Below are 57,671 nucleotides of genomic sequence, written 5' to 3' on the forward strand. Positions count from 1 at the left end.
AAACATCGCAGCAAACCCTTTGATGACGGAGCTTTTACCACCCGTATCGATTTTTCCCACAACCCGAGCAGAGGCCACGAGCCATTTTTCTGTAGTTTTACTACTATCATTTCGCCTCAAAAGCATGAAATGCCGATTGATTTGTAGTAAAACTACACAGCGCCGGGACCCTATCCGGTAATCCAAGAATTCATGTCGCCTGCCCACAAGGCCAGGCGCCAAAAAACTCAGGCCACCGATTCTGGTAGCCTTTCCGCCCTGGAGCAAGCCATGCAAGACCTCGATCCCGTCGAAACCCAGGAATGGCTGGACGCCCTGGAGTCGGTTCTCGACAAAGAAGGCGAAGACCGCGCTCACTACCTGATGACCCGTATGGGCGAGCTGGCAACCCGTAGTGGTTCGCAGCTGCCATATGCCATCACCACGCCATACCGCAATACCATTCCCGTCACCCACGAAGCACGCATGCCTGGCGACCTGTTCATGGAACGCCGCATTCGCTCGCTGGTGCGCTGGAACGCGCTGGCCATGGTAATGCGTACCAACCTGAAAGACTCGGATCTGGGCGGCCACATCTCCAGCTTCGCCTCCAGTGCCACCCTGTATGACATTGGCTTCAACTACTTCTTCCAGGCCCCGACCGATGAACACGGCGGCGACCTGATCTTCTTCCAGGGCCACGCCTCGCCGGGCGTCTACGCCCGCGCGTTCATGGAAGGCCGCATCAGCGAAGATCAGATGAACAACTTCCGCCAGGAAGTCGATGGCAATGGCCTGTCGTCGTACCCGCACCCATGGCTGATGCCTGACTTCTGGCAGTTCCCGACCGTTTCGATGGGCCTGGGCCCAATCCAGGCGATCTACCAGGCACGCTTCATGAAGTACCTGGAAAGCCGTGGCTACATCCCTGAAGGCAAGCAGAAGGTCTGGTGCTTCATGGGTGACGGCGAGTGCGACGAGCCGGAATCCCTGGGTGCAATCGCCCTGGCCGGCCGCGAGAAGCTGGACAACCTGATCTTCGTCATCAACTGCAACCTGCAGCGCCTCGACGGCCCGGTTCGCGGCAACGGCAAGATCATCCAGGAACTCGAAGGCGTGTTCCGTGGCGGTGGCTGGAACGTCAACAAAGTCGTCTGGGGCCGTTTCTGGGACCCACTGCTGGCCAAGGACACCCACGGTATCCTGCAGCGCCGCATGGATGAAGTCATCGACGGCGAGTACCAGAACTACAAGGCCAAGGACGGCGCGTTCGTCCGTGAGCACTTCTTCAACACCCCAGAACTCAAGGCCATGGTCGAAGACCTGTCCGACGACGAGATCTGGAAGCTCAACCGTGGTGGCCACGACCCGTACAAGGTCTATGCAGCCTACCATCAGGCGGTCAACCACAAAGACCAGCCGACTGTCATCCTGGCCAAGACCATCAAGGGTTACGGTACCGGTGCAGGCGAAGCCAAGAACACCGCGCACAACACCAAGAAGGTCGACATCGACAGCCTGCGGCTGTTCCGCGACCGCTTCGACATCCCGGTCAAGGATGACGAGCTGGAAAACCTGCCGTTCTTCAAACCGGAAGAAGGCAGCGCCGAAGCCCGTTACCTGAGTGAGCGCCGTGCCGCCCTGGGTGGCTTCGTGCCTCAGCGTCGCGCCAAGAGCTTCAGCATCCCGACGCCGCCACTGGAAACCCTCAAGGCAATCCTGGACGGCTCGGGCGACCGTGAAATCTCCACCACCATGGCCTTCGTGCGGATCCTCGCGCAACTGGTCAAGGACAAGGAAGTCGGCCAGCGCATCGTGCCGATCATCCCGGACGAAGCCCGTACCTTCGGTATGGAAGGCATGTTCCGTCAGTTGGGCATCTACTCCTCGGTCGGCCAGCTCTACGAGCCAGTCGATAAAGACCAGGTGATGTTCTACCGCGAAGACAAGAAGGGCCAGATCCTCGAGGAAGGCATCAACGAAGCGGGCGCCATGTCCTCCTTCATCGCTGCCGGTACCTCGTACAGCTGCCACAACCAGCCGATGCTGCCGTTCTACATCTTCTACTCGATGTTCGGCTTCCAACGTATCGGCGACCTGGCCTGGGCCGCTGGCGACAGCCGCACCCGTGGCTTCCTGATCGGCGGTACCGCCGGTCGCACCACGCTCAACGGCGAAGGCCTGCAGCACGAAGACGGTCACAGCCACATGCTGGCTGGCACCATCCCGAACTGCCGCACCTACGACCCGACCTATGGCTATGAACTGGCGGTAATCATCCGCGAGGGCATGCGCCAGATGATGGAAGAGCAGCAGGACATCTTCTACTACATCACCGTGATGAACGAAGCCTACACCCAGCCAGCCATGCCGGCCGGTGTCGAGGAAGGCATCATCAAGGGCATGTACCTGCTCGAGGAAGACACCCGCGAAGCGGCGCACCACGTTCAACTGATGGGCTCCGGCACCATCCTGCGTGAAGTCCGCGAAGCGGCGAAGATCCTGCGTGAAGAGTTCAACGTCGGCGCTGATGTCTGGAGCGTTACTAGCTTCAACGAACTGCGTCGCGACGGCCTGGCCGTAGAGCGCAGCAACCGCCTGCACCCTGGCCAGAAGCCGAAGACTACCTACGTCGAAGAGTGCCTGGCTGGCCGTAAGGGCCCGGTCATTGCCTCCACCGACTACATGAAACTGTTCGCCGAGCAGATTCGTCAGTGGGTACCGAGCAAAGAATTCAAAGTCCTGGGTACCGATGGCTTCGGTCGCAGCGACAGCCGCAAGAAACTGCGTCACTTCTTCGAAGTCGACCGCAACTTCGTAGTGCTGGCTGCCCTGGAAGCCTTGGCCGACCGTGGCGATATCGAACCGAAAGTGGTGGCTGAAGCCATCGCCCGTTTCGGCATCGACCCGGAAAAACGCAACCCACTGGACTGCTGAGGAGTATTTCTAAGTGAGCGAACTCATTCGCGTACCTGACATCGGCAGCGGTGAAGGTGAAATCATTGAGCTGTTCGTCAAAGTTGGCGACCGCATTGAAGCCGACCAGAGCCTGCTGACCCTGGAGTCCGACAAGGCCTCCATGGAGATCCCGGCTCCGAAAGCCGGCGTGATCAAGGCCTTGAAGGTCAAGCTGGGTGATCGCCTGAAAGAAGGCGACGAACTGATGGAACTGGAAGTCGAGGGCGCCGCTGCGGCGCCTGAGGCTCCGGCCGCAGCACCTGCAGCCGCCCCGGCACCTGCTGCAGCGCCAGTCGCCGCAGCCGCGCCAGCAGCTGCCCCTGCGGCGGCCACTGTTCAGGACATCCATGTTCCAGACATCGGCTCCTCGGGCAAGGCCAAGATCATCGAAGTACTGGTCAAGGTCGGCGACAGCGTCACAGCTGACCAGTCGCTGATCACCCTGGAATCGGACAAGGCAAGCATGGAGATTCCATCGCCTGCAGCTGGCGTGGTCGAAGCGATCATCGCCAAGCTGGACGACGAAGTCGGCACTGGCGACCTGATCCTGAAGCTGAAGGTTGCAGGCGCAGCTGCGGCTGCCGCCCCGGCACCGGCCGCAGCACCCGCCAAGGCCGAAGCGGCTCCAGCTGCAGCACCTGCTGCAGCGCCAGCAGCGGCGGCCAAGGTCGAGGTGGCACCTGTCGCCGCTCCGGCTGCCAACAACGGCGCCAAGGTTCACGCCGGCCCTGCCGTGCGTCAACTGGCCCGCGAATTCGGCGTCGAGCTGAACGCTGTTTCGGCCAGCGGCCCGCACGGTCGTGTCCTCAAGGAAGACGTGCAGGCGTACGTCAAGGCCATGATGCAGAAGGCCAAGGAAGCGCCTGCCGCCGGTGCAACCGGTGGTGCAGGCATCCCGCCGATCCCGGAAGTCGACTTCAGCCGTTTCGGCGAAGTCGAGGAAGTGGCGATGACGCGCCTGATGCAGGTTGGTGCCACCAACCTGCACCGCAGCTGGCTGAACGTGCCTCATGTTACCCAGTTCGACTCGGCCGACATCACCGAACTGGAAGCCTTCCGCGTTGCGCAGAAAGCCGTCGCCGAGAAAGCGGGCGTCAAGCTGACCGTGCTGCCACTGCTGCTCAAAGCCTGTGCACACCTGCTCAAGGAACTGCCAGACTTCAACAGCTCGCTGGCACCAAGCGGCAAGGCCATCCTGCGCAAGAAATACGTGAACATCGGCTTCGCCGTGGACACCCCGGATGGTCTGCTGGTTCCGGTCATCAAGAACGTCGACCAGAAGAGCCTGCTGCAACTGGCTGGTGAGGCTGCGGCCCTGGCTGAAAAAGCCAGGACCAAGAAGCTCTCGGCTGATGACATGCAGGGCGCCTGCTTCACCATCTCCAGCCTCGGACACATTGGCGGCACCGGCTTCACGCCGATCGTCAACGCGCCGGAAGTGGCGATCCTCGGTGTCTCCAAGGCCACCATCCAGCCAGTCTGGGATGGCAAAGCCTTCCAGCCGAAGCTGATGCTGCCGCTGTCGCTGTCCTACGATCACCGCGTGATCAACGGCGCCGCAGCAGCACGCTTCACCAAGCGTCTGAGCGACCTGCTGGCCGACATCCGCACCATGCTGCTGTAATCGCTACACCCTGTCTCCCTCTGCCGGGGGAGACAGACCCTTTTTCGAGCTGCCACGCTCGTACCTCAACCCCGCCAATTTGGCGGGGCTTTTTTTGCCTGTTACTTGTGTGTTGCAGCCGTAATGGCCGAGTGCTCGTAGAGCTGTCCAGGCCACAGCCCCCATGCCCCTCGCCCCAACGCCCCCTCGCTTCAGAAACTGTCGATACGGCCGATAACCTGAAAAGTCGTAACCACGTGTTGCGCTTGTCAGCCAGCACGGCATGATGCAACCTTGCGGCACGCATTTTTCCACGAGTTCCAGGCCACTGCGCATTCGTACCTTTGAAGCGAGCTCTCCATGAAAAGCCAACCCGATGCCGCCAGCCGTATGGTGGCCGAGGTAGTAACGCAATTGCCCGTGCCTTCGCGGCTCGGCATGCTGCGTTTCGAGCGGCTGAATGAAGCCAGTTGGGCCATGCTGTTTCTCGACCCGAGCTGCGAACGCCAGTTCGGCATGCCTGCCGTCGACCTCTGCGCCCTGATCGGGTCGCCTTACGCGAGCCTGATGGAGCCTGAGGCGCGCTACAAACTGCACGACGCCATTGAGCTGCAACTGAGCCAGCGCAACCATTACTTGGTGCGCTACACGCTGCACACAAGCGTAGGGCCGCTGCACCTGCTGGAAGTTGGCGAAGCGTACAAACAGCACAATCGGCACCTGTTGCGCGGCTACTTGCTGGTAATCGACGGGCAGCCTGGCGATAGCCCAGAGCTTTCGCCCAGCGAACTGGAAACCCGTAACAACCGCCTGCAGATCGCCCTGCAACTCAACCAGCAAGCGCAACAGGAACAGCTCGAGCATCTGGAGCGGGTGCGCGCCCAGCAGGACCTGATCCTGCGCCTGGCACGACAGCGTTACAGCGCCGGCAACTCGCTGCAGGAGGCCGCCGAACTGATCACCCGCAGCGCCTGCGAGATCTACAAGGTCGACTGCGCAAGCATCTGGAACCTGGAAGACCAGCGCCTGGAGCCTATCTCGGCCTACTACCGCGATACCCAGGAATACCGCCTGCCCGAAGCGTTCGACGCCAGCCAGTTTCCCAACTACCTGGAAGCCCTGCACACCAGCCGTGCCATCGACGCCCACAATGCCAACCACGATCCGCGCACCCGCGAGCTGGTTGATCACCTGCGCCAACACAACATCAGCGCCATGCTCGATGCCAGTATCCGCATCGACGGGCAGGTGGTCGGTGTGCTGTGCCTGGAACATAGAGGCTCGACACGTACCTGGCAGTCGGACGAACTCGCCTTTGCTGGCGAGCTGGCCGATCAGTTCGCCCAGGTCATCAACAACCACAACCGCCGCACGGCCACCAGTGCACTGCACCTGTTCCAGCGCGCCGTGGAGCAAAGCGCCAACGCCTTCCTGCTGGTCAACCGCGATGGCGTGGTCGAGTACGTAAACCCAAGCTTCACGGCGATCACCCAGTACAGCGCCGAAGAGGTCCATGGCCACCGCCTGTCAGAGCTGCCGGCCCTGGAAAACCTCAACGACCTGCTCTTCGATGCGCCCTCCAGCCTGGCCATGAACAACAGTTGGCAAGGCGAGTTCAAAAGCCGGCGCAAGAACCTCGAGCCGTACTGGGGACAGTTGTCGATCTCCAAGGTCTATGGCGATAACCGCGAACTGACCCACTACATCGGCATCTACGAAGACATCACCCAAACCAAGCTGGCCCAACAGCGTATCGAACGCCTGGCCTACACCGACAACCTGACCACCCTGGGCAACCGGCCCTCATTTATCCGAAACCTGGACGAGCGATTTAACTGCGACAGCGACCGCAAGATCAGCCTGTTGCTGGTGGACATCGACAACTTCAAGCGGATCAATGACAGCCTTGGCCATCAGACCGGCGACAAACTGCTGATCAGCCTGGCACGACGCCTGCGCAACAGCCTGAGCCCCGGTGGCAGCCTGGCGCGGTTTGCCAGTAACGAATTTGCCGTACTGCTCGACGATACCGACATGGAGGGTGGCCAGCAGGTTGCGCAACAGTTGCTCAAGACCCTCGACAAGCCACTGTTTGTCGATAACCAGTTGATCAACGTCACCGCCTCGGTCGGCCTGGCCTGCGCACCGCTGCACGGGCGCGACCCGCAAACCCTGATGAAGAATGCCGGGCTTGCGCTGCACAAGGCCAAAGCCAACGGCAAGCATCAGGTCCAGGTCTTCACCGAAGCGCTCAACGCCGAAGCCAGCTACAAACTGTTTGTCGAGAACAACCTGCGCCGGGCGCTGACCCAGAACGAACTGGAAGTGTTCTACCAGCCTAAGGTCTGCCTGCGCAGCGGTCGCCTGCTGGGCATGGAGGCGCTGCTGCGCTGGAACCATCCGGAAAAGGGCATGATTCGCCCAGACCAGTTCATCAGCGTCGCCGAAGAAACCGGCCTGATCATTCCAATCGGCAAGTGGATCGCCCGTCAGGCCTGCCGCATGAGCCAGGAGCTGGCAAGCGAAGGCCTGGGCAACCTGCAAGTGGCCATCAACCTGTCACCCAAGCAGTTCTCCGACCCGGACCTGGTCGCCTCGATTGCCAAAATCCTCAAAGAGGAAGCCCTGCCGCCGCACCTCCTGGAACTGGAGTTGACCGAAGGCCTGTTGCTTGAAGCCACCGAAGACACTCACCGCCAACTCGACGAGCTCAAGCAGTTGGGCCTGACCCTGGCCATGGACGACTTCGGCACCGGCTACTCGTCACTGAGCTACCTGAAGAAGTTCCCGATCGACATCATCAAGATCGACCGCAGCTTCATCAACGAAATTCCCGACAACCAGGACGACATGGAGATCACCTCAGCCGTGGTCGCCATGGCCCACAACCTCAAGCTCAAGGTGGTTGCCGAAGGCATCGAGACCGCTGAGCAATTGGCATTTCTGCGCAGGCACCGTTGCGATGTCGGCCAGGGTTACCTGTTTGACCGGCCCATCTCCGGCCACGAGCTGCTGGATAAACTCAAGCGCTACCCACGCGGCCCAATCGCCTGACAGCCGTGTAACACTCGGGCACACTACAGGTCTAAGCCTTATCGACGCCGCCTCGCGGCCGTCCCATCTGACATAGAGGAGTGGGTTCATGGTCTTGCGCTCTGAAATCCTGACAAACAAAAGCACGCTACCGACTGAAAAGCAGGCCCTGCCGGGCCGCGAACAACACGTGACCTTACCCGAGTATCACTTCGTCAACGGCAATCCACTGCTGGGGCCGTTCACGGGCAATGTGGAATTCGCCATTTTCGGCCTGGGTTGCTTCTGGGGGGCAGAACGCCGTTTCTGGCAACGCGAAGGCGTGGTCAGCACAGTGGTAGGTTACGCGGGTGGCGTCACACCGAACCCGACCTACGAGGAAGTCTGCTCTGGCCTGACCGGCCACGCTGAAGTGGTGCTGGTTGTCTATGAGCCGGAAAAGGTCAGCTACCAGGAACTGCTAACGATGTTCTGGGAGCTGCATGACCCAACACAGGGGATGCGCCAGGGCAATGACATTGGCACGCAGTATCGCTCGGTGATCTATACCACCACCCCTAGCCAGCTGGAACAGGCCCTGGCCAGCAAGCACGTGTACCAGGCCGAACTGACCAAGGCCGGTCGGGGCACCATCACCACTGAAATCGCCGAGCACTCGATCGTGTACTTCGCCGAAGCCTACCACCAGCAGTACCTGGCCAAGAACCCGAATGGCTACTGCGGCATCGGCGGTACAGGCATCTGCATGCCGCCCAGCCTGCAAAACAACTGAGGAACTGACATGTCCGCACCGAGCATGACGCTGTTTTACTCGCCGTTCTCGCCGTTCGTCCGCAAGATCATGGTCTTGCTGCACGAAACCGGGCAACTGGACCGGGTCGCGCTGCAGAGCGTCAACATCAGCCCGACCCAGCCCGACGCGACGCTGAACCAAGGCAACCCGGCCGGGAAAATCCCGGCCCTGCGCCTGGCGGACGGCTCGGTGCTGCATGACAGCCGGGTGATCTTCGAGTACCTCGACCTGCAGCATGTCGGCAACCCACTGATCCCACGTGAGGGCTCCGCACGCTGGCAGCGCCTGACCGTTGCCTCACTGGCTGACGCAATTGCCGAGGCAGCCGTGCTGACCCGCTACGAGACCTTCCTGCGTCCGGAAGAAAAGCGCTGGGATGCCTGGGTCGATGCACAACAGGAGAAGATCCGGCGCGGCCTGGCCCAACTGGAACAGGCGCACATCGCTGAACTCAGCGCGGCATTCGACGTCGCAGCCATTGGTGTCGCCTGTGCCTTGGGTTACCTCGACCTGCGCATGCCACAGTTCGGCTGGCGCAGTGCTCAACCTAAACTGGCGGCCTGGTACGCTGACGTCAGCCAGCGGCCATCACTCCAGGCCACTGAACCACCCAAGGCCTGATCGGCGGCCTGCCCGCGATACCTGTGGGAGCCGGGCTTGCCCGCGATGCAAACACCGCGAACTCACGGGCACCCCACCGACGCCATCGCAGGCAAGCCAGCTCCAACAAAGCCCACGCCAGCCGGTAGGAGCCGGGCTTGCCCGCGATGCAGACGCCGCGCACTCACGGGCACCCCACCGACGCCATCGCAGGCAAGCCAGCTCCAACAGATCCCGCGCCAGCCTGTAGGAGCCGGGCTTGCCCACGATGCAAACACCGCGAACTCACGGGCACACCACCGACGCCATCGCAGGCAAGCCAGCTCCAACAGAGCCCGCGCCAGCCTGTAGGAGCCGGGCTTGCCCGCGATGCAAACACCGCGAACTCACGGGCCCCCCACCGATCCCATCGCAGGCAAGCCTGCTCCAACAGATCCCGCGCCAGCCTGTAGGAGCCGGGCTTGCCCGCGATGCAAACGCCGCGAACTCACGGACACCGCGCCGATCCCATCGCAGGCAAGCCAGCTCCAACAAGGGCTGAACAGCCTGGCGATATTTATCGCCAGCGCCGCCCCGGCACAACGCTCCTCGCGTAAACCGCTCATTGCAGCTTGCCCTGCCCTACCCGGTACCAGTCCAGGCGCCGGGTCAGGATCATGAATACACCCAGCAGGCCGAACAGCAGCAACGATCCCATCAGCAAGGCGTAGTCCTCTGCGCTGAGCAAGCCATAGAGCATGCCGTACAGTACCGCCAGGCCACCGCTGAAGCTCAGCGCTCGGCCCAGGCTGTGCAACACATGACTCAGGTAGAAACCAATCAGCAACACGCAAGCACTGGCCGAAATCGCATAGGCCGGGCCGAAGCCCACGTGCTCGGACAGCGACAGCAACAGCAGGTAGAAAAACGCCAGGGCAACACCCACCAGCAAGTACTGGATCGGGTGAACACTGAGGCTTTTCAACACTTCGAAGAGGAAGAAGCCGGCAAAGGTCAGGGCAATGAACAACAACGCATATTTGATCGCCCGCTCACTCTTGAGGTACTGATCCACCGGGTCGATAAAGCTCACGCCAAAGGCGCGTTCCTTGAACTCCAGGCAAGACTCGTTGTTCACACACTGGCTCAAGGCGTCTTCCATGTTGGTGGAGAAGAACGAGGTCTTCCAATTGGCAGTGAAGCTCTGGCTGTCGATCAGGCGACTGCTCGGCAGGTAGTTACCGACAAAACTGGGGTGAGGCCAATTGGCCGCCATGGTCACATTGCTGCTACGCCCCACCGGCAAGACTTGCAGTTTCCCGGTACCTTGCAGGCTGACATCAAAGGCGTAATCCAGAACGGTCTCGTTGCGGCTGTCCAGCGCGGGCAGTGCCACATGCACCCCGGCACCCAACCAGCTCAGGCCCGTGCCCGGCTGGAAATCCATCGACTGGCCGTTCAGGTCCAGCTTCAGGCCTTTCTCGATGCCGCGGATGTCGCTGATCGCCACAGCCAGGAACGGTGCATCGAAGGTGTAGTCCTCAAAATCATTGCCTAAACCCAGCTTCACCGGAATCTGGAACTGGCCGTTGATGCGGTTTTCGGCGTGGTACAGGCGCGCTTCGTAGATGCCGCGTGAACGCAGCTCAGTGTCGATCCTGGCGTTCAGATCGAAGGTCTCCGGCAGGAAATACAAGTGGCCGTTGACGGTTTTCACGTCCTGATAGAGTGCGCCACCCCCTTCCGGGGTTTTCCACTGCCGCTCAATCTTGCGGTACGGCACCACCAGCAATGGGCCGCTGAGCGTCTGGCTGAAGCTGGAGCTCTGGGCAATGTCCTGCACCACGCCGTCGCGCAGCGACTGGCGCTCCTGGATCAGCCCACCAATCATCAGCAACGGTACCAGCAACAACACAATCAAAAAGGCGATAGCGCCCAGTTTCAGGCTTAGGTTTCGGTTCATGCTCAAGGCTCCGGTTTCGATGCCACAGAGTGTGTGTCAGCGTTATGGAGCCTTGAGGGAGCGAATATGGAGACTTTGTGTAGATGCGGTGAAGCCTCAGTTGAATCGGTTGGCCGGTAGCCACAGGCGAACCCGCACACCACCCTCGACATTGCCGACGTCCAGCGAACCGCCGTGCAGTTGCAGCACCTCTTCGACAAAGTTCAGCCCAAGCCCGGTGCTCTTGCGCCCTGTACGCGGGCGCGGCAAGGAATAGAAGCGTTCACTGAGCCGCCCCAGCGCATAGTCGGGAATCGCCTCGCCCTGGTTGAACAGGCTCAGCGCAACACGCTGCCCGTCCCGTTCCAGCTCGAACAGCAGCATCCCGTCTGGAGGGGTGAAGTCCAGCGCGTTATCCAGCAGGTTGGCAATCGCCTGATGCATCAGGAACGGCTCGCAGAGCAGCTGGAGTTCATGCGGCAAACGCTGCCGCACCTGCAGGCCGGCACTTTCGATACGGGCACTGTGGGCCAGCAACAGGTCGTCGACCATCTGCGCCAGTGGCACCCACTCTTGCGCATCAAGGCTCTGCAACTGCTCCACCTGCGCGAGGTTGAGCAGGCGCTCGATCAGTTGCTGCATCCGCGCGCTTTCGCTTTCTATGTTGCCGGCAAAGCGTTGCCGCTGGGCCTCCGGCATTGGCCCCTGAAGCAACTCGCTGGCACCGCGAATGGCCGCCAGCGGGCTTTTCAGCTCATGGGTCAGGGTGTGCACATAGCGCTCGACATAGGCTTTGCCTTCAAGCTGGGTACGCATTCGCTCCACAGCCCCGGCCAACTGTGCCAACTCGCCACCACGGTAATGTGGCAGTTCCGCACGCTCGCCCTCACTGACTGCCAGGGCATAACGGGTCAGGCGCTGCAATGAGGTCGCCAACCACCAGGACAACCCGGCCCCCACCAGCAACCCGAGGGCGATCAGACCGACACCGAGGTACAGCAAACGGCGTTCGGAGCGGTCGATATAGGGCTGCAGCGAGCTGTTGGGCTTGGCCACCGTGACCACACCGATGATCGTGCCGTTATCCAGAATCGGCGCACCGACATGCATCACCGAGGACGCCGGATCGTCAGGGTCGCTGCGGGTCGAGCGGGCGCCGTACTGCCCACGCAGGGTCAGGTAGACGTCGTTCCAGCGCGAGTAGTCCTGGCCCACTGCCAGGTCGCTGGAATCAAGCAGAACGATACCCTTGGCATCGGTCACGTAGATGCGGTGGTTGACCTCGGTCTTGGGCAGCCCCCAGATCTGCGCTCGCGGCTGCCGCTGGCCATAGGCTTGGAGCACCTGCGGCAGCTGGCTCTGGCCCAAGGTACCGGCCTTGACGTCCGCCCGCAGGATCTCGGCCAGCAGGTTGGCGGTGTCCACCAGGGTTTCCTCGGCAGACTGACGCACACCAGGGCGAATTTCCTCGCGCACGGTGTTGATCAGAAAGTAGCCCGTCAGGCCGACAAACAGGAAGTAGACCAGAAAAATCCGTATCCCCAGGCGCATCAGCTATGGCTCGGGCTATAGCTGTAGCCCAGCCCGCGGTGGGTCTGGATGGGCTCTGCCTCGCCGGCCACCTGACGCAGCTTGGCGCGTACGCTCTTGATATGGGTATCGATACTGCGTTCATACCCGGCATCGGCCGGCACCCCGACCGCATCGAGCAACTGCTCACGGCTGAACACCCGCTCCGGTTGCTCCAGCAGGCACTGCAACAGACGAAACTCGTGCCGGGTCAGGCCCAACGGCTGACCACGGTAATTGATCTGCATACGCACGGTGTCGAGCACAAAGGGCTCAAGGCTGCCCAACGCCTCGGTACGCGGCGCCATGCGCTTGAGAATCGCCCGAACCCGGGCCGCGACTTCACGCGGGCTGAAGGGTTTGACCACATAATCGTCGGCACCGATCTCCAGGCCCACCACGCGGTCGATCTCACCGTCACGGGCACTGAGGAACATCACCGGCACCTCGCTGAAGCGACGTAACTGGCGGCAGGTTTCAAAGCCACTGATATCCGGCAGGCCAATATCGAGAATCACCAGATCAGCCGGACGCAGACGCTGCTGCTCCAGTGCCGCGTTGCCCAGCGTCACCCACTCAGTGCTGTGGCCTTCACCCTGCAGGGCGTAGATCAGGGTATCGGCAATGGCCGCTTCGTCTTCGACAATCAAGATATGGGGCATGGCATCCAGGCCTGGCGGTAATCGGTCGCCACTTGTAAGAGATTCAGGTGTGGCTGACAAGGCCCAGAAACTCTATACCTCCACAAAGGCCAGCGTTGCCGGCGATAGGGTCGCGGTGGTGTCAGCCATTAACCCGGCGCCCCTATCGTCGGCAAGGCCGACCTGTACAAGGCTAGACCATCAGCATGCAGGCTTACCCGCCGTGAAGCGTCGCGCCGGGTTCACGGCCGCGCCAAACTCGCGCAGAGCCTTGGCGCCGATCAGCAATGGGTAGTTGAAACTGCTGCGGTCGGCCAGGTTCACTTCAACGGTGCGCTTGGTATCGCCAAGGCACAGCTCCAGATCAATCACCGGGCGCTTGGTCACGTCGGCACCTTCGCCTCCATCATCCTCTTCATCCGCACGGTTCTTGATCTTGCTGATACGCGCCAGCTTGTGCTCGTAGACCTTACCGTCTGAATCCTTGGTAGCCAGGCGGAAACGCACCCAATCCTCACCGTCGCGCTGGAAACGCTCGATGTCCTTGGCCGACAACGACGCCGTCAATGCCCCGGTGTCCATCTTGGCCTTGAGGGTTTCGCCGATCTCCGGCAAGGCGATGTATTCATAACGGCCATACAGGGTCGGCTCGGCGGCCATCACCGGCAGGGCCAACAGGGAAAGCAATGCGAGTAAGGGTTTCACCGGGTTGGCTTCCTTGAGAAAAGACAGTGATTAGACTACAGAGGCAGCATAGGTTCGGTGTCACAGGGTATTAAAGACAATGTGAAACATTTGTCTGCCAGGGGCGGGCCGCCGTATTTGGCGTAAACCCCGTCGCTGCTTATCATTACCGACCGCTTACCCAAGAATAAGAGGTCTTTATGCGCCGCCTGCTGACCGGCAGTCTCGTGACCTTGCTGCTATTGCTCAACACCCTGGTACTGATTGGCCCACTCACCGTATTTGCCCTGCTCAAGCTGGTGCTCCCCGGCCACTACCGCGACTACGCCTCCACGGCGGTGAAGTGGATTGCCGAAACCTGGGCCGAAATCGACAAACTGATCTTCGCGCTGTGCATCCCCACCCAATGGGACGTGCGAGGTGCCGCCGACTTGCGCCTGGACACCTCGTACCTGGCCGTCAGCAACCATCAGACCTGGGTCGATATTCCGGCGTTGATCCAGGCCTTGAACCGGCGCATTCCGTTCTTCAAGTTCTTCCTGAAGAAGGAGCTGATCTGGGTGCCACTGCTGGGCCTGGCCTGGTGGGCGCTGGACTACCCGTTCATGAAGCGCTACAGCAAGGCCTTTCTGGCCAAGCACCCGCACCTCAAGGGGCATGACCTGGAAATCACCAAGGCCGCCTGCGAGCTGTTCAAGCGCCAGCCGGTCACCGTGGTCAACTACCTGGAAGGTACCCGCTTCAGCGAGGCCAAGCGCCTCGAACAGCACTCCCCCTACCGCCACTTGCTCAAGCCCAAGGCCGGTGGTGTTGCGTTCGTGCTGGCTGCACTGGGCGAGCAACTCGACGCCCTGCTCGACGTCACGCTGGTCTACCCCGGTGACAAAGCGCCAGGTTTCTGGGACCTGCTTAGCGGTTCAGTGCCCAAGGTGATCATTGATATCCAGGTGCGCGAACTCGACCCGGCCCTGTGGGCTGGCGACTACGAGAGCGACCCGGCGTTCCGTCAGACGGTTCAGGACTGGGTCAACCAGCTCTGGCACGACAAGGACGCCCGCATCGAGGCCCTGCGCGCCGAGCTGCGCTGATTCAACCGATAATCGCATGGGGCAGGAAGCGGCTACTGTCCTTGGTGATCAGCGAATTGTCCTCGCGAATACCGATACCGGCCGGTAGATCACCGACCATCCAGCTGCCGATTACCGTGTAGTTGTCGCCAAAGCGTGGCAACGCCTGGAACTGCTGGATGATGCTTGGCCCACCGCCGTAAGGACCGTCTTCGACGATACGCTGCCCCTGGCCGGTATGAATCTCCACGTTCGCCCCCTCACGGGAAAAAAACGGCTTGCGCACCCAGCCCTTTTCCAGAGGCTGGGCCGGTGTCGGCTCGATAAACGCCGGCAACAGGTTCGGATGACCCTCGTGACGCTCCCAGAGCAACGCCAGCATGCCCTTGTTGGAGAGGATCGCTTTCCAGGGCGGCTCAACGAACAAGGTGCCGCTGCCAGCAATCGCCGGGCCGAACGGGTCGTTGAAGATCTCTTCCCAAGGGTAGAGCTTGAACAGGCTCGGAATCGGCGCACCCACCGGATCGACAAACTGCCCGCCCCGGCTCAGGCCGATGTCTTCCATGTCGACCAGGCGCGCATCGAGCCCGGCACCCGCGGCGATGTCGCGCAGGTATTCCACCGTGCCACGGTCTTCCACCGAACCCTTTACCGAGGCGAAATAGAACGGCGTAGCAAAGCGGTTGGCCGTCATGACCTGGGTCAGCTTCTCTTCCAGGCTGTTGAACTGGTCGGCATCGCCCGGCAGCACACCACGGCGTATCTGCTCTTCCAGCCAGAGGTACTGGAAGAAACTCGCTTCGTATAACGAGGTGGGCGTGTCGTAGTTGGCCTCCAGCAATTTGGCCGGGCCAGAACCGTCATAGCAGAGGTCCATGCGCCCATAGAAATGCGGGTGCCCGTCACGCCAGGAACGGCGAATCAGCTCATGGTAAGCCGTCGGGATCGCCAGGCGGTCGAGCAAGGCGTCGCTCTCCACCACCTCGGCCACCAGCGCCATGCACAGCTCATGCAGCACGCGGGTCGGTTCTTCCAGGTCATCCTCGATCTGACGCAGGCTGAACTGGTAATAGGCGCTTTCATCCCAATACGGTTCACCATCGAAGGTATGGAAGTTGAAACCGAAATGCTCGGCGGTGGCTTTCCAGCCCGGGCGCGGGGCAACCGCTATACGTTTCATCTGCGCACCTCAGGAACTAAAGCCACCACGCGCCGAGGCACGCGATACAAAGCCATTGTGACTGCCGATGGCGAATGGCCGGGGCGATTGCGCCAATGCTGTCGGGTGCAGCGCGCTGCCAGCCGGCACCGTCGCGGGGTGAGTACCGTCCAGCGCATGCGGCAAGGAACTGAAGGGCGTCGACGTCGGGTGGTTCGGATCAAGCCCGGCGTACTGGTTGCCTGCGGCAACCTGTTCGGTCAACGAAGTAACCTTGAACGCATTGCGGCCATCACGCTCGTGGTAGATCGCCTCAGTGGAATAATGCGGCTCGGTGTCGGTGTAGTCGTAGAACCGGGTGCCGCCCGTCGACGTCGACCCAGCGCCTGAGGTGTCGTCATTACCATCGGCATACACCTGCCGGTCGACGGTCAAGGCGAACCCTTCCATCCGTGGCACGAAATTGCCGGCAAAGTTGCGCGTATCGCATTCCTGGAAAACCTCCTCGCAAGCCTCAAGGCTCACGAAGCGCGGCGCATTGGCGTAATGGTGCTGCTGTGCGCCCAACCAGGCCTGCAGACAGACCTGACGGTTGATCCCGGCCATGGCGCAATGGTCGACGTCCTGAAAGCGCTTTACCTCGCTGACCACGCGGGTCGGTCGTTCGCCACAGGCAGACAGCACCAGCGGCAGACTGCCCAGCGCAATCAGCCGTACTCGTTTACTGCGTTTCATCGCGGTGCTCCCTGATCAGGCGGCGGGGGTCATGCAGGCAGCATTGAGCAACCCGATACTGATCGAGACCGCAGCCAACAGGATGGCCGAGGCCATCTCCTGACGTGCGATGCGCTCGGCCATGCCTTTGACACAGCGGTTCACCACCACGAATGCCAAAAGTTGCACCACCGCCGCGATCACCGCCCAGAGCAGGAAGTCCAGCAGCGAAATGGAATGAGAGACAGCACTGGCCACCGGAATGGCAAAGCCCACCAGCGCACCGGCCAGGGCAACAGCGGCAGGCGTGTTGCCTTCGCGAATCAGGCGCAGTTCGTTATAGGGCGTAAGACGGGTATAGATCAGCGCATAGAGCGCGAACAGCGCAGCGGCGCCACCCATGTAGACGACGAAACCGAGCACGGCCTCAGCCGGCAAGGACATCTTCAGAGCATCCATGAACATTGCAGTTACCTATCCTTGTAAAACGGCTCGGGAGGCTACCACAGCCCCCCTCACGCGCAAACCGCTCCAGCCGGTCAGGCTGAAGGCAGTGCTGCCTGGCTACCCCAGATGGTGCCCAGGTTCTGCAACAACGAATTGGCCACGCCTTGCTGGCCAAGGAACTGCAGCAACAACGGGGCAAATTGGCCGATCAGGCCGGTGTCCATGCCCAACAGGCTGAAGGCGTTGTTCAGGTCGTTGGTGTCTTTCACATTGCCCAAGGCATTGCTCAGCGCCGATTGCTGGCCGTCGCTCTTGCCCATCAGCGCGATCAAGCCATTCAAGCCACCCAACGCGTTGTCACCGGTGAGCAGGTTGAGCCCCGGGACCGCTTGGGTCAGCTGCGAGAACTCGTCACCACTCAGTTGGTTCTTCGCCAGGCCAAGCAACGCGCCCGTGCCACCCACGGCTTGTTCAGGGGTGATGTTCAACTGGCTGCCCAAGGTGTTGAGCAGGTTCGCCGACGCTGGCGCAGCAATGACGGCAGGGCCTTCGCTGTCTGTGCCTTGCATGGCCGAGACGGCATTGGCGGCATCGCTGAGGTTAAAGGCAAAGACCGGGCTGGCGGCCAGGGTCATCAGGGTTACCAGGGCAAAGCGCTTCATCAAATGACCTCTTGAGCCTTAACGGCGGGAAACGGTCATTTGACTGGCCTGCCTCAGGATTGTTCCGTGCTGACTGACCGCCAGTGGTCGGGTGTTTTCAGCCTGAGCTTTCGCTTAGGGCGCGCGCCTCGATCCCGTCGAGCAAGGCGTCGACCAGGCCCTTGGCCATTTCTACCGAATGCATCGTGGACCAGAGAAAGCCCTTGGCCGACTCGTCGGCGGTGTCGCTGGCCTGATGGGCCGTGTCGTAGGCGCCGCGCAAGAACAGAGAGACATGCACCAGCGCGTCATGGGGTTCAATACCGGGGCGCACGAGAAACATCGGATCGTGGCCGGCACCACAGAGGCCGAAGAGCGTGCTGGCGGTTGGGGCAAGGGTTTCGTGGGGTGGATCTGGAACGATTTTCTTCATGGAAAGCTCCTGATGCAGGTGTGGCTGCAACCTTCCGTTTCCACACGAAGAGGTGGCAGCTGTACGCGGGGTGGAAAACCGGATGCATCAGGTAACCCCGGCAGACCCGAAGGTCTCCCGCGCACAGCCGCCATAAAGCGACACCTGATACTTGCCCGGGTTTCCACGCCCGTTCGCCGAATTGTCAGCGACACGGGCAGCGTAGGTGGGCAACATTTCCAAGACAAGCCAATGGGTGCCGACAGCGTTCGTAGGATATTTCCTAGAACAGGTTATCTGCCAGCAATTTCATGTCATCAGGCGCTATCGCAGGCAAGCCTGCCACAGGCTGCCCGCTCTTTGTTGGAGCTGGCTTGCCTGCGATGACGTCGGTGGGGTGATCGTGAGTTCGCGGCGTTTGCATCGCGGGCAAGCCCGACTCCTACAGGTTGCGCGGGCTCTGTTGGAGCTGGCTTGCCTGCGATGACGTCGGTGGAGTGATCGCGAGTTCGCGGCGTTTGCATCGCGGGCAAGCCCGGCTCCTACAGGCTGGCGCGGGCTCTGTTGGAGCTGGCTTGCCTGCGATGGCGTCGGTGGGGTGTCCGTGCGTTCGCGGCGGCTGCATCGCGGGCAAGCCCGGCTCCTACAGACTGGCGCGGGCTCTGTTGGAGCTGGCTTGCCTGCGATGACGTCGGTGGGGTGATCGCGAATTCGCGGCGTTTGCATCGCGGGCAAGCCCGGCTCCTACAGTTGGAGCTGGCTTGCCTGCGATGGCGTCGGTGGGGTGTCAGCTGAAGACAACCCCCGCTAAAAAGCGGGGGTGGCAGGGGGAATGATCAGGCGGCGCTGAACAGTTTGTGCGGGTCGATCACGAATTTCTTCGGCACGCCGGCATCGAACTCGCCATAACCTTCCGGCGCCTGATCCAGGCTGATGACTTGTACGCCCACCACTTCAGCGATGTTGATGCGGTCCCACATGATGGCCTGCATCAAGGCGCGGTTGTACTTCATCACCGGGGTCTGGCCGGTGTGGAAGCTATGGGACTTGGCCCAACCAAGGCCGAAGCGAATGCTCAGGCTGCCGATTTTCGCGGCGGCATCCACGGCGCCCGGGTCTTCGGTGACGTAGAGGCCAGGGATACCGATTTTGCCGGCTACCCGCACCACACCCATCAACGAGTTCAGCACCGTGGCCGGCGCTTCGTGCTGGGCACCAGCATGGCCATGGCCACGGGCCTCGAAGCCCACTGCATCGACCGCACAGTCAACTTCTGGCTCACCCAGCAGGTTGGCGATCTGTTCGTGCAGCGGGGTGTCCTGGGACAGGTCGGCAATCTCGAAACCCTGAGCCTTGGCATGTGCCAGACGTACCGGGTTCACGTCACCGACAATCACCACGGCCGCACCCAACAGGCGCGCCGAGGCCGCGGCTACCAGGCCGACCGGGCCGGCACCGGCGATGTACACCGAACTGCCCGGCCCAACGCCTGCGGTGACCGCACCGTGGTAACCGGTTGGCAGGATGTCCGAAAGGCAGGTCAGGTCGCGGATCTTCTCCATGGCCTTGTCACGGTTCGGCAGTTTCAGCAGGTTGAAATCGGCATAAGGCACCAGTACATATTCGGCCTGGCCGCCGGTCCAGTCGCCCATGTCCACGTAACCGTACGCACCGCCCGCCCGTGCCGGGTTGACCGTCAGGCAGACGCCGGTGTGCTGTTCCTTGCAGGAGCGGCAGCGACCGCAAGCAACGTTGAACGGTACCGAAACCAGGTCTCCGATTTGCAGGTTTTCGACATCACGGCCCTTCTCGATCACCTCGCCGGTGATTTCATGACCCAGAACCAGGCCGACCTGAGCGGTGGTACGGCCACGCACCATGTGCTGGTCGGAGCCGCAGATATTGGTCGACACTACCCGCAGGATGACACCGTGCTCGATCTTGCGGCCTCGCGGGTCCTGCATTTTTGGATAGGGGATTGTTTGTACCTCGACTTTACCGGCGCCGAGATACACCACACCACGATTACCAGACATGCTTTCACCTCGCTGATTGTTTTTATGTAGCGGTGCAAAGTGCGCTACCCGGAGGCAGCGCTGAGTTACTGGATTTTTTTGCTGGCAAGCGTGCTCGTCAGAGCACTACCGTGCGGTTGGCGTTCAAAAACACCCGCCGCTCAATGTGGTAACCCACCGCCCGGGCCAGGGTCAGGCATTCGATGTCGCGGCCTTTGGCGATGAGGTCTTCGGGATAATGGCTGTGATCGACCGCTTCGACGCCCTGAGCAATGATCGGGCCTTCGTCGAGGTCGTTGTTGATGTAGTGCGCCGTGGCGCCCACCAGTTTCACCCCCTTGTTGTAGGCCTGGTGATACGGCTTGGCGCCTTTGAAACCGGGCAGCAGGGAGTGGTGGATATTGATCGCCCAGCCGTCGAGCTTGCGACACAACTCTGGCGACAGCACCTGCATGTAGCGGGCAAGGATCACCAGCTCTGCACCGGACGCCTCGATCACCTGCAATACCTTGCGCTCTTGCGCCGGTTTGTCATGGGGATCGAGGGCAAAGTGGTAGTACGGAATACGGTGCCACTGGGCCAGCGGCTCCAGGTCCGGGTGGTTGGAAATCACCGCCACCACGTCCATGGACAGCTGGCCTATACGCTGGCGATAGAGCAAGTCGTTCAGGCAATGGTCGGCCTTGGAGACCATGATCACGACCTTGGGCCGGTGGTTCGGCGCCGTCAGCTCGAAGACCATGCCGAAGGCCTCACCGCGCTCGGTCAGGCCTGCGCGGAAAGCCGCTTCGTCAAAGTCATCAGGCTGGCGGAACTCCACGCGAATGAAAAACCGCCCGGACAACCGGTCATCGAACGAGTGGTGTTCGGTGACGTAGCAGCGCTGCTCATAGAGGTAACGCGTCACCGCATCCACAGTGCCGAGCATGCTCGGGCAGTCGGCGGTGAGAATCCAGGTATCCGGGGCTCGGCTCATGCTAACGCTCCTGTCGGGTTCAGGCCTGGATGCTCAAGCCATATTCTGCGGCGGCGTCCTGCAACCACAGCCACCAGTAGTCGGAGAAGCTGCGACGGATCAGCAGTTCCCAGGTGTCTTCGCTGCTGCGACGGATGACCAGTTGCGACTTGGCGAACACCGTACTGACCGCTTTGCCGACCGGAAAATTGTTCGGGTGCACGTCGTAGCTGGTGGACTTCATCAGCACTTCGCGCACGTTCGGGCCGCTCAGTTCCAGCAGGGTCTGACCACCGCTGACGTTGACCACCTGAATGTGCTGGTCCTTGAGGGCGTCGCGCAGTTTCTGCTCGACGGCGAACTCCTGGCCACCGGGGACGATCAACAGCCACTCATCCGGGCCGAGCCACTGCAGCGACATGTCGCCGTTGGCGACCACGGTCAGGGCCACGGGCAACTCAAGGCCGATGGCCTTGAACACACCACCGGCGAAGGCCGGGTCGTGGCCGTTGCCACGAATAGTCAGGTGGCCCAGCAACTTCTTCTCGCGCAGGGTGACACCGGCGTTCTTGCGCCCCTTGCCAACCAGGCTCGGCAAGTCGGCGTGGGCCAGCGGCGATTCCGCCTTGGCGGCGTTGCCTGGGTGTTGCTGGTAAACGTTGATTGCGCTCATTTCAAACCTGCCTGAAATATCAAATGCTGTAGGGCGATCCGTGTGGGGCCGGCCGCGCCGGCGCCACACGTGCGCGTCAATCCTTAAACGTTCTGCCGTTCGCCTTGCGGGTCGAAGAACACCGCTGAACAGATCTCCGCTTCGATCACGCTGCCATCGGCCTGCGGCGAGAACACGCGCTCGCCCATGCGCTTGAGGCCACCCTTGACCACACCCATCGCGAACGAATAGCCCAGCGAGTTGGCGGCGTAGCTGGAGGTCACGTGGCCGACCATGTCCATCGGGATCGGTTGCTTCGGATCGAACACCAGTTGCGCACCCTCAGGCAGCCACTGGGTCGGATTGACCGGTTTGAGGCCGACCAGCTGTTTACGGTTTTCCCGTACGCAATCTTCACGGTTCATGCCACGACGGCCGATCCAGGAGAACGGCTTGGTCCGCCCGACGCACCAGCCCATGTTCAGGTCGTCCGGGGTCATCGAGCCGTCAGTGTCCTGGCCGACAATGATGAAGCCCTTCTCGGCCCGCAGTACGTGCATGGTTTCAGTGCCGTACGGGGTCAGGTTGTACGGCTTGCCCGCTTCGACGATCTGCTCCAGCACACCCATGGCGTAGTTGGCCTGGATGTTGATTTCGTACGACAGCTCACCGGTAAAGGAGATCCGGAAGACCCGCGCCGGTACCCCGCCCACCTTGCCTTCCTTCCAGCTCATGAACGGGAAGGCGTCTTTGTCCAGGTCGATATCGGTGACCTGCGACAGCAGTTTGCGGCTGTTCGGCCCGGACAGGGTCAGGGTCGCCCAGTGGTCGGTGACCGAGGTGAAGTACACCTTCAGGTCTGGCCATTCGGTTTGCTGATAGATCTCCAGCCACTGCAGTACGCGTGCCGCGCCGCCGGTGGTGGTGGTCATCAGGAAGTGGTTCTCACCCAGGCACGCCGTGACACCGTCGTCGAAGACCATGCCGTCTTCTTTGCACATCAGGCCGTAACGGGCCTTGCCCACGTCCAGCTTGGTCCAGGCGTTGGTGTAGATGCGGTTGAGGAACTCACGGGCATCCGGGCCCTGGATATCGATCTTGCCCAGGGTCGAGGCGTCGAGCAGGCCGACGCTGTCACGCACGGCCTTGCACTCACGGGCAACGGCGGCATGGATATCTTCGCCTTTGCGCGGGAAGTACCACGGCCGTTTCCACTGGCCGACGTCTTCAAACTCGGCACCGTTTTTCACGTGCCAGGCATGCAGCGCGGTGAAGCGCACCGGTTCGAACAGGTGACCGCAATGCCGGCCCGCCACTGCACCGAAGGTGATCGGCGTGTAGTTCGGGCGGAACATGGTGGTGCCCATTTGCGCCACACCAATGCCCAGCGAACGGGCGGCGATGGCCAGGCCGTTGATGTTGCCGAGCTTGCCCTGGTCGGTACCAAAGCCCAGCGCGGTATAGCGTTTAACGTGCTCGACCGACTCAAAGCCTTCGCGGGTGGCCAACTCGATAGCCGCAGCCGTCACGTCGTTCTGTTGGTCGACGAACTGCTTCGGTGCCCGTGCCGTGGATTTGTCATGCGGCACCTGGAACAACGCCACAGTGGCTTCTTCATGGCGCGCCAGCACCTTGGGCAGTACGCCGGTGACCGCCTTGAAACCGGCTTCGGTTGCAGCCCGTACACCGCCTTCAAAACCATCGGCCAGGGTATCGCCGAGGCTGTAGACACCGTTCACGCCGCCGACGCAGACGCGTCTCTGCGGGGCATCGCCCGGCACGAAGCCGAGGATGTCTTCACGCCAGACCGGCTTGCCACCCAGGTGCGAAGCCAGGTGAACCACCGGGCTGTAGCCGCCCGAACTGGCCACCAGATCGCACTCCAGCCACTCGCCTGGGCTGGTCACTGCGTGGGCTTTCAGGTCGATGGCTGCCACGCGGGCGGCTGTCACATGCTTGCTGCCACGCGCTTCGATCACCGCGCTGGAGGTCAGAATGCGAATGCCTTTGGCGCGGGCTTCTTCGACCAGCGAACCACGCGGGTTATGCCGCGCATCGGCAATGGCGACGACCTTGAGGCCGGCGTCGAACCAATCCAGCGCAACGCGATAAGCGTGGTCGTTGTTGGTCGAAAGCACCAGTTTCTTGCCCGGTGCTACGCCGTAGCGGCGTACGTAAGTCGACACGGCGCCAGCCAGCATGTTGCCCGGCACATCGTTGTTGCCATACACCAGCGGACGCTCGTGGGCGCCAGTGGCCAGCACCACCTGCCGTGCACGCACGCGGTGGATACGCTGACGCACCTGCCCCAGTGGTGCGCGATCGCCCAGGTGGTCGGTCAGGCGCTCGTGGATGGTCAGGAAGTTGTGGTCGTGGTAGCCGTTCACGGTGGCCCGTGGCAGCAAGGTCACTTCGCGCATGTCCTTGAGTTCGGCCACGGCAGCCGCCACCCACTCCGCGGCAGGCTTGCCGTCGAGGCTTTCACGGGTGTCGAGCAGGCTGCCGCCAAACTCTTCCTGCTCATCGGCAAGGATCACCCGGGCGCCGCTGCGGCCAGCCGCCAAGGCAGCGGCCAGGCCAGCCGGGCCGCCGCCAACCACCAGCACGTCACAGTGCTGGTTCATGTAATCGTAGGTGTCCGGGTCGTTTTCCAGCGGCGAACGGCCCAGGCCAGCCGCTTTGCGGATGTACTTCTCGTAGGTCATCCAGAACGACTGCGGGTACATGAAGGTCTTGTAGTAGAAGCCCGGTGGCATCAGCTTGCCGCCGACCTTGCCCAGGATCCCCATCACGTCGTTGTTCACGCTCGGCCAGCCATTGGTGCTGGTGGCCACCAGGCCGGCATACAGTGCCTGCTGGGTAGCGCGTACGTTCGGCACCTGGGTGGCTTCGGTGGCGCCGATCTGCAGGATCGCGTTCGGCTCTTCGGCACCGGCGGCGATGATCCCGCGAGGGCGCGAGTACTTGAAGCTGCGCCCGACGATGTCCACGCCGTTGGCCAGCAACGCGGCCGCCAGGGTGTCACCGGCATAGCCCTGATAGCTCTGGCCGTTGAAGGTGAAGTTCAAGACTTTGCTGCGGTCGATACGACCGCCGTTGGACAGGCGATTGACCTGGCTCATACCTTTTCTCCCTGACCACTGACTGCCAACTGCGGGCTGGTGTTTTTGCCGGTCACTTGTGGCTTGGCGCCAATTGGATAGGTTTCCAGAATTTCGTAGGTCACCGTGTCACGGGTGGCATTGAAGTACTGGCGGCAACCGGCGGCGTGAATCCACAGTTCGTGGTGCAGGCCGCGTGGGTTGTCGCGGAAGAACATGTAGGTGCCCCATTCCTCATCGGTGCAGGCATCCGGGTCGAGCGGGCGCGGGATGTGCGCCTGGCCAGCGGCGTGGAATTCCTCTTCGGAGCGCAGCTCGCCACAGTGGGGACAGAAGATGTGCAACATGGTCAGGTTCTCCTGTTAGTGGGCGACAGCGGCAGCGCCGTGTTCGTCGATCAGTGCGCCGTTGTAGAAACGGTCGATGGAAAAAGGCGCAGCCAGCGGGTGCATTTCACCCTTGGCCAGGCTGGCGGCAAAGACGTTGCCTGAACCCGGCGTGGCCTTGAAGCCACCGGTGCCCCAACCGCAGTTGAAGAACAGGTTCTTGACCGGGGTCTTGGAAATGATCGGGCAGGCATCCGGCGAGGTATCGACGATGCCGCCCCACTGCCGGTTCATGCGCACACGGGACAGGATCGGGAACATCTCGACGATGGCCTGCAGGGTGTGCTCGATCACCGGGTACGAGCCGCGCTGGCCGTAGCCAACCCAACCGTCGATACCGGCGCCGATCACCAGGTCGCCCTTGTCCGACTGGCTGATGTAGCCGTGCACGGCGTTGGACATGATCACACTGTCGATGATCGGTTTGATCGGCTCGGACACCAGTGCTTGCAGCGGGTGCGACTCCAGCGGCAGGCGGAAGCCGGCGAGCTTGGCCATGTGCCCGGAGTTACCGGCGGTGACCACACCGACCCGCTTGGCGCCAATGAAGCCCTTGCTGGTTTCAACCCCGATGACCACGCCATTTTCCTTGCGGAAACCGGTGACTTCGGTTTGCTGAATCAGGTCCACGCCCAAGGCATCGGCGGCGCGGGCAAAGCCCCAGGCCACGGCGTCGTGACGGGCAACCCCGCCGCGGCGCTGCACGGTGGCACCGATGATCGGGTAGCGGGTGTTCTTCGAGCAGTCCAGGTACGGAATCTCGTCGGCCACTTGCTGGGCGTTGAGCAGTTCGCCGTCCACACCGTTGAGCCGGTTGGCACTGACCCGACGCTCCGAATCGCGCATGTCCTGCAGGGTGTGGCACAGGTTGTAGACGCCGCGCTGGGAGAACATCACGTTGTAGTTGATGTCTTGCGACAGGCCTTCCCAGAGTTTCATGGCGTGTTCGTAGAGGTGCGCCGACTCGTCCCACAGGTAGTTGGAACGCACGATGGTGGTGTTACGGGCGGTGTTGCCACCGCCCAACCAGCCCTTCTCGACCACCGCAACGTTGGTGATGCCGTGTTCTTTGGCCAGGTAGTAGGCCGTGGCCAGGCCATGCCCGCCGCCGCCGACGATCACCACGTCGTAGACCTTTTTCGGGGTCGGCGTGCGCCACATACGCTGCCAGTTTTCATGGTGGCTCAGCGAGTGCTTGAAAAGGCCGAAGCCCGAGTAGCGTTGCATAGTCAGTTACTCCTCAACCACTCAGCGGTAAACCGGAAAGTCTGCACACAGTGCCGACACGTTTTTCGCCACATCGGCCTCGACATCGGCATCGCCAAGGTTGTCGAGAATGTCGCAGATCCAGCCGGCCAGTGCGGTGCACTGGCTGACCTTGAAGCCGCGCGTGGTCACCGCCGGGGTGCCAATGCGCAGGCCGGACGTGACGAACGGCGACTGTGGGTCATTCGGTACGGCGTTCTTGTTCACCGTGATATGGGCACGGCCCAGGGCAGCATCGGCCTCTTTGCCGGTCAGGCCCTGACGGATCAGGCTGACCAGGAACAGGTGGTTATCGGTGCCGCCGGACACTACATCGTAGCCGCGGTCGATGAACACGCCAGCCATGGCCTGGGCGTTGTCGATCATTTGCTGCTGATACGCCTTGAAGCTGGGCTCCAGGGCTTCCTTGAAGCACACGGCCTTGGCCGCGATGACGTGCATCAGCGGCCCGCCCTGGCCGCCGGGGAACACCGCCGCGTTGAGTTTCTTTTCCAGTTCTTCGTTGGCCTTGGCCAGAATCAGGCCGCCCCGTGGGCCGCGCAGGGTCTTGTGGGTGGTGGTGGTGACCACGTCGGCGTACGGCAGCGGGTTCGGGTACAGCCCGGCCGCGACCAGGCCGGCCACGTGCGCCATGTCGACGAACAGGTAAGCGCCCACTTTGTCAGCGATCTGACGGAAGCGTGGGAAGTCGAGGGTTTTCGAGTAGGCCGAAAAACCGGCGATGATCATTTTCGGCTTGTGTTCCAACGCCAGGCGCTCGACTTCGTCGTAGTCGATCAGGCCGGTGGTGGTATCGATGCCGTATTGCACCGCGTTGTAGAGCTTGCCGGAGAAACTGACCTTGGCGCCGTGGGTCAGGTGGCCGCCGTGGGCCAGGCTCATGCCCAGCACCGTGTCACCGGCCTGCAGCAGGGCGAGGAACACCGCCGCGTTGGCCTGGCTGCCGGAGTGCGGCTGAACGTTGGCGTAGTCGGCACCGAACAGTTGCTTGGCACGGTCAATCGCCAGTTGTTCGACCTTGTCCACGTGCTCACAACCGCCGTAGTAACGCTTGCCCGGATAGCCTTCGGCGTACTTGTTGGTCAGGCCGCTGCCCTGGGCCTGCATCACGCGCTTGCTGGTGTAGTTCTCCGAGGCGATCAGTTCGATGTGATCTTCCTGACGCTGCTCTTCGGCATTCATCGCCGCCAGCAGTGCATCGTCATAACCCTGGATCTGGTCTTGCTTGCTGAACATCGCATCTCTCCCGGCAGCGGCATGGGCTTTCATTAGGTGGGCGGCATGACATGGACAGCGCCCTTTGGATTCGATGGTATGACCGACGCAGACAGCCCAGATGCCTATGGGCGCCACGCAAAGGTGCGTTTACGACATAACCTCGTGAGCGTCAGCCCGACAGGCAGGATAAAACCCGCGAAAAACCCTACAGCAGATGGCCCCATCGCTTGCAGGGCCGCTAGCCATACAGCAGCAGACACTTCACCGAATCTTGGTTTAGAGTGCTTGCCTGCGTCGTTTTCAGGACAGAACCATGACCGATCAAAGCCAACAATTCGCCAGCGACAACTATTCCGGTATCTGCCCCGAAGCCTGGGCCGCCATGGAAAAGGCCAACCACGGCCACGAACGTGCCTATGGCGACGACCAATGGACCGCACGGGCAGCCGATCACTTTCGCAAGCTGTTTGAAACCGACTGCGAAGTGTTCTTTGCCTTCAACGGCACCGCCGCCAACTCGCTGGCGCTATCGTCGTTGTGCCAGAGCTACCACAGCGTGATCTGCTCGGAGACCGCCCACGTCGAAACCGACGAATGCGGCGCGCCGGAGTTTTTCTCCAACGGTTCCAAGCTGCTGACCGCCCGCAGCGAAGGCGGCAAGCTGACCCCGGCTTCGATCCGCGAAGTAGCGCTCAAGCGCCAGGACATCCACTACCCCAAACCCCGGGTAGTGACCATCACCCAGGCTACCGAGGTGGGCAGCGTCTACCGCCCGGATGAACTCAAGGCGATCAGCGCCACCTGCAAGGAACTGGGCCTGAACCTGCACATGGACGGTGCTCGTTTCAGCAACGCCTGCGCCTTCCTCGGCTGCACCCCGGCCGAGCTGACCTGGAAGGCCGGTATCGACGTGCTGTGCTTTGGCGGCACCAAAAACGGCATGGCGGTGGGTGAGGCGATCCTGTTCTTCAACCGCAAACTGGCCGAGGACTTCGACTACCGTTGCAAGCAGGCCGGGCAACTGGCGTCGAAAATGCGCTTCCTCTCGGCGCCCTGGGTAGGCCTGCTGGAGGACGGCGCCTGGCTGCGCCACGCCGCCCATGCCAACCACTGCGCACAATTGCTCAGCTCGCTGGTCGCGGACATCCCCGGCGTTGAACTGATGTTCCCGGTGGAGGCCAACGGTGTATTCCTGCAAATGTCGGAACCCGCCCTGGAAGCATTGCGCAACAAGGGCTGGCGTTTTTACACCTTCATCGGCAGCGGCGGCGCCCGGTTCATGTGCTCCTGGGACACCGAGGAAGCCCGGGTACGCGAACTGGCGGCAGATATCCGCGCCGTGATGAGCGCCTGACACCATCAGCGGCTACAGGCGAAACCCGCCCATCTGCCGCGCCAGGTCGTCAGCCAGCTCGCGCAGGGCCTGACACTCGTCCCGGCAGCCGCGCACTTCTGCGGCGGTTTGCCGGGCCAGGTCTGAGATACCCTGCACCGTTCGGTTGATCTCCTCGGTCACTGCCGACTGCTGCTCAGTCGCCGTGGCGACCTGGTGGTTCATGTCGCTGATATGCTCCACCTGATCCGTAATGGTCCCCAGCGATGCGCCGGTGCGCTGGCTCGACGCCACACCGGCACCGGTTGCCACCTGCCCGGCCTGCATTGAGGCCACGGCATTGCCCGTGCCCTGCTTGAGCCGTTGAATCATCTGCTGGATTTCACCCGTGGACACCTGGGTACGCTGGGCCAATGTGCGCACTTCATCAGCCACCACGGCGAAACCACGGCCCATTTCCCCGGCCCGCGCCGCTTCGATGGCCGCATTCAGCGCCAACAGGTTAGTCTGTTCGGAAATACTACGGATCACCGCCAATACCTCGTCGATCGAGGCGACTTCTGCAGCCAACTCGCCAACCGCACCGGCGGCCGAGCCGATGTCGTTGGACATGCCTTCGATCTGGCTAATCGAGCGCTGCACCACCTCACGGGCGTGTTCGGCTTCATTGCGGGCAGCCTGCGATGCCTGGGCCGCATTACCGGCATTTTGCGCAATGTCCTGCACGGTCAGGCCCATCTCATGTACCGCTGTGGCAACCGTTTCGGTCATTTCCTGCTGCCGCACAGAGCGATCAGCGGTGTTGTCCACCACCTGAGTCACCTGTTCCACCGCACGGTGCAAACGCTCAGTGGTGCCCAGCACTTGGCCGATCAGTTCTCGCTGGCTGTCGATAAAGCGGTTGAAGCCACGCGCCAGATCACCCAACTCATCGCTACGGCCCTCATCCAGCCGACGGCTGAGGTCGCCACCGCCACTGCCGATGGCCACCAGTGCAGCGGTTACCTGGCGGATCGGCTTGACCAGCCCACGCGCCAGCCAGACCACCAGCAGCAGTGACAACAGCGCCACGGCCAGGCCGATCAGGCTGGTCAACCAGACCGTCTCATGCACCTGGGCGTAAATTTGCGACTCGGGCACTTCCGCCACCAGCGTCCAGTTCAGGTCGCGCAGCGGCAGGCTAAGTGCCAGGAAGGTTTCGCCATCACGCTGAAAACGCGTACTGACCACCCGCTCCTGCCGCACCAAGGCGGTTTTCGCCGCAGCCTCACCCAACTGCTCACTGAGTTGGCGTTTACCGCTGAACTCGGCCTGTGGATGCACCTGGATCAAGCCATCGCCACGCACCAGGAACACCCGTCCTCGCGCCCCGAAACTGAAGTTGTGGATCAACTCGGACAGCTCATGCAAACGCAAGCCCAGCCCGGCAATGCCGACCAGTTTGCCGTCCTTCTCTACCCGGTAGTCGATGAACAACGCCACTTCACCGGAGCTACCATCGACGTCAATGTTGAGCATCCGCTCGTCACCGCTGTCGATGAAGCGGAAGAACCAGCTATCGGCCGGGTTGTCACGACGCAGGGTACGGTCCAGGCCCTTCTCGTTGTAGTAATGATTGGAGACCGTAGAGGCAAACAGTGCCGTGAACGCGTTGTTGCGCTGGCGCAGTGCATCCAGGTACTCGGTAAAGTGCGCACGTTGGCTGGCGTCCTCGCCCTCGGCCAGCCAGTCACGCAGCAAGGTATTGCTGGCGATGTCCGCCGCCGCCGTCAGCGGTTGTCCAAGCATCCGCTCGATGTCGTTACGAATCGCCTCGATGCTCGCCGGCAGTGCCGTCTCGACCAGATAACGCTCCGTCAGCCGGTTAACCGCCAGCGTATAGATCGCGACCACCACCAGAATGCTCGCCAACAAGGCCGCACCCATGCTTGCAATCAACTTCCACTGAATACTGCGCCGCCAGAACTGCATGGAATTCCCCCGAGCAAATGACCCTGTACTGCAACAGGCAGGTCAACTGTATACACTTTGGTATCCAATTATTCCATTAGCGCGAGACAATACCCAACCGAGCAGGTGTCGGTTTTGCTTATGTAGAGGGCTCAGGACGGGGGCTAGAACGCGTTGCAGGTCACTACGCGCCCAGCGCCGGCAAAGCCGGCGCGCTCAGGCGCGCAGTACGTCGGAGGAATGGGCGATCAGTTGTTGCCGATAGTCCGGGCGATGACGTCGACCGTGGCGTTGACTTGCTCTTGATAACGGTCGAGGGCTTCCTGATGCTTGTGCTGCAGTTCGATCTGCTGCGAACACAGGTTCAGCGCCGCCAGCACCAACAGCTTGTCGCCAATCAGGGCTGGGTACTTGCGTTTGGTGTCACCCAACGAAGCCTTGAGCATTTGCACCGCCTTGAGCAAGGTCTGCTCTTCGCCTTCAGGTGCCTTGATCGAATAATCGGTGCCCAGGATCGAGATAACATTGATCGACTGCGCGGTCGTTTTCATGCGTTGACTGCGCCACCACCGGCACGCTCAACCAGCGCTTGGATACGCGCGGCCGTAGCGCCCTGCTTCTCTTCCTGCTCCAGCAGGCTCAGTTGCAGGCTGTCGTTTTCATCCTTGGCATGAACCAGTTCGGCTTCCAGCTTGGCAGTGCGCTCAGCCAGTTCCTGATTCTTCTGTACCAGGTCGTTGACCAGTTGTTCCAATTGACTCAGGGAAGTTTCCAACATAATGCCTTCTCGGGGGTTTTTGCAGGGGGCGCACACGATAAAGAAAACTCACCGCACTCGCCAGGGATATTGGGCCAGAGGCCCCGCTTTGATGTTGATTGACACACATTGGACAACTCGGTTCCCTGGCAACCCCACCATTGCCCAGATGAAATTTCATTCACAAGCGTTACTTTCGGCCGAAGTGCCTCAAGTCTTGTCCGATTCGACCGATAGGCAGAGTACGTCAAAATGCGTCGCATGGATCGCGTGCCCTTTCTCCTTCGGATAACGACCATGTCCCTACGCAATATGAACATCGCGCCGCGCGCACTGCTGGGTTTTGCCTTGATCGGTGCGCTGATGCTGGCGCTCGGTATTTTCGCGCTCAACCAGATGAGTGTGATCCGCCAGGCAGGTGTGGTCATTGAGCAAAACAGCATCCCCAGCATCAAGAACCTGGGCGAGCTCAACCAACTCACCCTGCGCCTGCGCAGCCTGGCTTATCGCTTGCTGGTTAACCGCGAGCCCGCAGAGCTACGCGACACGCTGGCACTGATGGACAAGCGCAACGCGCAGATTGATGAGGTGCGTAAAACCTACGAGCCGCTGATCGCCGATCAGAACGAACGCGCAACCTACAACCAGTACGTGCAGTTGCTAAGCCAGTACCGTCAACTGGAAGCGCGCATGAAGAACCACGCCCAGTCCGGCCAGCTGGACGAACTGCGCACCCTGCTGAACCGCGAGTTGCTGGACAACTCCGAGCAGATCAACACGCTCATGGAAAATCTGGTAAAGATCAACACAGAGCAAACCCGTAACACTAACCAGGTGGCCGCCGAACAGTACTCCACGGCATTCACCCTGGTCATCGCGCTGCTGGTGGTCGCGACCGTACTGACCTTCGTCTGCGCCTTGCTGCTGACCCGAAGCATCGTCAAGCCGATCAACGATGCCCTGCACGCCGCCGAACAGATCGCCGAAGGCAACCTGACCCGACCGATCCAGACCCAAGGCCGGGATGAGGCCGCGCGCCTGCTGCAGGCCATGGCCAAGATGCAGAACAAACTGCGTGACACACTGCACCAGATCTCCGGCTCAGCGAACCAACTGGCGTCGGCAGCCGAAGAACTGAACAGCGTCACCGAAGAAAGCGCACGTGGCCTGCAACAGCAGAACAACGAAATCGAGCAAGCGGCCACGGCAGTCACCGAGATGACCAGCGCGGTGGAAGAAGTGGCGCGCAACGCCGTCAGCACCTCGGAAGCATCGAAGGACGCCACCCGCTCGGCCGGCGATGGCCGTGATCTGGTGATGGAGACCGTCAGTGCCATCGAGCGCATGAGCGCTGATGTACAGGGCACTGCCGAGTTGGTCAGCAACCTGGCAGAGGAATCACGAGACATCGGCAAAGTGTTGGACGTGATTCGTGGCCTGGCCGACCAGACCAACCTGCTGGCCCTGAACGCCGCCATCGAGGCCGCGCGGGCAGGCGAGGCTGGCCGTGGCTTTGCCGTGGTTGCAGACGAAGTGCGCGCCCTGGCGCACCGCACCCAGCAGTCGACCAGCGAAATCGAACGCATGATCGGCAGCATTCAGGGCGGTACCGAGCAAGCGGTCAACTCGATGCGCAACAGCACCGAGCGCGCCGAGTCGACCCTGAACATCGCCCGTGGTGCAGGCCTGGCCCTGGACACCATCACCGGTGCCGTGGCGCAGATCAACGAACGCAACCTGGTGATCGCCAGCGCCGCCGAAGAACAGGCGCAGGTGGCCCGCGAGGTCGACCGCAACCTGGTCAACATCAATGACCTGTCGGTGCAGTCGGCCACCGGAGCCCACCAGACCAGCGCAGCCAGTGCCGAACTGTCACGCCTGGCAGTCGACCTGAACAGCCTGGTCGCCCGTTTCAGCGTTTAACCTGCTCCTTCATGAGTCTGCCGCGGTTGTGAGGGGCGGACTCATGAGGCGGTGTTTTCCTGGGCTCGGCGGTAAGCTTCGGCCCGGCGGTAAGCTCAATGGGCTTGAGCGCTTCCCATTGGCTAATGGGGCCGTTGGCGCTACTCCCTCCGTACTTGGCCGCCAACTTGTCCACCGCATTCAAGGCGGTGGTCACCGCGCCCTCCGCCCAACCGCCAGTCCACGACACATCATCCCCGGCGAGGATAAAGCCATAGGGGTTGGCACCACCGACACCCTGCATGAACTGGCTGAACAACAGGCGCTGATACTCGTACTGCCCTGGCAGGTTCATCTTGAAGGCACCGAGAAAGTGCGGCTGATCTTCCCAGTTCAACTCGACGAAAGGGTCCTGCGTGGCAAACCTGGATGCCACGTTCAACCCCGGATACACCACATCCAGTAGTGTCGTGCACAGCTCGACATGCCCAGACACCGGTGCAGCGAGGTCACCCAGAAATTTCAGGCTGTCATCGTTCCAGGTGTACGAGAGGAACATCCCACTGCCCTTGTAGGTACCGGTGCTCTGGCCATAGTCCACCAGGTAGGTGCCACGGGTCAGCCGGTCGGACAAGGTAATACTCATCAACTGTTTACCGTCTTCGCCACGCGTCTTCCAGAACGCTTCCTGGGTACCCGCAAAGATCTTCGCCGACTGCATGTAGTGGGTATACATCACCGCTTCCCACTGGGCTTTGCTCAGCAACGTGTTCATATCCGCGAACAGCTGTGGGCCGCCCATGTAGCGCAATTTGTCGAGGATACGCACATGGGGTGTATAGATAACGCTGGAAAACTCCAGGGACTGTTCCTGCCCGGTAACCAGGTCATGGAAGTAAACCCGAAACTGATCATCCGCCTGGCGGACGATATGCCGTACCTCCTGTTGCAACGGGTTGGCGAACACGGCTTTAGACCGCCCCTCAACCGTAGTGCCTGCGGCCCAATGCACCATCGCATCACCAAAGGTGCTTGGCGAGGTGTTCCATAGCCGTGTCGGTAACGTCGAAGCACCGTCATACATGAGCCGATGATTGGTATCGAGCCCGGTGTACAACACCCGCAATACTTCCAGAAAACTGTTGGGGTAGTCGGTGTTCCACCCGCCCGTACCGAAACCGATCTGGCCAAACAGGTTGATCTCCTCGGGGGTCCATTTGGCTTGCTCGACCATGGCCGCGTGGAAACTGAGGTTATCCCAGCCATTTTCCAAAACAGTATTCCAGATCGACTTGATCAGGCTCTGATTGATCGTACCCGTAGACATTGCCTGTTCCATTTCGCCAAAGCGAATAGGCTCTTGCTGCAGAAAAACATCGAAAAACTTATCTTCTAAGTTCGTATACGCTGGAGGCCTCGGGAAGTTGTTTGTACCTTCTTCGTAGTAAACCTTCTCGCCCTGATAATCGACCACCGTACTGACTGCAGCCACAGTACCCGGGTTGGGAAATTCGGTACTGTTGTCGGCCATGCCCACTTTTTCGAAATAATGATAAAGCGCCTTCCCCGACAGCGGAAAACGCATGGCGCCCAACTCACAGATCACACTACTCTCGTTGTTTTCCGTGCCCACCACTTTCGAATAGAGGCGCCCACCCAGGCGACCACTGGCGTCTACCACCACTGGGTGCAGGCCCATGCGCAGCGCCTCGTAGGCGGCTGTCAGCCCGGCAATGCCGGCCCCCACCACCAGTACCTGCTTGCCATAGTGGCTCGGGGCAATACTGCCCAGTGGCTGTTGGCCGGCCTGTGCCAGGTACTCACCGTAGTCGAAGGGAAAATCCGGGATCAAGGCACGCACTTCGTTTGCCTGAAGGCGTTTTGATTGTGTTCTGCGGGTACGCGAGGGAATTGCAGACATAGCGGGCGACTCCTCAACAGTGATCTTTCAACAAAAGCCTGCTGAACTAAATCACACGCCCACTACCACAACGAAATACTGATTCGAGATCAGCATCTACACAACTAGACTGTCAAAACTGATAGTTGACTTCACCCACACAATAAATGCCCTGCCTGAACAATGTTCAAACAGGGCAGCTATTTAATACTCGATACGTACATCCCCCTTCGGCACACTGCAGCACGACAGAATGTAACCCTCGGCCACGTCATCATCGGTGATACCGCCGTTGTGCTCCATCTCCACTTCGCCGCCCAGCTTGAGCACCTTGCAGGTACCGCAGATGCCCATGCCGCAGGCCTTGGGGATCATCAGGCCGAGCTTGGCCGCCGCCGCATGAACCGTCTCGCCGGGCGCGACACGAATGCTCTTGCCCGTGGCGGTGAACTCCACCTGATGCAGGTCGGCGTTGTCCACCTCGGCCGCTTCGGCGGCCTGTTCGGCGTGTTCCACGGCATCGGCCTTGACCTCGGCCGGGGTCGCGCCAAATGACTCCTCATGGTAACGACGCATGTCGTAGCCGCTGGCTTCAAGCAAGCGCTTGACCGCGTTCATGTAAGGGGTCGGGCCGCAGCAGAAGATCTCCCGCTCCATGAAGTCCGGGGCGATCAGTTCCAGCAGTTTGTGGTTCAGGTAACCCCGGTAACCCGCCCAAGGTTCGCCCAGGCCGTGCTTCTCGCAAATGATATGCAGGCTGAAGTTGTCGATCCGCGAGGCCATCTGCTCCAGTTCGCGGTGGTAGATGATGTCTTTCGGCGAGCGGGCGCTGTGGACAAACACCATGTCGACATTGCCGTTGGTGTCGTAGAACCAGCGGGCCATCGACATTACCGGGGTGATGCCCACGCCACCGCTGAGGTAGAGCACTTTGGGGCTGGGGAAATCAATCGCGTTGAACAAGCCGACCGGCCCATGCACCGCCAGCTCCTGACCTTCGTGCAGGGTGTCGTGCAGCCAGTTCGACACCTTGCCGCCCGGCACCCGCTTGATGGTCACGGAAAAGCTGTAGGGCACCGAGGGCGAGCTGGAAATGGTGTAGGAGCGCATGATCGGCTGCCCTTCGATTTCCAGCTCCAGGGTGACGAATTGCCCGGGCTTGAAGAAGAACATGATCGGCTGGTCGGCCATGAAACAAAAGGTGCGCACATCCCAGGTTTCCTGGATCACCTTGACGCAACGGACGATATGGCGGCCGTTGGCCCAGGTCTGGGTAGTCACCGGATTGAGAAAGGGATTGGACATGCTCATCTCCACGGCCGACTGTGGCCTGATGGTAGTGATTCTGCTCAAGCTGCAACCGGCGCACATTCCTATCCGCGACATTGACGTGCTTATCGCGACCAGCCCCCACCGACAAGGGCTGGCGCGTCGGAAACGGATTCGACCATGTCGTCCAGGGATATGGTTCATGTCGGCGGCGAACGCACACTCCACCTCAAAGAATGCTGCTGCTTCAGCCTTGCGTCGCCATAACAACGATTAGCCACTTCCACCGGCCACACGCTTGGCCATGAGGACCTACACGATGGACGTCACCGCAACCCTGAGCCTGGGCGATCCACTGGAACCTGCACGCAAGGCAACTGCCGACATGCTGCAGAACCGCGAGCGGACCTTCTCGCTGCCCCAACCGTTCTACAACGACGAGCGCCTGTTCCAGATCGACATGCAGGAGATCTTCCACAAGGAATGGCTGATCGCCGGCATGACGTGTGAAATCCCGGCCAAGGGCAACTTCCTCACCCTGGAGATCGGCAAGAACCCGATCATGGTGGTACGGGGTGCCGAAGGTCAGGTACATGCCTTCCATAACGTCTGCCGTCACCGTGGCTCGCGCCTGTGCACCAGCGACAAAGGCAAAGTGGCCAAACTGGTGTGCCCTTACCACCAGTGGACGTACGAACTGGACGGTCGCCTGCTGTTCGCCGGTACCGAAATGGGCGCCGACTTCGACATGAAGCAATACGGCCTGAAGCCTGTGCATGTGAAAACCGCCGGCGGCTACATCTTCGTCAGCCTGGCGGAGCACCCACCGGCCATCGACGACTTCCTCTCCACCCTGGCCCATTACATGGAGCCTTACGACATGGAGAACACCAAGGTGGCGGTGCAAACCACCTTGATGGAAAAGGCCAACTGGAAGCTGGTGCTGGAAAACAACCGCGAGTGCTACCACTGCAACGGTTCGCACCCTGAACTGCTCAAAACGCTCCTGGAATGGGACGACGTCACCGATCCACGCGCCGACCAGGCCTTCAAGGACCACGTTGCCGCCTCTGCCGCAGCCTGGGATGCCGAGCAGATCCCGTATGCCCACGCCAGCTTCGGCCTGCGTAACCGTATTGTGCGCATGCCGCTGCTCAAAGGCACCGTATCGATGACCATGGACGGCAAGCAAGGCTGCCAGAAGCTGATGGGCCGCATCAAAAACCCGGACCTAGGCTCGATGCGCATCCTGCACCTGCCGCACTCCTGGAACCACTGCATGGGCGACCACATGATCGTCTTCACGGTATGGCCGATCAGTGCACAGGAAACCATGGTCACCACCAAGTGGCTGGTACACAAGGACGCCGTCGAAGGCGTCGACTACGACCCGCAGCGCATGCGTGAAGTGTGGGACGCCACCAACGACCAGGACCGTCGCCTGGCCGAAGAAAACCAGCGTGGCATCAACTCCACGGCCTACCAACCAGGGCCGTACTCCAAGACCTATGAGTTTGGCGTGGTCAACTTCATCGACTGGTACAGCGAGCGCATGCTGAACAACCTCGGTGCCGCACCGGCCCCCTACCTCAAGGGTGTAGCCGCACAGTAAGCGTCGCCCCCTCCCCCATCGCCGGCAAGCGCGTTTCCTACACCTCGGTAGGCGCCTTGCCGGTGATCCAGGCGCCATGCCATCCTGCCTGTACAAAATCTAACCAAACAGCGCGTTGCCCAACAAACACAGGGCCTGCGACACTTCGCGAACACTTTATCCACAAGGCAACCCACAGTTAATGTGGGCAACCCCTGTGGAAAACTGAGCCTGCGGCCAGTTCAATGACCCAACCCCCTATTGATCACTTTTTGATCAAACCTCTGAACGCCTCTAAAACCGTGGCCTGCAGAAGAAGGCGAACACCTTACCCACAGAGCAGCCAACAGACTTTGTGCGCAACTGTGCAAGGCTGAAAAAGCCATGTGGATAAACCCGCAAAGCCCCGATTTATCGGCGTTTTCCCGATCACCGCCAGTGCTTTTGGGTGTGTTTGTATGTTTTTTGATCAAATCCTTGAACGCCTTGTATTCCGTGGCCTGTAGCCATGGGCGAACAGATTATCCACAGAAGCGCCAACAAGGATTGTGGGCAATATGCGTGCGAACGGTGCTTCATTCACAGGGGGAAAGGCTGGAAAAACCCCAGTTGCAACTGGTCAAAATCTGATCAAACGACTACAGGCCACGTAATACGTGGCCTGTAGTGATAGGCAAACACTTTATCCACAGAACCGCCAACAGACTTTGTGAGCAACTGTCAGCGCAGCACACCTTCTTCGATCAACAGCTTCAGAATGGCCTCGGCACCCGCTTGTGGAGTGAGGTCCTTGAGTACCTGTCCACCGCCGCCGCTGGCCTTGGCGGTAGCGGCTTTCATGCGGTCGGCACCACTCTTGGCCTTAATCACTTTCAGGCGCTTGGGGCGCGGCTTGGCGGGCTGCAGTTCTGCGCCGGTGAGTAACGTGTCTTCAACGATCGCCACATGGCGTGCCGCCAATACCCCGCGCCGCGCCGGGCCAAACGCGCTCTGGCGTGGTTTGGGCGCAGCGTTATCCACAGTGGCCAACATCGGTAGGCGTACCTTCAGCCGGCGCCGCTGGCCACGCGGCAGGGCCTGCAGCACCTGTGCAACGCCGTTGTGGATAGATTCCACCTCAGCCAGCCCCACCACCAGCGGCCAGCCCAGGCGCTCGGCCAGGAGGAACGGCAGCATGCCCGAGCCTTCGCCGGTTTCTGCCTGGCTACCGGTCAGTACCAGTTGTGCTCCGGCATCGCGCAGATAGTCACCCAGAACAACGAGCGCATCGCTGCCAGCCGGTTGTTCGAGTACGTCCAGTTGCGCCAGCCCCATGCCCAGGTAGCTGCGCAGTGCCGGCTCCTGAGGGTCGCCGGCATGCAGCACCTGCAAGTTATCCCCAGCCAGTTGCAAGCCCAATTCGACGGCACGGGCATCCTGTTCAGCACGCCGGGCCCGACCCGAGGTCGGGTGGGCGCCAATCGAAACCAGGCTGATGACCTTAGTGTTCATAGCTATCCCCTGCTCTACGCGGCATCGCGCTTGGCTTCGTTGCGGTAGTTATCCACAGCGGCAATCAGCGCCTTGAGGATCGCTGCGCTGTCGCCGATCACCGAGAGATCGGCCCGTTTGATCATGTCGCAACCCGGGTCGAGGTTGACAGCCACCACCTTGTCGCAGGCCCCAATGCCCTGCAGGTGCTGGATCGCCCCCGAGATACCCACCGCCAGGTAGACCCGCGCCGTGACCCAGGTACCGGTCGCGCCGACCTGACGGTTACGCGGCATGAAGCCATCGTCCACCGCCACCCGCGAAGCGCCTTCGGTGGCGCCCAGCGCAACGGTAGCGCGGTGGAACAGGTCCCAGTCCTTGACACCATTACCGCCAGAGACGATGAACTCGGCCTCGGCCATGGCAATCGCCGCCGGGTCGACGGCCACCGGGCCGAGGTCTTCGATGCGTGCCAGGCTACGGACCACGGCTGTGGATAAGGTCACCGGCAGCGCTTCGTGGCGGGTTTCACTGACCGGCTCGGCGCATTCGGCCGAGGCCAGAATCAGCCGCGGCAGCTCACGAATCAGGTCTTGCTGGCCCGCCCCCGCACGGCCGCTGCACAGGCCATCCTTGACTTGCCAGACGCGGGTTGCCGGGCGCTCGCCCAGCGCTGCAGCAAAGCGCCGCCCCAACTCAGCGCCACCGGTGCGGCTGTCAGGCAGCAGCCAATGGCGTGGGTTGAACTGGTTATCCACAGCGCGCAGGCCCTGGACCCGTTGCTCCGGTGCATAACCGTCAAAGGCATCACCTTCGATCACCAACAGGCGGTCAACACCGGCCGTGTCGAATTTGCTTTCCTTGTGCTCGCCAAACAGCACCGCCAGTACCGCACCGTCACTGCCAGCCAAGCCACGGGCGAGCCCCAACAGGTCGCGGTCGTGACTGCTCAGGCGACCACCGACCATGTCCGGCACCACGGCAATGTAGAAGGCAGGCGCGGCCAGTTGATGCAGCGGCAGCTGCACCTCGACCGCTGCACTGCGCTTGTTGCTGCTGCCCTGCTGGGCGCCACTGCGGTCGATTCGCTTGATGCCGTTAGGGCCAATGAAACCGACGGCATGAGGGTTCTTGCGGATCAGGCCGTTCGGGCCCATCCACGTCGTTTGTTGTGTCTGCATGGCCGCATGCAACGGGTGCAGGCGGTTGCGGGCGATCCACTCAGCGCGAGGGTCGCGGCGAATAATGTCGCTCATCAATGCACCTCCGCAGCGCTACGTTTGGCGGCTGCCGACTTATTCACAGGCAGTTCGTCTTCAAGCAAGGCATCGGCGACCAGTTCTGCCAGGTCCTTGATCAATGGGCGTGGCTCAACCACCCCTTCGAGCATGGCCGTGCATTGTGGACAACCTACCGCCACCAACTCGGCGCCGGTTTCGCGGATATCTTCCATGCGCATGTCGGGAATACGCTGCTTGCCCGGAATGTCGGTGATCGGCGCACCGCCGCCACCGCCACAGCAACGGGACCGGAAGCCCGAACGCTGCATTTCCTTGACCTCGATACCCAGCGCACGCAAAACCTCACGCGGCGCCTCGTACTCGCCGTTGTAGCGGCCCAGGTAGCACGGGTCGTGATAGGTGACACTGCTGCCCTTGTGCTGGCCGAGATTGAGCGCACCGGCGCCAATCAGCTCGGCAATGTAGGTGCTGTGATGCTGTACCAGGTACTCGCCGCCAAAGGCCGCGTATTCGTTCTTCAGCACGTGGAAGCTGTGCGGATCGCAGGTGACGATACGCTTGAAGCTGTATTTGCCCAGGGTCTGAATGTTGCGCTTGGCCAGCGCCTGGAAGGTCGCCTCGTCGCCCAGGCGACGGGCCACGTCACCGCTGTCGCGCTCTTCCAAGCCCAGCACGGCGAAGTCCACGGCGGCCGCCTTGAGCACTTTGACGAACGCACGCAGGGTGCGCTGATTGCGCATGTCGAAGGCGCCGTCACCGACCCAGAACAGCACGTCTGCAGTTTTCTTCTCGGCCAGCACCTCAAGGTTCAGGTCGGCGGCCCAGTTCATCCGCCCACCCGGTGCAAAGCCCCCCGGGTTGTCGGTGGCGATCAGGTTTTCCAGCACTTCGGCGCCCTTGTTCGGGGTCGCGCCTTTCTCCAGTGTCAGGTGCCGGCGCATGTCGACGATGGCATCGACGTGCTCGATCATCATCGGGCACTCTTCCACGCAGGCGCGGCAGGTGGTGCACGACCAAAGAGTTTCGGCATCGACCAGACCATTGACGATCGGTTGATGCGGGTTGCCGCCGTGCTCACCAATCGGCTTGCCCGGATAGGGGCTGCCGGCGAACTTCGCATCGGTACCACCGGCCAGGCCGACGACCATGTCCTGAATCAGTTTCTTCGGGTTCAATGGCTGGCCCGCGGCAAACGCCGGGCAGGCCGCTTCACACTTGCCGCACTGCACGCAGGCGTCAAAACCCAGCAGTTGGTTCCAGGTGAAATCCTTGGGCTTTTCTACGCCCAATGGCGCGTTGCGGTCTTCCAGGTCCAGCGGTTTGAGCCCGGTGGAGCGACCGCCACCGAAACGCTCGGCACGGCGGTGCCAGGCCAGGTGCAGGGCACCGGCGAAGGCGTGTTTCATTGGCCCGCCCCAGGTCATGCCGAAAAACAGCTCGGACACACCCCAGAGCACACCGACACCGAGCAAGGCCACCAGCAACCAGCCGCCAAAGCCCTCCGGCAGAATGCCAGCCACCGGCAAGGTGGCGAGGAAGAAGCTTGCAGCGAACACCAGCAGGCTTTTCGGCAGGCGCATCCACGGGCCTTTGGACAACCGCGCAGGCGGGTTCAGACGGCGCTTGTAGACAAACAGCGCACCACCAAACATCAGCACCGTGGCCAGCAGCAAGGCATAGCCGAGAATGCGGTTATGCAAGCCGAAACCGTGTACCAGGATCGCCAGCACCGCCGCCAGCACAAAGCCGCCCGCAGTCGCCACGTGGGTGTTGGCCATGTACTTGTCACGCGCGACCACATGGTGCAGATCGACCATGTAGCGGCGCGGCATGGCCAGCAATCCGCCGAGCAGGTCGACCTTGGACGGGCGGCCACGCCGCCACATGCGCACCCGGCGCAAGGCGCCGAGCACCGCCAGGCCAATGGCAGCGAACAGCAGGATGGGTAGAAGGGTGTTCAACATGGGAGGCTCCCACAACAGCGGTTGCAAGGGGTTCAGGCCCTTGGAATCCTGCACCGGCCCAGTGGGAGCGGGCGTGCCCGCGAATGCGTCAGATCAGACAACGGTGTTGTTCGTGCTGGCGCTTTCGCGAGCTTGCCCGCTCCCACTGGGGCCGATGTGTGCCGACTGAGCGATCAGAAGTCCTTGCACAGGCGCAAGGCGTCGTAGATTGCTGCGTGCGTGTTGCGCTGAGCGACACAGTCACCGATGCGATAGAGCAGGTAGCCTTCGCCCGGCTGGCTGAGAATCGGCTGCGGCTGGATCGCGAACAGGGCTTCGATGTCGATCTGACCCTTGTTGCGCGAGCCTTCCTTCAGTGCGTAGTAGAGTGCTTCGTCCGGACGCACGCCGTTCTCGATCACCACCTGGTCGACCACCCGCTCTTCCTTGGCACCGGTGTATTCGTTCTCCAGCACCGCCACCAGCTTGTCGCCCTCGCGGTAGACCTTTTCCAGCATGAGGTCGCCGGTCATGATCACTTCTTTCGGGTACATGCTGCGGTAGTAGGTCGGGAACGACGTACCGCCAATGGCCACGCCCGGCTTGATGTCGTCGGTGACGATCTCGACCTGGCTGCCCTTGTCGGCGATGAAGTCGGCCACCGACATCCCGGTGAATTCACAGATAGTGTCGTACACCAGCACGTTCTTGCCCGGCGCAACCTTGCCGTCGAGCACGTCCCAGCTGCTGACCACCAGCCCTTCGGCAGCGCCCCAGTGTTCGTTCTGCTCCAGGAACGGATGCCCACCCACGGCCAGCACGACCACATCGGGACGCAGGTCGAGGATGCTCGCCGCGTCGGCGGCGGTGCCCAAGCGCAGGTCAACCTTCAACCGCGCCAGCTCCAGTTGGTACCAGCGGGTGATACCGGCGATCTGGTCACGTTGCGGTGCCTTGGACGCCGTCGTGATCTGCCCGCCAATGGCGTCCTTTTTCTCGAACAGGGTAACGTCATGGCCACGTTCGGCTGCCACGCGGGCAGCCTCCATCCCGGCGGGGCCTGCACCAACCACCACCACCTTGCGTTTCGGCCCGGTGGACTTCTCGATGATGTGCGGCACGCCCATGTATTCACGGGAGGTCGCGGCGTTCTGGATGCACAGCACATCCAGGCCTTGGTACTGGCGGTCGATGCAGTAGTTGGCACCGACGCATTGCTTGATCTGGTCAACCTGGCCCATCTTGATCTTGGCGATCAGGTGCGGGTCGGCGATGTGCGCACGGGTCATGCCGACCATGTCGACATAGCCGCCTTCCAGAATGCGTGTGGCCTGGTTCGGGTCCTTGATGTTCTGTGCGTGCAGCACCGGAACCTTGACCACTTCCTTGATACCGGCCGCCAGGTGCAGGAACGGCTCTGGCGGGTAGCTCATGTTCGGAATCACGTTGGCCAGGGTGTTGTGGGTGTCACACCCGGAGCCGATCACACCAAAGAAATCGACCATGCCGGTGGCATCGTAGTACTTGGCGATTTCCTTCATGTCTTCATGGCTGAGGCCATCGGGGTGGAACTCATCCCCGCAAATACGCATGCCGACGCAGAAATCCGGGCCGACTTCAGCCCGCACAGCCTTGAGCACTTCCAGGCCGAAACGCATGCGCTTCTCGAAGGTACCGCCCCATTCGTCGGTACGCTTGTTGACCCGTGGGCTCCAGAACTGGTCGATCATGTGCTGGTGCACCGCCGACAGCTCGACGCCGTCCAGGCCACCTTCCTTGGCCCGGCGCGCGGCCTGGGCATAGTTGCCGATCACCCGCCAGATTTCTTCCGGCTCGATGGTCTTGCAGGTAGCACGGTGTACCGGCTCACGGATACCCGACGGCGACATCAGGGTTGGCCAGTGTTCACCGTCCCAGCGCGAGCGGCGGCCCATGTGGGTAATCTGGATCATGATCTTGGCGCCATGCTTGTGCATGGCATCGGCCAGGTTCTGGAAATGCGGGATGATCCGGTCGGTGGCCAGGTTGACCGATTTCCACCAGCCCTGCGGGCTGTCGATGGCCACCACCGAGGAGCCACCACAAATGGCCAGGCCGATACCGCCCTTGGCTTTCTCTTCGTAGTACTTCACGTAGCGTTCGGTGGTCATGCCGCCGTCGGTGGCATAAACCTCGGCATGCGCGGTGCTGAGTACGCGGTTACGGATGGTCAGTTTGCCGATCTGGATCGGCTGGAACATTGCTTCGAAAGCCATGGCGGGATCCTCGACTTACAGCGGCTTGACGATGAACAGGCCGTCGTCGTGGCCTTCTTCCGAACCACCGTAGACCTGCTCGGCCACGGTACGGATCGAACTGCCACGCGCTGCCAGGATCTGGTCCATGGCACCGGCAAACCAGCCGGTGAACATGTAGTCGACCTTGCGCCCGACCTTGCCGTACACATAAACGAAGGCAGAGTGCTCCAGCTTGACGCTGGCGGTGCCTTTTTCCAGGTCGATGTCCTGGATCTTGAACAGGCCCCAGCCACGCTGGGACAGGCGCTTCATGTAGTGCTCAAACACTGCGACACCTTCCAGGCCATGGCACTCGGCTTCCTTTTCACACCAGTGCCAGGCGGACTTGTAGCCAGCCTTGTAGAGGATCTCGGCATAGGCGTCAGCGCCGAGCACTTCCTCGATGCCCATGTGGTTGTTGACGAAGAAATGCCGCGGCACGTACAGCATCGGCAGGGCGTCGGAGGTCCAGACACCGGTCTCGCTGTCGACTTCGATAGGCAATTGCGGGGCGATCTTGGCCATGGAAACTCAACTCCAGAAAATTTGGTTGGCAGCCCCTGCTCATCTGGCAGGGGTTAGAGAGACTTGGTTTGGAGGCTTACTCGCCCCACACGTCGCGCAGCACGTTGACCCAGTTTTCGCCCATGATCTTGCGCACCACGCGTTCGCTGTGGCCGCGCTTGAGCAGCGTCTCAGTAAGGTTGGGGAACTCGCCTACGGTACGAATGCCCAGCGGGTTGACGATCTTGCCGAAGTTGGTCAGGCGGCGAGCGTAGCCCTTGTCATGGGTCAGCCACTCGAAGAACTCCTGGCCGTGGCCCTGGGTGAAATCGGTACCGATACCGATCGCGTCTTCGCCGACGATGTTCATGGTGTACTCGATGGCCTCGGCGTAGTCGTCGATGGTCGAGTCAATGCCTTTGGCCAGGAACGGCGCGAACATGGTCACGCCGACAAAGCCGCCATGGTCGGCGATGAGTTTCAGTTCTTCATCGGACTTGTTGCGCGGGTGCTGCTTCAGGCCGGACGGCAAGCAGTGGGAGTAGCACACCGGTTTTTTCGATTCGAGGATGACTTCCTCACTGGTCTTGGAGCCCACGTGAGAGAGGTCGCACATGATGCCGACGCGGTTCATCTCGGCCACCACTTCGCGACCGAAGCCCGACAGCCCGCCGTCACGCTCATAGCAGCCGGTACCGACCAGGTTCTGGGTGTTGTAGCACATCTGCACCACGCCCACGCCGAGCTGCTTGAACACCTCGACATAGCCCAGCTGGTCTTCAAAGGCATGGGCGTTCTGGAAACCGAAGATGATCCCGGTCTTGCCCTGTTCCTTGGCCCGACGAATGTCGGCGGTGGTCTTCACCGGAATCACCAGGTCGCTGTTTTCGCGGATCAGCTTCTGGCTGGCAGCAATGTTGTTGACGGTCGCCTGGAAGCCCTCCCACACCGACACGGTGCAGTTGGCGGCGGTCAGGCCACCTTTGCGCATGTCCTCGAACAGCTCGCGGTTCCATTTGGCGATGATCAGCCCGTCGATAACGATGCTGTCTGCGTGTAATTCGGCTGGGCTCATCAGGCGGTCCCCTTTTCTCGATGCCTGCGCCGAATCGTCTGCCGGCGCTTTGGGGCCAGCATATGCCTGGGGCCGGAAGGGCCTCGGTGCAAAAACGACAGGGGTATTGCCGAAAGCGTCAAAGGGCGACAAAGCACCCCTTCGCGGCCCTGCCCTGATGGCTGTAATGGGCGCCTGCGGCGCTGTTATTTGTCTCGCGGCTGAGCGAGAATCGGCACTTCTGTTCCAAACACCGGCTTGGGGGGATGTCGTAGATGAAACCAATGGTATGGCTGGCCCTGGCGGCCCTGAGCTTCGGCGCCCAGGCGGCGGAAGAAGAGAGCACGCCCTGTGACAATGTCGAAACCAGCCAGCAGAGCTACGACTGCGCGGTCTATAACCGCCAGACCGCCGAGCGCGAGCTGAATGCAGCCTTTGCCGACCTGCTTGATCGCATCAAGGAGCAGTACGCCGGCCAGCCGGCGCAGATCACTGAACTGAGCGCCCGCCTGAAAAACGCCGAGCAACTCTGGAGCAAAGCCCGCGATGCCGATTGCGCCGTGGAAACCTTCGCCGAGAAGCCCGGCAGCAAGGACTTCGAAACCGCGCAGAACACCTGCCTGGCCCAACGCAGCGATGATCGCTCCGAGTACCTGCAGTCACTGGGCCTGCAATAACCCCACCCTGAGGTACGAATGAACGTTTGCGGAATCGAAATCAAGGGCAGCGAAGCCCTGCTCGCGGTGGCCACGCTTGAAGCTGGCCTACCGGTGCACCGGCCTTTGGCGACCAAGAAAATCGCTTTGGAGGATGACGACGAGGCCGCCAACGTCAAAGCCTTCGCCAACCAGGCCAGGCAGTTCGTTGCCGACCACGGCATCACCCACCTGGCAATCAAGAAACGCAGCAAGAAAGGTGAGTTCGCAGGTGGCCCGACCACCTTCAAGATCGAAGGTATCCTGCAACTGCTGGACACCTGCGAGGTACAGTTGCTGTCACCACAGACGGTCAGCGCCCAAAGCAAGAAACACGCGTTGGAATTGCCCGGCTCGCTGAACAAGTACCAGCACGAAGCCTACAAATGCGCCTGCGCGGTGCTGCTCAAGGCCGGTCGCTAACGCGGGCGATGCCTGCGCACACCGCCACAAACTTCAAGGCAAAAAAAACCCCGGCAAGCCGTGACAAGCCGGGGTCAAAAGCGAGCAATGTCGCGCTACATCTGGAAGGTGACCAAACCGTCCATACTGAAACCTGGCCCCAGTGTGCCGCCTCCCCTGCCCTTCGATTTAGCCGAAAACGACCTGTTCATAGGTATGCCGGCCATTGCGACACGCTGCCCTTGCTCCGCTGATTGGCGAACACCAGAATCGACCCACAATCCCTCCCGTCGACAAGGACAACAGCCATGATGCATGCGGATTTGATTGATCAGGACGACCTGCTGGGCCAACTGCGCGCACTGGGTTTTGAAATGCCTGCCGGGGCAACTGCCGAGCAAGCGTGCGAGTGTGCGGTGCGGGGCTTGAGTGAGCCTCGGGCCAAGGCACTGCGCGGTATGGTCGAGCAGATGTACACCAGCAGTGCGACCATCCTGCCGGCTGTACGCCAGGCCATCGAAAAGCAGCTGCTGCCGGCGCTGGCACAGTTCAACAGCAACCGTAGCTGACACCTTTTCGCGGGCAAACCCGCTCTCGTATGGGAGCGGGCTTGCCCGCGAAAAGGCCGGAAGCGCTTTCGGCTACAGGCGTACGCTGGCGAAGGTCGATTCGTTGCGTGCCTGGCTGAGTGCCGACATCGGCCCTGCCAGTGGCGACAGCACCAGTGCCTGTGGAATCGGCATCATTGCCACCTGCTGGGCGGTGTTGGAGCCCACACGCTCATCACGCGGTGGAATACCGAAGTACTCGCGGTAGCACTTGGAGAAGTGCGGCGTGGAGACGAAACCACACACCGAGGCCACTTCGATGATCGACATCGGCGTCTGCTTGAGCAGTTGCCGGGCACGGATCAACCGCAGCTTCAGGTAATAACGCGATGGCGAGCAGTGCAGGTACTTCTGGAACAGGCGCTCCAGCTGTCGCCGCGACACCGCGACATACACCGCCAGCTCATCAAGGTCGATCGGCTCTTCCAGGTTGGCTTCCATCAGCGCGACAATTTCCTGCAGCTTCGGCTGGTTGGTGCCAAGCATGTGCTTGAGCGGCACGCGCTGATGATCCTGCTCGTTACGAATACGCTCGTAGACAAACATTTCCGAGATCGCCGCTGACAGTTCGCGACCATGATCACGGCTGATCAGGTGTAGCATCATGTCCAGCGGCGCAGTGCCACCGGAACTGGTGAAGCGGTTACGGTCGAGGGTAAACAGCCGGGTGCTCATGCTGACGCGAGGGAAGGCTTCCTGCATGGCTGCCAGGCATTCCCAGTGCACGCTGCAATCAAAGCCATCAAGCAGGCCCGCACAGGCCAGTGCCCAGCTGCCGGTGCACACTGCACCCAACCGGCGCGACTGCCGCGCCTGGCTTTGCAGCCAGGTAACGTGTTCACGGGTAACGGTGCGCTGAATGCCAATACCACCGCAGACAATCACGGTGTCCATTGCAGGCGCCTTGTGCATTGAGGCGTCCGGAGTGATCTGCAAGCCGTCGCTGGCCCACACTTGCCCGCCATCCACGCTCAAGGTAGTCCACCGATACAGTTCACGGCCGGACAACTGGTTGGCCATGCGCAGTGGCTCCACGGCCGAGGCCAGGGAGATCAGCGTGAAATTGTCCAACAGCAGAAAGCCGATGGATTGTGGTGTGCGGGTTTGGGGTTGGGCCCCGGAGTTGTACGACGTCATCGCGATCTCTCCTCACACAATGCAGGTTGCGCCTCAGGCACGGTTTTTTTGTCAGGGCCCCATCTCGAATGCAGGGCTTTGCACAACACAACGCAAATGCCATGCCTGAAATTGAATAGCCATTCAATAAAACCTGAAAACGACGTCGCAATGTGTCTATATGGCCTGTGTTCGGCGCCAGGTTTATAAACGCAAAGTGCCGGACTAGCGCATTTCTGTAGGAAAAGTGAGCAGTACGGTAGCACTTGTGTAGAGGATGCTTGGAAGCGACATCGGCGATGTGTCACCACAGGCGCAGTGACACTCGGAAGGGAGGACCGGGATGCAGCGGTGTCGACGCTGCGCCAAAAAGCAGCGTGCCGACACCGGCATGGGCGAAAACGGCGCAGCCGTGTTCAGCACTCGATGGCGCTGACCGCAAGGCCACCGCGTGAGGTTTCCTTGTACTTGTCGTGCATGTCGGCGCCGGTATCGCGCATGGTGCGGATCACCCGATCGAGGGAGATGAAGTGCTCACCGTCGCCACGCAGGGCCATCTGCGCCGCATTGATCGCCTTGACCGCAGCAATCGCGTTGCGCTCGATGCAGGGCACCTGCACCAGGCCGCCAACCGGGTCGCAGGTCAGCCCGAGGTTATGCTCCAGACCAATCTCGGCAGCATTCTCCAACTGCGCGGGGGTTGCCCCGAGCACTTCCGCCAACCCGGCAGCCGCCATGGCGCAGGCTGAACCGACCTCACCCTGGCAGCCCACTTCAGCGCCCGAGATCGAGGCGTTCTTCTTGCACAGGATGCCCACCGCCGCCGCGCCCAGAAAGAAGTCGACCACGCAGGCTTCGCTGACCTCTTCACTGAAACGCATGTAGTAGTGCAGCACTGCCGGGATGATCCCCGCCGCACCGTTGGTGGGCGCGGTGACCATGCGCCCGCCGGCAGCATTCTCTTCATTCACAGCCAGCGCATAAAGGTTAACCCATTCCATGGCGCTGAGGGTCGAGCCAATCACATTGGGCTTGTTCAGCTCCTGCAGGCTACGGTGCAACTTGGCAGCACGGCGCTTCACATTCAGCCCGCCCGGCAGTATGCCTTCGTATTTCAGGCCGTTTTCCACACAGTCCTGCATGGCCCGCCAGAGCTTCATCAAGCCAGCCCGAATCTCCTCTTCACTGCGCCAGACTTTTTCGTTTTCCAGCATCAATTGCGACACGCGCAGGTCGTTTTGCTTGCACAGCTCAAGCAGCTCCACCGCACTGTTGAAATCGTAGGGCAATACCGTGGTGTCGGCGTCTAGCACGCCGCTGGCAGCCTGGGCGGCATCGACCACAAAGCCGCCACCCACCGAGTAGTAGGTGTCCCGGTGCAACTCACCCTCCGCACCTTCTGCAATCAGGGTCATGGCGTTCGGGTGATACGGCAGGTTCTCCTCCAGCAAGCGCATGTCGCGCGCCCAGACGAACTCGATTGGCAGCCGGCCGTCCAGCAGCAAGGTGTCTGTTTCGCGCAATACCGCAATGCGCAGGCCGATTTGTGAGGGGTCTATCGCGTCTGGCCATTCGCCCATCAAGCCCATGATCACGGCGTTGTCACTGCCATGGCCGATGCCGGTGGCCGACAGCGAACCGTACAGGCGCACTTCGACACGCCGGACCTGCGCCAGCTCGCCACGTTCGCGCAGCCCCTGGACGAACAACGCGGCCGCTCGCATGGGCCCTACGGTGTGGGAACTGGACGGCCCGACACCGATTTTGAACAGGTCAAACACACTGATAGCCATGGCCGCGAACCTCCTGAATGAGCACACGCCCGCCGCCACAAGCCGCGGGTGGCGGAGCTGCTACGCTGAAGCTGCAATCCGCCGGAATGCGCGCATCATCAGGCTTTTATCAGCAGCTCTGACGTCTGCAACCGACCCACTCTTGTCCAGCAACGCCGCTCGCCGTTGGCCGCTGGATTACGCCGTTTTTATGCGGTGCAGATCGCCGTAAAGGGCCGTTACGGGGAGGAAAAACACTGTAAACGACCTCACCTGCACTGGATGCGACCCTGCCTGTACTGGATACGACGCACCCTGTAGGCGTTTGTTTTTGGCTGTTAGATGATCAATCTCGACTCGATTGCACGGCACCCGTCCCGCTGTCGCCCGACCGTCCGGCCCACCCGAGTAGATCACTCACAACGCGTGGCGGTCCTGCGGGACACCCGACAAGAAAACACCTAGGAGTCCACTCATGAAAGGTTCACCCTCGCTGTTGTTGGCCGCTCTGCTGAGTCTGCCGGTGCTGGCCCAGGCTGCAGAACCCGAAGCCTGTCGTACCGTCAACTTCTCCGATGTCGGCTGGACTGACATCACCGTGACCACGGCGGTCACCAGCGCCGTACTTGAGTCGCTGGGCTACAAAACCCGCACCACCATGATCTCGGTACCAGTGACCTACAAGTCGCTGGCCGACGGCAAGAACATGGATGTGTTCCTCGGCAACTGGATGCCGACCATGGAAAACGACATCAAGCCGTACCGCGATGCCGGCACCGTGGATACGGTTCGGGCCAACCTGGAGAACGCCAAGTACACCCTGGCCGTGCCTCAGGCACTGTATGACAAGGGTCTGAAAGACTTTGCCGACATTGCCAAGTTCAAGAAGGAGCTGGACGGCAAGATCTACGGTATCGAGCCGGGCAACGACGGCAACCGCACCATCCAGAGCATGATCGACAAGAACGCCTTCGGCTTGAAAGACGCCGGCTTCAAGGTGGTCGAGTCGAGCGAGGCCGGGATGCTCTCGCAAGTGGATCGCGCCCAGCGTCGCGGCACCGACGTGGTGTTCCTCGGCTGGGAGCCGCACCCCATGAACAAGCGCTTCAAGATGCAGTACTTGAGCGGTGGGGATGATTTCTTCGGCCCGGATTTCGGCAAGGCAACTGTCCTGACCAACACCCGCAAGGGCTACGTTCAGGAGTGCAGCAACGTCGGCCAACTGCTGAAAAACCTGTACTTCACACTGGACATGGAAAGCACCCTGATGGGTAACGTCCTGGACGACAAGATGAAACCCGACGCCGCAGCCAAGGCCTGGCTGAAGAAAAACCCACAGGCGCTCGACACCTGGCTGGTCGGCGTCACCACCGTTGACGGCAAACCCGGCCTGGAAGCCGCCAAGGCCAAACTGACGCAGTAAGCACCACCTGCGGCGGGCTTGCCCCGCCGCAGGCTGTCTTCAATTCTTTGCAGGTGGACGCTCGCTATCATGCTGATCGATCATAAACTCCCACTGGGCCAGTACATCTCGGCATTCGTCGAATGGTTGACGCAACACGGCGCCAACTTCTTCGATGCTTTCGCCTCCGCACTGGAACTCATGATTCATGGCGTTACCGGCGCCCTGACCTGGTTCAACCCCTTCGTTCTGATCGGTCTGTTTGCCTTGATCGCTCACCTGATCCAGCGCAAATGGGCACTGACAGCGTTCGTCGCCCTGTCGTTCCTGTTGATCCTGAACCTGGGCTACTGGCAGGAAACCATGGAAACCCTGGCCCAGGTGCTGTTCGCCACCCTGGTCTGCGTGCTTATCGGTGTGCCACTGGGCATCGTCGCTGCGCACAAACCGATGTTCTACACCATGATGCGGCCGGTACTCGACCTGATGCAGACCGTGCCGACCTTCGTTTACCTGATCCCTACCCTGACCCTCTTCGGGCTGGGTGTGGTGCCCGGGCTGATCTCGACGGTGGTGTTCGCCATCGCCGCGCCGATCCGCCTCACCTACCTGGGCATCTGCGACGTGCCCCAGGAGCTGCTGGATGCCGGCAAGGCCTTCGGCTGCTCACGTCGCCAATTGCTCTCGCGTATCGAACTGCCCCACGCCATGCCAAGCATCGCTGCCGGCATCACCCAATGCATCATGCTGTCGCTGTCGATGGTGGTGATTGCAGCGCTGGTGGGAGCCGATGGCCTGGGCAAACCCGTGGTCAATGCACTGAACACTGCCGATATCGCCCTGGGCTTCGAAGCAGGCCTGGCGATCGTACTGCTGGCGATCATGCTCGACCGTATCTGCAAACAACCCGAAGTACCGGTAAGGGGTGAAGCATGAGCATCATTCGCTTCGACGAGGTAGACGTTATCTTCTCCAAATCACCGCGTGAGGCCCTGAGCCTGCTGGACCAAGGCTTCACGCGCGAACAGATCCTGAAGAAGACCGGCCTGGTGGTCGGCGTGGAAAAAGCCAGCCTGGAGATCAACAAAGGCGAAATCTGCGTGCTGATGGGCCTGTCCGGCTCAGGCAAGTCGAGCTTGCTGCGCTGCATCAACGGCCTGAACACGGTCAGCCGTGGCAAGCTGTTCGTCGAACACGAAGGCTCGCAGATCAACATCGCTTCCTGCACCCCGGCTGAACTGAAGATGATGCGCACCAAGCGCATTGCCATGGTGTTCCAGAAATTCGCCCTGATGCCTTGGCTGACCGTGCGCGAAAACATCAGCTTCGGCCTGGAAATGCAGGGCCGCCCTGCCGATGAACGACGCCGGCTGGTGGATGAAAAGCTGGAACTGGTCGGCCTGACCCAGTGGCGCAACAAGAAGCCCGACGAGCTCTCTGGCGGCATGCAGCAGCGGGTCGGTCTGGCCCGCGCGCTGGCCATGGATGCCGACATCCTGCTGATGGACGAACCCTTCTCGGCCCTTGACCCACTGATCCGCCAGGGCCTGCAGGACGAATTGCTGGAACTGCAGCGCAAGCTGAGCAAGACCATCGTATTCGTCAGCCACGACCTGGACGAAGCCCTGAAGCTGGGCAGCCGCATCGCCATCATGAAAGACGGCCGGATCATCCAGTACAGCAAGCCCGAGGAGATCGTCCTCAACCCGGCCGACGACTACGTGCGTACCTTCGTCGCCCACACCAACCCGCTCAACGTCCTCTGCGGCCGCAGCCTGATGCGTACCCTGGACAAGTGCAAGCGGATCAACGGTTCGGTCTGCATTGACCCCAGTGTCGACTCGTGGCTGGACCTGGCTGAAGGCAACACCATCAAAGGTGCACGCCAGGGCGTCAACGGGCTGGACTTGCAGAACTGGAGGCCGGGAGAGGCAGTGGAACAGCTGGGTCGCCGGCCGACCCTGGTCAACGCCGGTATCGGTATGCGCGAAGCACTGCAGATTCGTTACCAGACCGGCAACAAGCTGGTGCTGCAGGAAGGCAACCGCGTGGTGGGTATCCTCGGCGACAGCGAGTTGTATCACGCCCTGCTGGGCAAAACCCTGGGGTGAAAGCTATCGCGGGCAAGCCCCACAGCTTGCCCGCGATGGAGGACTGTCAGCGAACGACAATCCCCTGCTTGGCCATAAAAGCCTTGGCTTCCGGCACGGTGTACTCACCGAAGTGGAAGATACTCGCAGCCAGCACAGCGCTGGCGTGGCCTTCAAGAATGCCGTCAGCCAGGTGCTGCAGGTTACCGACACCGCCCGAGGCGATCACCGGAATACCCAAGGCATCGCTGATGGCCCGGGTAACCCCCAGGTCAAAACCGCTCTTCATGCCGTCCTGGTCCATGCTGGTCAGGAGAATCTCACCGGCACCCAGGCCTTCCATCTTCTTCGCCCACTCCACCGCATCCAGCCCGGTAGGCTTGCGCCCGCCGTGGGTGAAGATCTCCCAGCGCGGGGCTTCGCCCGGTGCCGAGACCTTCTTGGCGTCGATGGCGACAACGATGCACTGCGAACCGAAATGCGCGGCAGCCTCGCCGACGAACTCGGGGTTGAACACCGCCGCCGTGTTGATCGAAACCTTGTCGGCACCGGCATTGAGCAGGTTGCGGATGTCCTGCACCGTGCGCACACCGCCACCGACGGTCAGCGGGATGAACACCTGGCTGGCCATGCGCTCGACAGTGTGCAGGGTGGTGTCACGGCCATCGACGCTGGCCGTGATATCGAGGAAGGTGATTTCGTCGGCGCCTTGCTCATCGTAGCGCCGCGCGATTTCCACCGGGTCACCGGCATCGCGGATGTTCTCGAACTTGACGCCCTTGACCACACGACCGTTGTCGACGTCCAGGCAAGGGATGATGCGTTTGGCCAGCGCCATGGCGTTCTCCTCAGCCTTGGTAGCTGTCGCAGAAGGCTTGCGCCTCGGCGACATCCAGGGTGCCTTCATAGATCGCCCGGCCAGTGATGGCGCCGATGATCCCCGGAGCCTTGGCATCGAGCAGGGCCTTGATGTCACCCAGGTTGTGGATGCCACCGGAGGCGATCACCGGGATCTTGGTGGCGGCGGCTAGGGCGGCGGTGAACGGTACGTTGCAACCTTGCATCATGCCGTCTTTGGCGATGTCGGTGTAGACGATGGCCGAGACGCCGTCGGCTTCGAAACGCTTGGCCAGGTCGATCACCTGCACCGAGCTGACTTCAGCCCAGCCGTCGGTGGCGACGAAGCCATCCTTGGCGTCCAGGCCAACGATGACCTTGCCCGGGAAGGCGCGGCAGGCTTCGGCCACGAATTCAGGCTCTTTGACGGCCTTGGTGCCGATGATCACGTAGCTCACGCCCGCCTTGACGTAGTGCTCGATGGTTTCCAGCGAACGAATGCCGCCGCCGATCTGGATCGGCAGGTTCGGGTAGCGCTTGGCGATCGCGGTGACCACTTCGCCATTGACCGGCTGGCCCTCGAAAGCACCGTTCAGATCGACCAGATGCAGGCGCCGGCAGCCACCCTCAACCCATTTGGCGGCCATGCTCACCGGGTCATCGGAAAACACCGTGGAATCTTCCATGCGGCCTTGGCGCAGACGTACGCAAGCACCGTCCTTGAGATCGATAGCGGGAATAATCAGCATCTGGAAAACCTGTCTAATCGGTAAACAGCGATACTCGGGAAGTCAGTTCTTCTCGAGCGCCCACAGGTCGCTTTCGATGCTCTCGAACCGCTCCTTGAGGTGCAGCTGAACATCGGCAATCGCCCTGTTGTAGTAGTGTGGCGCAATCTCTTTGCTGAACAGGTCCAGGACCTCAGCCACCTCGAAAGAACCCAATTGCAGCTCGAAACGGTCTTCGAGAAAGCGCTTGAGTACGTCCAACGCTTCGCGCTCCTGTTCGGGCGCCAGCGTCAGGATCGGGGCCTTGTTCCTGGCCTTGCTCATTACCAGCGCCCGTCCCAGGCCGCGAAGTTCTGCAGCAGCTGCAGGCCATGGGTATGGCTTTTCTCCGGGTGGAACTGCACGGCGAAACGTGAACCGTCGGCCAGCGCTGCGGCGAAATCGACGCCGTAGTGACCACGACCGACCACCTGCACAGCCTTGCCGGCCGTGACGTAGTAGCTGTGGACAAAGTAAAACCGCGCCAGGTCCGGAATGTTGTGCCACAGCGGGTGGTCGATCGTCTGCTCGACTTCGTTCCAACCCATGTGCGGCACTTTCAGGTGTTCGCCGTCTTCGTGCAGGTCCTTGCCGAAAAAGCGCACATTGCCCGGGAACATGCCAATGCAGTCAACGCCGTCGTTCTCTTCGCTGTGCTCCAGCAGGGCTTGCATGCCCACGCAGATGCCAAGGAAGGGACGGTCCTGGCTGACTTCCTGCACCAGGCTGTCGAAGCCCAGGCGGCGGATCTCGGCCATGCAGTCGCGAATCGCGCCCACGCCTGGAAACACCACACGGTCAGCCTCACGGATGACCGCAGCGTCGCTGGTGATCAGTACCTTGCCAGCGCCAACGTGCTCCAGGGCCTTGGCCACCGAGTGCAGGTTGCCCATGCCATAGTCGATAACGGCAACGGTCTGCATTACAGGCAACCCTTGGTGGAAGGCATCTGGCCGGCCATGCGCTCGTCCAGCTCGA

General features: G+C 61.3%; 49 protein-coding genes and 1 pseudogene (1 of these 50 running past the window's edge). 16 read left to right on the forward strand and 34 right to left on the reverse strand.

What is annotated here, in order from left to right:
* The first annotated feature begins 270 nt into the window (after positions 1-270).
* The 5 genes from aceE to CYD26_RS06960 all read left to right on the forward strand — a co-directional run bounded on the left by aceE (position 271) and on the right by CYD26_RS06960 (position 8,987).
* Entirely contained in the window at positions 271-2,916 is a 2,646-nt protein-coding gene (gene aceE, locus CYD26_RS06940) for a pyruvate dehydrogenase (acetyl-transferring), homodimeric type (protein ID WP_065760764.1), read from the forward strand.
* A gap of 13 nt (positions 2,917-2,929) precedes the next feature.
* Positions 2,930-4,561, forward strand: coding sequence for a dihydrolipoyllysine-residue acetyltransferase (aceF, locus tag CYD26_RS06945; protein WP_099776041.1), 1,632 nt, complete (start codon positions 2,930-2,932; stop codon positions 4,559-4,561).
* 339 nt (positions 4,562-4,900) lie between these two features.
* Positions 4,901-7,594, forward strand: coding sequence for a bifunctional diguanylate cyclase/phosphodiesterase (locus CYD26_RS06950; RefSeq protein ID WP_065760767.1), 2,694 nt, complete (start codon positions 4,901-4,903; stop codon positions 7,592-7,594).
* An 88-nt stretch (positions 7,595-7,682) separates the two neighbouring features.
* On the forward strand, positions 7,683-8,345 hold the full coding sequence (msrA, locus tag CYD26_RS06955; RefSeq protein WP_102052203.1) for a peptide-methionine (S)-S-oxide reductase MsrA: 663 nt from the start codon (positions 7,683-7,685) through the stop codon (positions 8,343-8,345).
* 9 nt (positions 8,346-8,354) lie between these two features.
* Positions 8,355-8,987 (forward strand): glutathione S-transferase, encoded by a 633-nt coding sequence (locus CYD26_RS06960; protein ID WP_102052204.1) that lies wholly within the window; start codon positions 8,355-8,357, stop codon positions 8,985-8,987.
* Between the two features lie 580 nt (positions 8,988-9,567).
* Here the strand turns inward: CYD26_RS06960 and creD are convergent.
* The 4 genes from creD to CYD26_RS06980 all read right to left on the reverse strand — a co-directional run bounded on the left by creD (position 9,568) and on the right by CYD26_RS06980 (position 13,802).
* Positions 9,568-10,908, reverse strand: a complete 1,341-nt coding sequence (gene creD, locus CYD26_RS06965; RefSeq protein ID WP_102052205.1) for a cell envelope integrity protein CreD — start codon at positions 10,906-10,908, stop codon at positions 9,568-9,570.
* Positions 10,909-11,004: 96 nt separating this feature from the next.
* Positions 11,005-12,438: a two-component system sensor histidine kinase CreC gene (creC, locus tag CYD26_RS06970; RefSeq protein ID WP_099776046.1), complete on the reverse strand. Its 1,434-nt coding sequence runs from the start codon at positions 12,436-12,438 to the stop codon at positions 11,005-11,007.
* Positions 12,438-13,118, reverse strand: coding sequence for a two-component system response regulator CreB (gene creB, locus CYD26_RS06975; RefSeq protein ID WP_099776048.1), 681 nt, complete (start codon positions 13,116-13,118; stop codon positions 12,438-12,440). The genes creC and creB overlap by 1 nt, the downstream gene beginning before the upstream one ends.
* Positions 13,119-13,298: 180 nt before the next feature.
* Positions 13,299-13,802 carry an ATP-dependent zinc protease gene (locus tag CYD26_RS06980; RefSeq protein ID WP_099776050.1) on the reverse strand — a complete coding sequence of 168 codons (504 nt, stop codon included), beginning with the start codon at positions 13,800-13,802 and terminating at the stop codon, positions 13,299-13,301.
* Between the two features lie 179 nt (positions 13,803-13,981).
* Here CYD26_RS06980 and CYD26_RS06985 point away from each other — a divergent pair, with 179 nt between their 5' ends.
* On the forward strand, positions 13,982-14,869 hold the full coding sequence (locus CYD26_RS06985) for an acyltransferase (protein ID WP_102052206.1): 888 nt from the start codon (positions 13,982-13,984) through the stop codon (positions 14,867-14,869).
* Position 14,870: 1 nt separating this feature from the next.
* Here CYD26_RS06985 and CYD26_RS06990 read toward each other — a convergent pair whose 3' ends face one another.
* From CYD26_RS06990 to glyA, 12 genes are all read right to left on the reverse strand, one after another.
* The gene (locus CYD26_RS06990) at positions 14,871-16,028 is read right to left on the reverse strand and encodes a glutathionylspermidine synthase family protein (protein WP_102052207.1); all 1,158 of its coding nucleotides are present in this window, start codon (positions 16,026-16,028) and stop codon (positions 14,871-14,873) included.
* Positions 16,029-16,037: 9 nt separating this feature from the next.
* A complete protein-coding gene (locus CYD26_RS06995) occupies positions 16,038-16,742 on the reverse strand; it encodes a DUF1190 domain-containing protein (RefSeq protein WP_102052208.1) in 705 nt (234 codons plus the stop codon).
* A gap of 15 nt (positions 16,743-16,757) precedes the next feature.
* Positions 16,758-17,186, reverse strand: coding sequence for a DUF350 domain-containing protein (locus CYD26_RS07000; protein WP_102052209.1), 429 nt, complete (start codon positions 17,184-17,186; stop codon positions 16,758-16,760).
* Between the two features lie 74 nt (positions 17,187-17,260).
* Complete coding sequence (locus CYD26_RS07005) at positions 17,261-17,830, reverse strand: DUF2780 domain-containing protein (protein WP_099776059.1); 570 nt, start codon at positions 17,828-17,830, stop codon at positions 17,261-17,263.
* Between the two features lie 97 nt (positions 17,831-17,927).
* Entirely contained in the window at positions 17,928-18,242 is a 315-nt protein-coding gene (locus CYD26_RS07010; protein ID WP_102052210.1) for a DUF3077 domain-containing protein, read from the reverse strand.
* Positions 18,243-19,057: 815 nt separating this feature from the next.
* Entirely contained in the window at positions 19,058-20,257 is a 1,200-nt protein-coding gene (fdhA, locus tag CYD26_RS07015) for a formaldehyde dehydrogenase, glutathione-independent (RefSeq protein WP_102052211.1), read from the reverse strand.
* 97 nt (positions 20,258-20,354) lie between these two features.
* Positions 20,355-21,212, reverse strand: coding sequence for a formyltetrahydrofolate deformylase (gene purU, locus CYD26_RS07020; RefSeq protein WP_102052212.1), 858 nt, complete (start codon positions 21,210-21,212; stop codon positions 20,355-20,357).
* 19 nt (positions 21,213-21,231) lie between these two features.
* Positions 21,232-21,864: a sarcosine oxidase subunit gamma gene (locus CYD26_RS07025; protein WP_099776064.1), complete on the reverse strand. Its 633-nt coding sequence runs from the start codon at positions 21,862-21,864 to the stop codon at positions 21,232-21,234.
* A gap of 83 nt (positions 21,865-21,947) precedes the next feature.
* The gene (locus tag CYD26_RS07030) at positions 21,948-24,965 is read right to left on the reverse strand and encodes a sarcosine oxidase subunit alpha (protein ID WP_102052213.1); all 3,018 of its coding nucleotides are present in this window, start codon (positions 24,963-24,965) and stop codon (positions 21,948-21,950) included.
* A complete protein-coding gene (locus tag CYD26_RS07035) occupies positions 24,962-25,291 on the reverse strand; it encodes a sarcosine oxidase subunit delta (RefSeq protein WP_099773991.1) in 330 nt (109 codons plus the stop codon). The genes CYD26_RS07030 and CYD26_RS07035 overlap by 4 nt, the downstream gene beginning before the upstream one ends.
* 15 nt (positions 25,292-25,306) lie before the next feature.
* Positions 25,307-26,557, reverse strand: coding sequence for a sarcosine oxidase subunit beta family protein (locus tag CYD26_RS07040; RefSeq protein ID WP_099773990.1), 1,251 nt, complete (start codon positions 26,555-26,557; stop codon positions 25,307-25,309).
* A gap of 21 nt (positions 26,558-26,578) precedes the next feature.
* The gene (glyA, locus tag CYD26_RS07045) at positions 26,579-27,832 is read right to left on the reverse strand and encodes a serine hydroxymethyltransferase (protein ID WP_102052214.1); all 1,254 of its coding nucleotides are present in this window, start codon (positions 27,830-27,832) and stop codon (positions 26,579-26,581) included.
* A gap of 295 nt (positions 27,833-28,127) precedes the next feature.
* On the opposite strand from glyA, the gene CYD26_RS07050 reads away from it, so the two are divergent.
* Positions 28,128-29,168, forward strand: a complete 1,041-nt coding sequence (locus CYD26_RS07050; protein WP_065760197.1) for a low specificity L-threonine aldolase — start codon at positions 28,128-28,130, stop codon at positions 29,166-29,168.
* A 12-nt stretch (positions 29,169-29,180) separates the two neighbouring features.
* On the opposite strand, the gene CYD26_RS07055 is transcribed toward CYD26_RS07050, so the two are convergent.
* The 3 genes from CYD26_RS07055 to CYD26_RS07065 form a co-directional block, all read right to left on the reverse strand.
* Complete coding sequence (locus CYD26_RS07055) at positions 29,181-31,118, reverse strand: methyl-accepting chemotaxis protein (RefSeq protein WP_065760198.1); 1,938 nt, start codon at positions 31,116-31,118, stop codon at positions 29,181-29,183.
* Positions 31,119-31,345: 227 nt separating this feature from the next.
* The gene (locus tag CYD26_RS07060) at positions 31,346-31,648 is read right to left on the reverse strand and encodes a cell division protein ZapA (RefSeq protein ID WP_065760199.1); all 303 of its coding nucleotides are present in this window, start codon (positions 31,646-31,648) and stop codon (positions 31,346-31,348) included.
* Positions 31,645-31,875 carry a hypothetical protein gene (locus CYD26_RS07065; RefSeq protein WP_065760200.1) on the reverse strand — a complete coding sequence of 77 codons (231 nt, stop codon included), beginning with the start codon at positions 31,873-31,875 and terminating at the stop codon, positions 31,645-31,647. The genes CYD26_RS07060 and CYD26_RS07065 overlap by 4 nt, the downstream gene beginning before the upstream one ends.
* 291 nt (positions 31,876-32,166) lie before the next feature.
* On the opposite strand from CYD26_RS07065, the pseudogene CYD26_RS25860 reads away from it, so the two are divergent.
* Together CYD26_RS25860 and CYD26_RS25865 are read left to right on the forward strand one after the other, a co-directional pair.
* Positions 32,167-32,922: pseudogene (locus tag CYD26_RS25860) on the forward strand (MCP four helix bundle domain-containing protein); the annotation flags it as partial.
* On the forward strand, positions 32,914-33,777 hold the full coding sequence (locus CYD26_RS25865) for a methyl-accepting chemotaxis protein (RefSeq protein ID WP_371917198.1): 864 nt from the start codon (positions 32,914-32,916) through the stop codon (positions 33,775-33,777). The pseudogene CYD26_RS25860 and the gene CYD26_RS25865, both read left to right, overlap by 9 nt.
* Here CYD26_RS25865 and CYD26_RS07075 read toward each other — a convergent pair.
* Both CYD26_RS07075 and gbcB read right to left on the reverse strand, forming a co-directional pair.
* Positions 33,767-35,677, reverse strand: coding sequence for an NAD(P)/FAD-dependent oxidoreductase (locus CYD26_RS07075; protein WP_102052215.1), 1,911 nt, complete (start codon positions 35,675-35,677; stop codon positions 33,767-33,769). The two genes, CYD26_RS25865 and CYD26_RS07075, sit on opposite strands and share 11 nt — an antisense overlap.
* A gap of 183 nt (positions 35,678-35,860) precedes the next feature.
* A complete protein-coding gene (gene gbcB, locus CYD26_RS07080; protein ID WP_099776075.1) occupies positions 35,861-36,961 on the reverse strand; it encodes a glycine-betaine demethylase subunit GbcB in 1,101 nt (366 codons plus the stop codon).
* 283 nt (positions 36,962-37,244) lie between these two features.
* Between gbcB and gbcA the strand changes: the two genes are divergently transcribed.
* Positions 37,245-38,537: a glycine-betaine demethylase subunit GbcA gene (gbcA, locus tag CYD26_RS07090; protein ID WP_065760204.1), complete on the forward strand. Its 1,293-nt coding sequence runs from the start codon at positions 37,245-37,247 to the stop codon at positions 38,535-38,537.
* Positions 38,538-39,236: 699 nt separating this feature from the next.
* On the opposite strand, the gene CYD26_RS07095 is transcribed toward gbcA, so the two are convergent.
* The 6 genes from CYD26_RS07095 to CYD26_RS07120 form a co-directional block, all read right to left on the reverse strand.
* Positions 39,237-40,007 carry an electron transfer flavoprotein subunit beta gene (locus CYD26_RS07095; RefSeq protein WP_065760205.1) on the reverse strand — a complete coding sequence of 257 codons (771 nt, stop codon included), beginning with the start codon at positions 40,005-40,007 and terminating at the stop codon, positions 39,237-39,239.
* Positions 40,008-40,021: 14 nt separating this feature from the next.
* On the reverse strand, positions 40,022-41,242 hold the full coding sequence (locus CYD26_RS07100; protein WP_102052216.1) for an electron transfer flavoprotein subunit alpha/FixB family protein: 1,221 nt from the start codon (positions 41,240-41,242) through the stop codon (positions 40,022-40,024).
* Positions 41,242-43,191 carry a dimethylglycine demethylation protein DgcB gene (gene dgcB, locus CYD26_RS07105; protein ID WP_102052217.1) on the reverse strand — a complete coding sequence of 650 codons (1,950 nt, stop codon included), beginning with the start codon at positions 43,189-43,191 and terminating at the stop codon, positions 41,242-41,244. The genes CYD26_RS07100 and dgcB overlap by 1 nt, the downstream gene beginning before the upstream one ends.
* A gap of 173 nt (positions 43,192-43,364) precedes the next feature.
* Positions 43,365-45,425: a dimethylglycine demethylation protein DgcA gene (gene dgcA, locus CYD26_RS07110; protein WP_099776079.1), complete on the reverse strand. Its 2,061-nt coding sequence runs from the start codon at positions 45,423-45,425 to the stop codon at positions 43,365-43,367.
* A gap of 15 nt (positions 45,426-45,440) precedes the next feature.
* Complete coding sequence (locus CYD26_RS07115) at positions 45,441-45,971, reverse strand: DUF5943 domain-containing protein (RefSeq protein ID WP_065760209.1); 531 nt, start codon at positions 45,969-45,971, stop codon at positions 45,441-45,443.
* 76 nt (positions 45,972-46,047) lie between these two features.
* Positions 46,048-47,025: a dipeptidase gene (locus tag CYD26_RS07120; protein ID WP_102052218.1), complete on the reverse strand. Its 978-nt coding sequence runs from the start codon at positions 47,023-47,025 to the stop codon at positions 46,048-46,050.
* Positions 47,026-47,279: 254 nt separating this feature from the next.
* Here CYD26_RS07120 and CYD26_RS07125 point away from each other — a divergent pair, with 254 nt between their 5' ends.
* The 3 genes from CYD26_RS07125 (at position 47,280) to CYD26_RS07135 (ending at position 48,670) form a co-directional block, all read left to right on the forward strand.
* Positions 47,280-47,681 carry a lysozyme inhibitor LprI family protein gene (locus CYD26_RS07125; protein ID WP_065760211.1) on the forward strand — a complete coding sequence of 134 codons (402 nt, stop codon included), beginning with the start codon at positions 47,280-47,282 and terminating at the stop codon, positions 47,679-47,681.
* An 18-nt stretch (positions 47,682-47,699) separates the two neighbouring features.
* Positions 47,700-48,122 carry a DUF3010 family protein gene (locus tag CYD26_RS07130; protein ID WP_065760212.1) on the forward strand — a complete coding sequence of 141 codons (423 nt, stop codon included), beginning with the start codon at positions 47,700-47,702 and terminating at the stop codon, positions 48,120-48,122.
* A gap of 287 nt (positions 48,123-48,409) precedes the next feature.
* Positions 48,410-48,670, forward strand: a complete 261-nt coding sequence (locus tag CYD26_RS07135; RefSeq protein ID WP_065760213.1) for a hypothetical protein — start codon at positions 48,410-48,412, stop codon at positions 48,668-48,670.
* Positions 48,671-48,742: 72 nt separating this feature from the next.
* Here CYD26_RS07135 and CYD26_RS07140 read toward each other — a convergent pair whose 3' ends face one another.
* Together CYD26_RS07140 and CYD26_RS07145 are read right to left on the reverse strand one after the other, a co-directional pair.
* Positions 48,743-49,846: a GlxA family transcriptional regulator gene (locus CYD26_RS07140; protein ID WP_102052219.1), complete on the reverse strand. Its 1,104-nt coding sequence runs from the start codon at positions 49,844-49,846 to the stop codon at positions 48,743-48,745.
* Positions 49,847-50,241: 395 nt separating this feature from the next.
* Positions 50,242-51,618: an L-serine ammonia-lyase gene (locus CYD26_RS07145; RefSeq protein ID WP_099776082.1), complete on the reverse strand. Its 1,377-nt coding sequence runs from the start codon at positions 51,616-51,618 to the stop codon at positions 50,242-50,244.
* Positions 51,619-52,072: 454 nt separating this feature from the next.
* Here CYD26_RS07145 and CYD26_RS07150 point away from each other — a divergent pair, with 454 nt between their 5' ends.
* The 3 genes from CYD26_RS07150 (at position 52,073) to choV (ending at position 55,110) form a co-directional block, all read left to right on the forward strand.
* On the forward strand, positions 52,073-53,020 hold the full coding sequence (locus tag CYD26_RS07150) for a choline ABC transporter substrate-binding protein (protein ID WP_102052220.1): 948 nt from the start codon (positions 52,073-52,075) through the stop codon (positions 53,018-53,020).
* Between the two features lie 66 nt (positions 53,021-53,086).
* Positions 53,087-53,935 (forward strand): choline ABC transporter permease subunit, encoded by an 849-nt coding sequence (choW, locus tag CYD26_RS07155; protein WP_178081693.1) that lies wholly within the window; start codon positions 53,087-53,089, stop codon positions 53,933-53,935.
* A complete protein-coding gene (gene choV / locus CYD26_RS07160; protein WP_065760218.1) occupies positions 53,932-55,110 on the forward strand; it encodes a choline ABC transporter ATP-binding protein in 1,179 nt (392 codons plus the stop codon). The genes choW and choV overlap by 4 nt, the downstream gene beginning before the upstream one ends.
* Positions 55,111-55,156: 46 nt before the next feature.
* Here choV and hisF read toward each other — a convergent pair whose 3' ends face one another.
* The 5 genes in view from hisF to hisB are tightly spaced (at most 42 nt apart) and all read right to left on the reverse strand, a layout consistent with a single transcriptional unit that may run on beyond the window.
* Entirely contained in the window at positions 55,157-55,927 is a 771-nt protein-coding gene (gene hisF / locus CYD26_RS07165; RefSeq protein ID WP_065760219.1) for an imidazole glycerol phosphate synthase subunit HisF, read from the reverse strand.
* A 10-nt stretch (positions 55,928-55,937) separates the two neighbouring features.
* Positions 55,938-56,675 (reverse strand): 1-(5-phosphoribosyl)-5-[(5-phosphoribosylamino)methylideneamino]imidazole-4-carboxamide isomerase, encoded by a 738-nt coding sequence (hisA, locus tag CYD26_RS07170; RefSeq protein WP_007921811.1) that lies wholly within the window; start codon positions 56,673-56,675, stop codon positions 55,938-55,940.
* Between the two features lie 42 nt (positions 56,676-56,717).
* Positions 56,718-56,978: a DUF2164 domain-containing protein gene (locus CYD26_RS07175; RefSeq protein ID WP_065760220.1), complete on the reverse strand. Its 261-nt coding sequence runs from the start codon at positions 56,976-56,978 to the stop codon at positions 56,718-56,720.
* Positions 56,978-57,616, reverse strand: a complete 639-nt coding sequence (gene hisH / locus CYD26_RS07180; RefSeq protein WP_065760221.1) for an imidazole glycerol phosphate synthase subunit HisH — start codon at positions 57,614-57,616, stop codon at positions 56,978-56,980. Before hisH ends, CYD26_RS07175 begins: the two co-directional genes overlap by 1 nt.
* Positions 57,616-57,671: the 3' end of an imidazoleglycerol-phosphate dehydratase HisB gene (gene hisB / locus CYD26_RS07185; protein WP_010221320.1), read on the reverse strand. The gene runs 538 nt beyond the window's last position; only the last 56 of its 594 coding nucleotides appear in the window; its start codon lies beyond the right edge, outside the window — the gene reads right to left on this strand; the stop codon is at positions 57,616-57,618. Before hisB ends, hisH begins: the two co-directional genes overlap by 1 nt.

Source organism: Pseudomonas sp. FFUP_PS_473 (genome assembly GCF_002858665.1).
GTDB classification, from domain to species: Bacteria; Pseudomonadota; Gammaproteobacteria; order Pseudomonadales; family Pseudomonadaceae; genus Aquipseudomonas; species Aquipseudomonas defluvii.

Coding starts and splice junctions, on each gene's coding strand:
- aceE (WP_065760764.1), top strand. CDS start 271: ATGCAAGACCTCGATCCCGTCGAAACCCAGGAATGGCTGGACGCCCTG.
- CYD26_RS06950 (WP_065760767.1), top strand. CDS start 4,901: ATGAAAAGCCAACCCGATGCCGCCAGCCGTATGGTGGCCGAGGTAGTA.
- msrA (WP_102052203.1), top strand. CDS start 7,683: ATGGTCTTGCGCTCTGAAATCCTGACAAACAAAAGCACGCTACCGACT.
- CYD26_RS06960 (WP_102052204.1), top strand. CDS start 8,355: ATGTCCGCACCGAGCATGACGCTGTTTTACTCGCCGTTCTCGCCGTTC.
- creD (WP_102052205.1), bottom strand. CDS start 10,908: ATGAACCGAAACCTAAGCCTGAAACTGGGCGCTATCGCCTTTTTGATT.
- creC (WP_099776046.1), bottom strand. CDS start 12,438: ATGCGCCTGGGGATACGGATTTTTCTGGTCTACTTCCTGTTTGTCGGC.
- creB (WP_099776048.1), bottom strand. CDS start 13,118: ATGCCCCATATCTTGATTGTCGAAGACGAAGCGGCCATTGCCGATACC.
- CYD26_RS06985 (WP_102052206.1), top strand. CDS start 13,982: ATGCGCCGCCTGCTGACCGGCAGTCTCGTGACCTTGCTGCTATTGCTC.
- CYD26_RS06990 (WP_102052207.1), bottom strand. CDS start 16,028: ATGAAACGTATAGCGGTTGCCCCGCGCCCGGGCTGGAAAGCCACCGCC.
- CYD26_RS06995 (WP_102052208.1), bottom strand. CDS start 16,742: ATGAAACGCAGTAAACGAGTACGGCTGATTGCGCTGGGCAGTCTGCCG.
- CYD26_RS07000 (WP_102052209.1), bottom strand. CDS start 17,186: ATGTTCATGGATGCTCTGAAGATGTCCTTGCCGGCTGAGGCCGTGCTC.
- CYD26_RS07005 (WP_099776059.1), bottom strand. CDS start 17,830: ATGAAGCGCTTTGCCCTGGTAACCCTGATGACCCTGGCCGCCAGCCCG.
- CYD26_RS07010 (WP_102052210.1), bottom strand. CDS start 18,242: ATGAAGAAAATCGTTCCAGATCCACCCCACGAAACCCTTGCCCCAACC.
- fdhA (WP_102052211.1), bottom strand. CDS start 20,257: ATGTCTGGTAATCGTGGTGTGGTGTATCTCGGCGCCGGTAAAGTCGAG.
- purU (WP_102052212.1), bottom strand. CDS start 21,212: ATGAGCCGAGCCCCGGATACCTGGATTCTCACCGCCGACTGCCCGAGC.
- CYD26_RS07025 (WP_099776064.1), bottom strand. CDS start 21,864: ATGAGCGCAATCAACGTTTACCAGCAACACCCAGGCAACGCCGCCAAG.
- CYD26_RS07030 (WP_102052213.1), bottom strand. CDS start 24,965: ATGAGCCAGGTCAATCGCCTGTCCAACGGCGGTCGTATCGACCGCAGC.
- CYD26_RS07035 (WP_099773991.1), bottom strand. CDS start 25,291: ATGTTGCACATCTTCTGTCCCCACTGTGGCGAGCTGCGCTCCGAAGAG.
- CYD26_RS07040 (WP_099773990.1), bottom strand. CDS start 26,557: ATGCAACGCTACTCGGGCTTCGGCCTTTTCAAGCACTCGCTGAGCCAC.
- glyA (WP_102052214.1), bottom strand. CDS start 27,832: ATGTTCAGCAAGCAAGACCAGATCCAGGGTTATGACGATGCACTGCTG.
- CYD26_RS07050 (WP_065760197.1), top strand. CDS start 28,128: ATGACCGATCAAAGCCAACAATTCGCCAGCGACAACTATTCCGGTATC.
- CYD26_RS07055 (WP_065760198.1), bottom strand. CDS start 31,118: ATGCAGTTCTGGCGGCGCAGTATTCAGTGGAAGTTGATTGCAAGCATG.
- CYD26_RS07060 (WP_065760199.1), bottom strand. CDS start 31,648: ATGAAAACGACCGCGCAGTCGATCAATGTTATCTCGATCCTGGGCACC.
- CYD26_RS07065 (WP_065760200.1), bottom strand. CDS start 31,875: ATGTTGGAAACTTCCCTGAGTCAATTGGAACAACTGGTCAACGACCTG.
- CYD26_RS25865 (WP_371917198.1), top strand. CDS start 32,914: ATGCAGAACAAACTGCGTGACACACTGCACCAGATCTCCGGCTCAGCG.
- CYD26_RS07075 (WP_102052215.1), bottom strand. CDS start 35,677: ATGTCTGCAATTCCCTCGCGTACCCGCAGAACACAATCAAAACGCCTT.
- gbcB (WP_099776075.1), bottom strand. CDS start 36,961: ATGTCCAATCCCTTTCTCAATCCGGTGACTACCCAGACCTGGGCCAAC.
- gbcA (WP_065760204.1), top strand. CDS start 37,245: ATGGACGTCACCGCAACCCTGAGCCTGGGCGATCCACTGGAACCTGCA.
- CYD26_RS07095 (WP_065760205.1), bottom strand. CDS start 40,007: ATGAACACTAAGGTCATCAGCCTGGTTTCGATTGGCGCCCACCCGACC.
- CYD26_RS07100 (WP_102052216.1), bottom strand. CDS start 41,242: ATGAGCGACATTATTCGCCGCGACCCTCGCGCTGAGTGGATCGCCCGC.
- dgcB (WP_102052217.1), bottom strand. CDS start 43,191: ATGTTGAACACCCTTCTACCCATCCTGCTGTTCGCTGCCATTGGCCTG.
- dgcA (WP_099776079.1), bottom strand. CDS start 45,425: ATGGCTTTCGAAGCAATGTTCCAGCCGATCCAGATCGGCAAACTGACC.
- CYD26_RS07115 (WP_065760209.1), bottom strand. CDS start 45,971: ATGGCCAAGATCGCCCCGCAATTGCCTATCGAAGTCGACAGCGAGACC.
- CYD26_RS07120 (WP_102052218.1), bottom strand. CDS start 47,025: ATGAGCCCAGCCGAATTACACGCAGACAGCATCGTTATCGACGGGCTG.
- CYD26_RS07125 (WP_065760211.1), top strand. CDS start 47,280: ATGAAACCAATGGTATGGCTGGCCCTGGCGGCCCTGAGCTTCGGCGCC.
- CYD26_RS07130 (WP_065760212.1), top strand. CDS start 47,700: ATGAACGTTTGCGGAATCGAAATCAAGGGCAGCGAAGCCCTGCTCGCG.
- CYD26_RS07135 (WP_065760213.1), top strand. CDS start 48,410: ATGATGCATGCGGATTTGATTGATCAGGACGACCTGCTGGGCCAACTG.
- CYD26_RS07140 (WP_102052219.1), bottom strand. CDS start 49,846: ATGACGTCGTACAACTCCGGGGCCCAACCCCAAACCCGCACACCACAA.
- CYD26_RS07145 (WP_099776082.1), bottom strand. CDS start 51,618: ATGGCTATCAGTGTGTTTGACCTGTTCAAAATCGGTGTCGGGCCGTCC.
- CYD26_RS07150 (WP_102052220.1), top strand. CDS start 52,073: ATGAAAGGTTCACCCTCGCTGTTGTTGGCCGCTCTGCTGAGTCTGCCG.
- choV (WP_065760218.1), top strand. CDS start 53,932: ATGAGCATCATTCGCTTCGACGAGGTAGACGTTATCTTCTCCAAATCA.
- hisF (WP_065760219.1), bottom strand. CDS start 55,927: ATGGCGCTGGCCAAACGCATCATCCCTTGCCTGGACGTCGACAACGGT.
- hisA (WP_007921811.1), bottom strand. CDS start 56,675: ATGCTGATTATTCCCGCTATCGATCTCAAGGACGGTGCTTGCGTACGT.
- CYD26_RS07175 (WP_065760220.1), bottom strand. CDS start 56,978: ATGAGCAAGGCCAGGAACAAGGCCCCGATCCTGACGCTGGCGCCCGAA.
- hisH (WP_065760221.1), bottom strand. CDS start 57,616: ATGCAGACCGTTGCCGTTATCGACTATGGCATGGGCAACCTGCACTCG.